The sequence below is a fragment of the Ignavibacteriales bacterium genome (assembly GCA_026390595.1).
Lineage (GTDB): Bacteria > Bacteroidota > Ignavibacteria > UBA10030 > UBA10030 > UBA9647.
In genome coordinates, this window is sequence record JAPLFQ010000033.1 from 115,343 (window position 1) to 173,013 (window position 57,671).

The 57,671-nt window shown below is 52.6% G+C and carries 51 protein-coding genes and 1 other RNA gene (1 of these 52 cut by a window edge); 13 read left to right on the plus strand and 39 right to left on the minus strand.

Features of this window, described 5'->3' with window-relative positions:
* Window positions 1–95 precede the first annotated feature (95 nt).
* Window positions 96–632 (minus strand): peroxiredoxin, encoded by a 537-nt coding sequence (locus tag NTU47_18035; protein ID MCX6135709.1) that lies wholly within the window; start codon window positions 630–632, stop codon window positions 96–98.
* 525 nt (window positions 633–1,157) lie between these two features.
* Between NTU47_18035 and NTU47_18040 the strand changes: the two genes are divergently transcribed.
* The 9 genes from NTU47_18040 (at window position 1,158) to purL (ending at window position 12,287) form a co-directional block, all read left to right on the plus strand.
* Window positions 1,158–2,315 (plus strand): hypothetical protein, encoded by a 1,158-nt coding sequence (locus NTU47_18040; protein MCX6135710.1) that lies wholly within the window; start codon window positions 1,158–1,160, stop codon window positions 2,313–2,315.
* A gap of 42 nt (window positions 2,316–2,357) precedes the next feature.
* The gene (locus NTU47_18045; protein MCX6135711.1) at window positions 2,358–3,272 is read left to right on the plus strand and encodes a metal ABC transporter substrate-binding protein; all 915 of its coding nucleotides are present in this window, start codon (window positions 2,358–2,360) and stop codon (window positions 3,270–3,272) included.
* A gap of 35 nt (window positions 3,273–3,307) precedes the next feature.
* Entirely contained in the window at window positions 3,308–4,177 is an 870-nt protein-coding gene (locus NTU47_18050; protein MCX6135712.1) for a metal ABC transporter permease, read from the plus strand.
* 353 nt (window positions 4,178–4,530) lie between these two features.
* Entirely contained in the window at window positions 4,531–4,980 is a 450-nt protein-coding gene (locus NTU47_18055) for a GatB/YqeY domain-containing protein (protein MCX6135713.1), read from the plus strand.
* Between the two features lie 2 nt (window positions 4,981–4,982).
* On the plus strand, window positions 4,983–5,585 hold the full coding sequence (locus tag NTU47_18060) for a CvpA family protein (GenBank protein MCX6135714.1): 603 nt from the start codon (window positions 4,983–4,985) through the stop codon (window positions 5,583–5,585).
* 16 nt (window positions 5,586–5,601) lie between these two features.
* A complete protein-coding gene (locus NTU47_18065) occupies window positions 5,602–7,944 on the plus strand; it encodes an endonuclease MutS2 (protein ID MCX6135715.1) in 2,343 nt (780 codons plus the stop codon).
* Entirely contained in the window at window positions 7,941–9,449 is a 1,509-nt protein-coding gene (locus NTU47_18070; GenBank protein ID MCX6135716.1) for an acetyl-CoA carboxylase biotin carboxylase subunit, read from the plus strand. The genes NTU47_18065 and NTU47_18070 overlap by 4 nt, the downstream gene beginning before the upstream one ends.
* Window positions 9,449–9,997 carry a hypothetical protein gene (locus NTU47_18075; protein ID MCX6135717.1) on the plus strand — a complete coding sequence of 183 codons (549 nt, stop codon included), beginning with the start codon at window positions 9,449–9,451 and terminating at the stop codon, window positions 9,995–9,997. Before NTU47_18070 ends, NTU47_18075 begins: the two co-directional genes overlap by 1 nt.
* Before the next feature lie 58 nt (window positions 9,998–10,055).
* Window positions 10,056–12,287, plus strand: a complete 2,232-nt coding sequence (purL, locus tag NTU47_18080) for a phosphoribosylformylglycinamidine synthase subunit PurL (protein MCX6135718.1) — start codon at window positions 10,056–10,058, stop codon at window positions 12,285–12,287.
* Window positions 12,288–12,380: 93 nt separating this feature from the next.
* Here the strand turns inward: purL and NTU47_18085 are convergent, their stop codons facing one another.
* The 10 genes from NTU47_18085 to NTU47_18130 form a co-directional block, all read right to left on the minus strand.
* A complete protein-coding gene (locus NTU47_18085; GenBank protein ID MCX6135719.1) occupies window positions 12,381–12,830 on the minus strand; it encodes a Rieske (2Fe-2S) protein in 450 nt (149 codons plus the stop codon).
* A gap of 39 nt (window positions 12,831–12,869) precedes the next feature.
* The gene (dapF, locus tag NTU47_18090) at window positions 12,870–13,685 is read right to left on the minus strand and encodes a diaminopimelate epimerase (protein ID MCX6135720.1); all 816 of its coding nucleotides are present in this window, start codon (window positions 13,683–13,685) and stop codon (window positions 12,870–12,872) included.
* 146 nt (window positions 13,686–13,831) lie between these two features.
* Entirely contained in the window at window positions 13,832–14,503 is a 672-nt protein-coding gene (gene phoU, locus NTU47_18095) for a phosphate signaling complex protein PhoU (GenBank protein MCX6135721.1), read from the minus strand.
* 68 nt (window positions 14,504–14,571) lie between these two features.
* Entirely contained in the window at window positions 14,572–15,336 is a 765-nt protein-coding gene (gene pstB, locus NTU47_18100) for a phosphate ABC transporter ATP-binding protein PstB (protein ID MCX6135722.1), read from the minus strand.
* A gap of 19 nt (window positions 15,337–15,355) precedes the next feature.
* A complete protein-coding gene (pstA, locus tag NTU47_18105; GenBank protein ID MCX6135723.1) occupies window positions 15,356–16,264 on the minus strand; it encodes a phosphate ABC transporter permease PstA in 909 nt (302 codons plus the stop codon).
* Window positions 16,261–17,391, minus strand: a complete 1,131-nt coding sequence (gene pstC, locus NTU47_18110) for a phosphate ABC transporter permease subunit PstC (protein MCX6135724.1) — start codon at window positions 17,389–17,391, stop codon at window positions 16,261–16,263. The genes pstA and pstC overlap by 4 nt, the downstream gene beginning before the upstream one ends.
* Before the next feature lie 207 nt (window positions 17,392–17,598).
* Window positions 17,599–18,426: a phosphate ABC transporter substrate-binding protein gene (locus tag NTU47_18115; protein ID MCX6135725.1), complete on the minus strand. Its 828-nt coding sequence runs from the start codon at window positions 18,424–18,426 to the stop codon at window positions 17,599–17,601.
* A 33-nt stretch (window positions 18,427–18,459) separates the two neighbouring features.
* Window positions 18,460–19,806 (minus strand): hypothetical protein, encoded by a 1,347-nt coding sequence (locus NTU47_18120; protein ID MCX6135726.1) that lies wholly within the window; start codon window positions 19,804–19,806, stop codon window positions 18,460–18,462.
* Between the two features lie 125 nt (window positions 19,807–19,931).
* Entirely contained in the window at window positions 19,932–20,141 is a 210-nt protein-coding gene (locus NTU47_18125) for a hypothetical protein (GenBank protein MCX6135727.1), read from the minus strand.
* Between the two features lie 141 nt (window positions 20,142–20,282).
* Window positions 20,283–20,468 carry a hypothetical protein gene (locus tag NTU47_18130; GenBank protein MCX6135728.1) on the minus strand — a complete coding sequence of 62 codons (186 nt, stop codon included), beginning with the start codon at window positions 20,466–20,468 and terminating at the stop codon, window positions 20,283–20,285.
* 492 nt (window positions 20,469–20,960) lie between these two features.
* Here NTU47_18130 and NTU47_18135 point away from each other — a divergent pair, with 492 nt between their 5' ends.
* The 3 genes from NTU47_18135 to NTU47_18145 are packed head-to-tail and all read left to right on the plus strand — an operon-like array spanning window position 20,961 to window position 23,913.
* Entirely contained in the window at window positions 20,961–22,103 is a 1,143-nt protein-coding gene (locus NTU47_18135; GenBank protein ID MCX6135729.1) for a glycosyltransferase family 1 protein, read from the plus strand.
* Window positions 22,087–23,124 (plus strand): metallophosphoesterase, encoded by a 1,038-nt coding sequence (locus NTU47_18140; protein MCX6135730.1) that lies wholly within the window; start codon window positions 22,087–22,089, stop codon window positions 23,122–23,124. Before NTU47_18135 ends, NTU47_18140 begins: the two co-directional genes overlap by 17 nt.
* Before the next feature lie 54 nt (window positions 23,125–23,178).
* Window positions 23,179–23,913: a haloacid dehalogenase-like hydrolase gene (locus tag NTU47_18145; GenBank protein MCX6135731.1), complete on the plus strand. Its 735-nt coding sequence runs from the start codon at window positions 23,179–23,181 to the stop codon at window positions 23,911–23,913.
* On the opposite strand, the gene NTU47_18150 is transcribed toward NTU47_18145, so the two are convergent.
* The 16 genes from NTU47_18150 to NTU47_18225 all read right to left on the minus strand — a co-directional run bounded on the left by NTU47_18150 (window position 23,910) and on the right by NTU47_18225 (window position 44,059).
* Window positions 23,910–26,297: a hypothetical protein gene (locus tag NTU47_18150; protein ID MCX6135732.1), complete on the minus strand. Its 2,388-nt coding sequence runs from the start codon at window positions 26,295–26,297 to the stop codon at window positions 23,910–23,912. The two genes, NTU47_18145 and NTU47_18150, sit on opposite strands and share 4 nt — an antisense overlap.
* Window positions 26,298–26,312: 15 nt before the next feature.
* A complete protein-coding gene (locus NTU47_18155) occupies window positions 26,313–27,755 on the minus strand; it encodes an ATP-binding protein (protein ID MCX6135733.1) in 1,443 nt (480 codons plus the stop codon).
* Window positions 27,755–28,444 (minus strand): response regulator transcription factor, encoded by a 690-nt coding sequence (locus tag NTU47_18160; GenBank protein MCX6135734.1) that lies wholly within the window; start codon window positions 28,442–28,444, stop codon window positions 27,755–27,757. The genes NTU47_18155 and NTU47_18160 overlap by 1 nt, the downstream gene beginning before the upstream one ends.
* Before the next feature lie 553 nt (window positions 28,445–28,997).
* Entirely contained in the window at window positions 28,998–30,389 is a 1,392-nt protein-coding gene (locus NTU47_18165; GenBank protein ID MCX6135735.1) for a HAMP domain-containing sensor histidine kinase, read from the minus strand.
* 14 nt (window positions 30,390–30,403) lie between these two features.
* Window positions 30,404–31,081 (minus strand): response regulator transcription factor, encoded by a 678-nt coding sequence (locus tag NTU47_18170; protein ID MCX6135736.1) that lies wholly within the window; start codon window positions 31,079–31,081, stop codon window positions 30,404–30,406.
* A gap of 114 nt (window positions 31,082–31,195) precedes the next feature.
* Window positions 31,196–33,622, minus strand: a complete 2,427-nt coding sequence (locus tag NTU47_18175; protein ID MCX6135737.1) for a TonB-dependent receptor — start codon at window positions 33,620–33,622, stop codon at window positions 31,196–31,198.
* A 166-nt stretch (window positions 33,623–33,788) separates the two neighbouring features.
* Window positions 33,789–34,165, minus strand: a transfer-messenger RNA (tmRNA) gene (gene ssrA, locus NTU47_18180).
* Between the two features lie 85 nt (window positions 34,166–34,250).
* Window positions 34,251–35,096, minus strand: a complete 846-nt coding sequence (locus tag NTU47_18185) for an LOG family protein (protein MCX6135738.1) — start codon at window positions 35,094–35,096, stop codon at window positions 34,251–34,253.
* An 83-nt stretch (window positions 35,097–35,179) separates the two neighbouring features.
* Entirely contained in the window at window positions 35,180–36,064 is an 885-nt protein-coding gene (locus NTU47_18190; protein MCX6135739.1) for a hypothetical protein, read from the minus strand.
* A 142-nt stretch (window positions 36,065–36,206) separates the two neighbouring features.
* Window positions 36,207–37,409 carry a metallophosphoesterase gene (locus NTU47_18195; GenBank protein MCX6135740.1) on the minus strand — a complete coding sequence of 401 codons (1,203 nt, stop codon included), beginning with the start codon at window positions 37,407–37,409 and terminating at the stop codon, window positions 36,207–36,209.
* Window positions 37,410–37,417: 8 nt separating this feature from the next.
* Window positions 37,418–38,497 carry a N(4)-(beta-N-acetylglucosaminyl)-L-asparaginase gene (locus NTU47_18200; GenBank protein MCX6135741.1) on the minus strand — a complete coding sequence of 360 codons (1,080 nt, stop codon included), beginning with the start codon at window positions 38,495–38,497 and terminating at the stop codon, window positions 37,418–37,420.
* Between the two features lie 64 nt (window positions 38,498–38,561).
* Window positions 38,562–39,062, minus strand: a complete 501-nt coding sequence (locus NTU47_18205; protein ID MCX6135742.1) for a hypothetical protein — start codon at window positions 39,060–39,062, stop codon at window positions 38,562–38,564.
* The gene (locus NTU47_18210; protein ID MCX6135743.1) at window positions 39,049–40,407 is read right to left on the minus strand and encodes a (Fe-S)-binding protein; all 1,359 of its coding nucleotides are present in this window, start codon (window positions 40,405–40,407) and stop codon (window positions 39,049–39,051) included. The genes NTU47_18205 and NTU47_18210 overlap by 14 nt, the downstream gene beginning before the upstream one ends.
* Window positions 40,408–40,450: 43 nt before the next feature.
* Window positions 40,451–41,308, minus strand: a complete 858-nt coding sequence (locus tag NTU47_18215) for a dienelactone hydrolase family protein (GenBank protein MCX6135744.1) — start codon at window positions 41,306–41,308, stop codon at window positions 40,451–40,453.
* 12 nt (window positions 41,309–41,320) lie between these two features.
* Window positions 41,321–42,598 carry a DNA methyltransferase gene (locus NTU47_18220; GenBank protein ID MCX6135745.1) on the minus strand — a complete coding sequence of 426 codons (1,278 nt, stop codon included), beginning with the start codon at window positions 42,596–42,598 and terminating at the stop codon, window positions 41,321–41,323.
* Window positions 42,599–42,601: 3 nt separating this feature from the next.
* Window positions 42,602–44,059, minus strand: coding sequence for an FAD-binding protein (locus NTU47_18225; GenBank protein MCX6135746.1), 1,458 nt, complete (start codon window positions 44,057–44,059; stop codon window positions 42,602–42,604).
* Window positions 44,060–44,219: 160 nt separating this feature from the next.
* Between NTU47_18225 and NTU47_18230 the strand changes: the two genes are divergently transcribed.
* Window positions 44,220–45,614, plus strand: a complete 1,395-nt coding sequence (locus NTU47_18230; protein ID MCX6135747.1) for a tyrosine phenol-lyase — start codon at window positions 44,220–44,222, stop codon at window positions 45,612–45,614.
* A gap of 42 nt (window positions 45,615–45,656) precedes the next feature.
* Here NTU47_18230 and NTU47_18235 read toward each other — a convergent pair whose 3' ends face one another.
* From NTU47_18235 to NTU47_18290, 12 genes are all read right to left on the minus strand, one after another.
* Window positions 45,657–45,983, minus strand: coding sequence for a rhodanese-like domain-containing protein (locus NTU47_18235; protein MCX6135748.1), 327 nt, complete (start codon window positions 45,981–45,983; stop codon window positions 45,657–45,659).
* A 62-nt stretch (window positions 45,984–46,045) separates the two neighbouring features.
* A complete protein-coding gene (locus NTU47_18240) occupies window positions 46,046–46,597 on the minus strand; it encodes an HDIG domain-containing protein (protein ID MCX6135749.1) in 552 nt (183 codons plus the stop codon).
* Between the two features lie 105 nt (window positions 46,598–46,702).
* On the minus strand, window positions 46,703–47,374 hold the full coding sequence (gene nth, locus NTU47_18245; GenBank protein MCX6135750.1) for an endonuclease III: 672 nt from the start codon (window positions 47,372–47,374) through the stop codon (window positions 46,703–46,705).
* A 17-nt stretch (window positions 47,375–47,391) separates the two neighbouring features.
* A complete protein-coding gene (gene polX / locus NTU47_18250; protein MCX6135751.1) occupies window positions 47,392–49,128 on the minus strand; it encodes a DNA polymerase/3'-5' exonuclease PolX in 1,737 nt (578 codons plus the stop codon).
* A gap of 14 nt (window positions 49,129–49,142) precedes the next feature.
* Window positions 49,143–50,135, minus strand: a complete 993-nt coding sequence (gene dusB / locus NTU47_18255; GenBank protein MCX6135752.1) for a tRNA dihydrouridine synthase DusB — start codon at window positions 50,133–50,135, stop codon at window positions 49,143–49,145.
* 56 nt (window positions 50,136–50,191) lie between these two features.
* The gene (locus NTU47_18260; protein ID MCX6135753.1) at window positions 50,192–51,208 is read right to left on the minus strand and encodes an isocitrate/isopropylmalate family dehydrogenase; all 1,017 of its coding nucleotides are present in this window, start codon (window positions 51,206–51,208) and stop codon (window positions 50,192–50,194) included.
* 146 nt (window positions 51,209–51,354) lie between these two features.
* A complete protein-coding gene (locus NTU47_18265) occupies window positions 51,355–52,896 on the minus strand; it encodes a YifB family Mg chelatase-like AAA ATPase (GenBank protein MCX6135754.1) in 1,542 nt (513 codons plus the stop codon).
* 159 nt (window positions 52,897–53,055) lie between these two features.
* Window positions 53,056–53,583, minus strand: coding sequence for an NADH-quinone oxidoreductase subunit I (locus tag NTU47_18270; GenBank protein ID MCX6135755.1), 528 nt, complete (start codon window positions 53,581–53,583; stop codon window positions 53,056–53,058).
* Window positions 53,580–54,620 (minus strand): NADH-quinone oxidoreductase subunit NuoH, encoded by a 1,041-nt coding sequence (gene nuoH / locus NTU47_18275; GenBank protein ID MCX6135756.1) that lies wholly within the window; start codon window positions 54,618–54,620, stop codon window positions 53,580–53,582. Before nuoH ends, NTU47_18270 begins: the two co-directional genes overlap by 4 nt.
* 4 nt (window positions 54,621–54,624) lie before the next feature.
* On the minus strand, window positions 54,625–56,313 hold the full coding sequence (locus NTU47_18280) for a 2Fe-2S iron-sulfur cluster-binding protein (GenBank protein ID MCX6135757.1): 1,689 nt from the start codon (window positions 56,311–56,313) through the stop codon (window positions 54,625–54,627).
* 32 nt (window positions 56,314–56,345) lie between these two features.
* Window positions 56,346–57,584 (minus strand): pyridoxal phosphate-dependent aminotransferase, encoded by a 1,239-nt coding sequence (locus NTU47_18285; protein ID MCX6135758.1) that lies wholly within the window; start codon window positions 57,582–57,584, stop codon window positions 56,346–56,348.
* A gap of 69 nt (window positions 57,585–57,653) precedes the next feature.
* Window positions 57,654–57,671, minus strand: partial view of a pitrilysin family protein gene (locus NTU47_18290; protein MCX6135759.1) — the 3' portion only. 1,287 nt of this gene lie beyond the right edge of the window; the window shows 18 of its 1,305 coding nt (coding positions 1,288–1,305); its start codon lies off the right edge, out of view; the stop codon is at window positions 57,654–57,656.

A 57,671-nucleotide genomic window follows, 5' to 3' on the forward strand; every position in this document is an offset into this window, starting at 1 on the left:
GAACTACGTGAAAGAGACACCCTTACAGGCAGGAGGTACTCTCTTGGGTCTCATGCAGAGATTGTATCCATGAGTTGAAACCAGCGGGGAGGCGACTATTTGATCGCAACAAGAGCAGACTTTAGTTTTTCAAAATCCTGGAGGTCGGCAACGCTGTACTTCAAGTTCTCGTACACGATAGTCCCTTCTTTATCCACCACGAAAACCGTACGCCGATTATAGTATGTCTTATCGTTGAAACTACCATAGAGTTTCGCCACAGCGTGCGAATGGTCGCTGAGAAGTCTGAACGGCAGGTTGTGGAACTTCGCCCATTCGTGATGAGACCACACGTAGTCTCCGCTGATGGCGAGGACTTCAGCGTCAAGGCCGGCAAGTGCATCGAAGTTGTCTCTCATGGTGCAGACCTCCTTCGTGCACCCCGTGCTCCAGTCAGCCGGATAGAAGGCCAGGATAACCGCTCTCTTGCCGGCAAAGTCAGAAAGCTTCAAAGAGTCCTTTGCAATGGAGTCCCTAGTTGCATAGGGAAGTGCGAATTCAGGTGCTTTCGATCCCTCAGCCGGTGCAGAGCTCTGAGCTTGAAGTTGAGTTCCAAGAATGAGGAACCATACAGCCAGGAGAATGGTTTGCATGGAGTAACCCGCCAATTTGTTGAACTATTATAAGATAGCGGTTGCCTGCCAAAAATGCAATAATTGAGAATTCTTGCATCTCTCTCGCGAGGTGGCTAGATTGAGTTGGAGAATGAAGACCTTACGTCGGCAATGCGCAGTAGTCTTGATAGTCGCCGTCCATTTATGGGCATCGCTCTCCATGCAGTATTCTCATCAGCATGTTCTCACGAGTTCCGATGGGCACCAGACTCTTCGATCTCACGACTGCGGCTCGATTGAGAATCACAAACCTCTTGAAGACTGCCGGCAGTGTTTATTGTGCCTCCGCGTCTTGTCAACGCTTGCCATTTTTGAATTTTCCTCATCAGTGCCTGAAGCTTGCGCCCAGCGCGTCAGCGACATCGACTGCAATAGAATCCCTGTGTTGGCGATGCAATTCTCCGAACCTGACAGGGGACCTCCGCCGCTTTCTGTGTAACAAAGCCTCGTCGTTTCAACTCTTGCACAACGAATTCACCGGATCATCCCTCGTCAGGTGTGACTATGAGATCTTGCCGTAAAATCACCATTGTTCTGTCTGCGTCTTGTATTGCATTCGTCAGCTCAATCGCACAGCAGACGGATTCAAGTGCGGTTGCAGATTCGCTTCTGCTCACACAAATCCAACGGTCGATGCAGCCGGTCGGCCCCGTGGTTCAGCAAGCTCCGTCGGCTCCCCGATCATCATTGAGCACGAATCCTGATCTCAGCGCAATAGGTGATTTCCGGTCGGCCTATGTAACGATGGGGAAGCGGAAAATCGATATGTACCTCAATCAACTTGAAATCCAGGTATCTTCCGTCGTGGATCCATATGCCCGTGCAGACATCATGTTCTCGTACGGAAAGGACCTGGAAACTGGCGAGCTCGCCCCTGGACTCGAAATCGCAACTCTGACATCGCTCTCGTTGCCGTACCAGATGCAGGTTACGCTTGGGAAATTCAAGCCTGCATTCGGGAAGATAAATATTCTTCATCCGCATGCATATAGTTTTATTGATTTCCCCAAAGTCACTGAGAAGTTCTTTAGCTCGGAGGGAATGTTCATGGAAGGAGCGTCGCTGAGCTGGCTCGTTCCAAATCCTTATGACTTCTTTCAGGAGCTGACGCTCGAAACAGGACGGGTTGAGACAAACGCAATACTCGCCCGCGGGGAAGACAGCCAACTCTCGTATTTCGGACATCTCAAGAACTTTTTCGACCTGACCCTGAATTCGACCCTCGAAATAGGATTCTCCGGGGCAAGCGGCCCGAATCAATTTGGTTTGACAAGCACATTTGGGGGCATAGATGTAACGTACAAATGGAAGCCTGTGCAGTTCAACGTGTTGCAATCTTTCTCATGGCAAACCGAATTACTGCTCGCAAACATGCAACTGGATGAGACCACGCGGGCCCGGACGCACGGACTGTATTCGATGGCGGAGTACCAGTTCGCTCAACGGTGGTTTGTCGGTGCCCGGTATGATTACACGCAGTCTCCCGATGACGAAGGGAAGAGGGATGTGGCTGGAACTCTCTTGTTCCGCTTCCAGCCAACTGAATTCCAGATCGTGGCACTCGAATATCAGTATACTGACCGCAACTACGAACGATCTACGCACGGAGTTACTCTCAGGGTAATCTTTGGAATCGGATCGCACGCCGCTCACCAATACTAAGGACACTACTGCGTTCATTTCACATTGTGGAGATATACTCAAATGATGAATAAACGAATTATGATTTTCCTCGTCCTCCTGATCTCATGCCTGTCCTGGAGCTCAACAGTCGTTGGACAAATCAAGGTCGTATCGACGCTGACTGATATGCAGAGTATTGCGCGCCTCATCGGGGGCGACAAGGTCGATGTATTTGCGATCGCAACGGGGTTTCAGAATCCTCATTTCGTTGATCCCAAGCCAAGTTACATTCTGAAGCTGTCTCGAGCAGACATGTTTGTGACGGTTGGATTGGATCTGGAAATCGGCTGGGTCCCCCCGCTGCTCAATAGCGCGAGGAATTCGAAGATCCAGAAGGGGGGAGAAGGATATGTTGACGCTTCCATGAATGTGCCTCTGCTCCAGATACCGACGAGTGCTAGCCGAGGTCAGGGAGACATCCACGTCTTTGGTAATCCGCACTACTGGCTCGATCCCGTTAACGGCAAAGCTATTGCGAAAAACATCTTCGACGGCCTCGTGAGGGTCGATCCTGACCATAGGTCGCTCTTTGAGGCGAATCTGAACAAGTTCAATCAGACTATCGACGCGAAGATAAAAGAGTGGACTGAGAAGATGCGCCCCTACGCAGGCACGAAGATCATTGCCTATCACAATGAATGGCCGTATTTCGAGCAGCGCTTTGGCCTGCAGATTGTCGATTTCCTCGAACCGAAGCCGGGGATTCCACCATCCCCTTCGCAACTTCTCAAAGTCATCAACGAAATGAAGCGTGACCACATCAAGATTATTATTATTTCGCCGTACTTCACGACAGAGTCAGCCGACCTCGTCGCCCGCAGCACGGGCGGAAAGGTTGTTACGCTGGCGACCTCCGTCGGTGCGAACGACAAAATCCAATCATACATCGATCTTTTTGACTACAACGTATCACAACTTCTTGATGCGTTGCGCTAGATCCCTCAATCAATATTATTGTGGAGAGAAGAATCATGGGTGAAATGTTAAGCCAGAGTTTCGTAGTGAACGCACTGATCGTGAGTACTGTTCTAGGATTGCTGCTCTCTTACATGGGAGTCCACGTCGTGGGGAGAGGAATTGTGTTCGTCGATTTGGCCCTTGGACAGATTTCGATGTTAGGTGTGGCTTTCGCGGGTTTCAACGGCGGTGGGCAAGAGACTCTTATTTCGATTGTCTTCACTATGCTTGGAGCGTTCCTGCTATCCTTCATCAAAGTGAAAGACAAACGCCTTAAGCACGAGGCCATTATCGGCATCGTCTATGCGGTTGCCTCAGCAGGGACGGTCCTCCTCATCTCGAAAACACCGCATGGTGAATCGGACATCTCAGAGGTTCTGTTTGGCAGCCTTTTCACGGTAACGACGGAACAGATCATTACGCTCTCCATCGTATTCGCCATCATCGGTATCGTTCAGCTCGTTTTTCGAAAAAAGTTCTTTGAGCTCACCGAACAGTTCGAGAACCGGCAGGTCGAGCATATGCGCGTCTTCGACCTGTGGAATTTTCTCTTCTACCTCTGCATTGGTCTCTGCATTGTGTTCGCCGTTCGAGTCGCAGGAGTCATCCCTGTCTTCTCCTACTTGATCGTGCCGCCGGTGGCAGCTGTGCTGTTCTCTCAATCCAGGAATGTGGTTGTCGGGATAGCGATGTTGATCAGCGTGCTTGGAGGATTCCTGGGCATTTATTCTTCAGTCAGTTTCGATTTCCCTGCAGGATCATCAGTCGTCGCGGCGCTGGGGGCGTTGTTCGTCGCTGTTGCGCTTCTCAAGTTCAGCAGGTTCATGAGACTCCGGTTTTTCAACGACAACACTCCGCCTGACGTCTCTGAGACGTCCGAGTGAGACGATTGCATGCCTGCCGTGCTTTCGGATCAGCTAGCGCCAGGCGCACGTGACAATGCTATTGTGGAGACGAATACAGGATACATGAATGCCACAAAGGCGATTCTTGACCGAAGAGCTGGAGACGACGTTCTAACAACCAACTGACCAGATGGTCGACCTCGGAAGCTTTCAGTGGCCAGCTTCGGCAGGGGGTGATGTCCGTGGTTGATTTTCTTGAACAATTTGAATACTTTGAAAAGGACCGAACAGGGGAGATACCACAATCCAAATGGTGACGTACACAGCATAACCATGACAAGGCAAGCCGGACGACCGCTTGCCTTTTTCATTTTTTGAGAAGAGCGACAACTATGAGCTTGAACGACCAAATCAACAGCGACCTCAAGGCAGCGATGAAATCGGGGGACAAACCCCGTCTCGATACGCTTCGATTGTTGCGCGCGTCGATGATCGATCTGACAAAAAGGGGGGGCGACGCGGGTATCACACCGGATGAGGAACTCGCCGTCCTGATGGCTGCAATGAAGAAGCGGAAGGAAGCAATCGAGGTCTACGAAAAAGCAGGCAGATTGGAGCTGGCTCAGCAGGAACGAATCGAGCTTGACATCATCTCTTCGTATCTTCCGAAGCAGCTTACAGCCGAAGAGGCAGCCGGCATCATCCAGCGGATCATCAACGAGACCGGCGCAAGTTCGGCGAAAGAGTTCGGAAAGGTCATGCCGCTGGCCATGAAGGAGCTGAAAGGCAAGTTGGACGGAAAACTCGTACAGGAGCTGGTGAAAGCAAAACTGGGGGGCTGACCATGATTATTGACGTAGTTCTGCTGCTGCCTTGGGTGGCTTTTGGTGCGCTCGGATTTCGGGATGCATCGGCGCGAAAACTCGTTGCGATTGTTATGGCAATCGCGGGAATGTTCCTCGGACAGTGGCTCATGCATGATGTCGGGATGATCTTCCGTGAACAGCTTCATGTTCAACCCGAGAACGCTCCCATGACCGCCTTCCTTTTCATTTTCACCTTCACCATGTTCCTCCAGTCAATACTGTACCGCTTTCTTACAGGAAACTACAAATTTGGCGGCATCATCGATCGTATCATTGGCGTCCCCCTTGGCCTGGTTGAGGGTGCGATTGTGATCAGCGTGATGATTTTCATTCTCACGCTCAACGGCCCTCCGTCGCGCAAGACCATCTGGGATTCACGCCTGTATCATACGGCAGCTTCCATCGCTCCTCGCATTCTGGACATGTTTTCGACCGCTGTGACATCCGCGAACGAAACCATGCGCGATGTGACGGGCGCGGGCACGAAAGACCTCGATTCCCTCAAGAAAAGCGACGTCGAGTCGCTTGTCTCTCCTGAGGCCGCAAAAATAGATTCCACACTTCGCTCGCAGCGGCGGTGAGGACTGAGATCCCCTCATGGCTGAATTCTCAACTGCCCTCCTCAAACTCGAATTCGATAGAATACTCGATCGCCTTCAGCAGCTGACGGCCTCAGATCCCGGGCGCGCGCTCGCGGCACGTGTTGTGCCGATGATTGACGCGTCTCTCGTTCGTCAGTCCTTGAACAGAGTCTCTGAGGCGAAAGGAATTCTCATTGTCGAAGGGATGGCCCCGCTCGATGGCATAAAGAACGTGGTCACCGCACTCAAGCATGCGGGGATTGAGAACCATATTCTCAGCAGCCGTGAACTCCTCGACATTGCCTCAACCCTTCGTGCCTCACGAACGCTCTCGCTGTTCATCGCGAAACGGCACACCGAGTGCCCGCTCCTCGGAGAACTCGCAGCTGACCTGTTTGCCGACAAGGTTGTTGAATACAACATCACCGAGTGCATTGACGAAGAGGGTCGTATGCGCGATTCCGCCAGCAAGGACCTCCGCCGCATTCGACAGGACATGATCTCCACAGCGGAGACTCTGCGCAAGCGGCTCTCATCGATCTTGAAGCGCGTCTCTGAAAAAGACTTCCTTCAGGAGGAGATCATCACGACCCGCGACGGGAGAATGGTGGTGCCGGTGAAAACGGAGCACAAGAACCATGTTCCCGGCTTCATTCATTCGAGCTCCGCGAGCGGAGCTACTGTCTTCATCGAACCTGCCGAAACGCTGGATCTCAACAACTCGTTGACAGAGCTGCAACTGAGCGAGCAGCGCGAGATCGGCCGCATCCTTGGCATGCTGACTGCTCAGGTCCGTGAGATTCGCCCACAGCTTGAGCCATCACTCGCCGTGCTTGCAGTGCTCGACCTGATTTTTGCCAAAGCGAAGTACTCTATCGAAGTCCAGGGCAATCCGCCTGCAATTTCTGATGAGAGCCGTATCCGACTGTTTCAAGCCCGTCATCCCGTTCTTTTGCAGCGCCACAAACGGGAGGAGGTCGTGCCGCTCGACCTTGAACTCGGTGGCGACATACGGACGCTCGTGATCACCGGGCCCAACGCAGGGGGGAAGAGTGTTGCGATGAAGAGCATAGGACTTCTCGCAGCCTGCGCACAATCTGGATTGCATATCCCCGCAGCGCCAGAATCCGAACTCTGTGTTTTTCACAGCATGTTCGTCGACATCGGTGACGAGCAATCGATAGAAAACGATCTCAGCACCTACAGCTCACATCTTCTCCGAATGCGGGACATTCTCGTTGGAGCGGACGAAAGAAGTCTGGTGCTTGTCGACGAGATCGGAGCTGGGACGGACCCCGCAGAGGGAGGCGCACTGGCTGCTTCCATCCTCACGGAGCTCACGAAGAAAGGATCAATCACTGTAGCGACCACACATCATGGGATGTTGAAGGCTTTCGCCCACGAGACTGATGGAGTTTCCAACGCGTCCATGGAGTTCGATCAGGAAACCCTGACGCCGACATATCGCTTCCGGTTCGGGATTCCAGGAAGCAGCTACGCCCTCGAGCTTGCGAAACGTCTCGACCTCCCCATTTCTGTGGTTAACCTGGCGCGCGAATTCGTTGGAGATCAGAAAATCAAGCTTGAGAACCTGATCACCGAACTGGAAAAGCAGTCGCAGGAGTATCGGGCGCAGGTACAACAGGTTTCATCGGAACGCGACCGGCTCAACGGGCTGGTCGGGGCCTACGAGAAGAAGACCAAGGACCTTCGCACGGAACTGCAATCGATGAAGAAGCAGGCCCTCGATGAGGCCAAGGAAATCGTCGGCGGAGCCCAGTCGCTTATCGAGCGGGCCGTGAAAGAAATCCGGGAATCTTCCGCGGAAAAGACTGTTGTCCAGTCTGCGCGCGAGAGTGTCCAGCAGATGAAAAGGAAGATTGAGGAATTGACGGTCGAAGAGCCGCGTGCAGTCTCACAAGAGTTTCAGATCGGCGATGCTGTGCGGGCGAAAGATGCTTCGCAAGAAGGAGAAATCGTCGAACTAAAGCCTCCGTTTGCGACCGTGCTCATTGGAACTACAAAGTTGAAAGTTCGAATCGACACGTTGCAGCGGGTCAAATCCACGCAAGCCACTGCATCGACGGAATCGGGACATTCCCTTTACACGCCGGAGGGCAAAAACGAAATCGATCTACGGGGAATGCTCGGCGATGAGGCTATTGCCCACGTGGAGCGGTTCCTCGACGATGCCTTGGTCGCCGGATTACATCGGGTGGACATCATACACGGAAAAGGGACAGGCGCTCTTCGGAAGCGGATAGGCGAGTTTCTGAAAACGTGCCCGCACATCAAGGCCTACCGGCTCGGAGAGTGGAATGAGGGAGGCTCAGGTGTCACAGTCGTAGAACTCGAATGACAAACAAACGCCCCATACAGCGCCTCCTCATCGCAAACCGGGGAGAAATCGCCCTTCGGGTCATCCGCGCCTGCAAGGAATTGGATATTACGTCGGTCTCCGTCTTTTCCGACATTGATCGGAAATCCTTGCATGTGCTTCTTGCGGATGAAGCCTACCCTCTGGGAGGATCCACACCCCGGGAAGGTTATCTCCATCAATCGAGGATCATCGAGGTCGCCAGGAATTCGGGAGTCGATGCCATACACCCCGGTTATGGTTTTCTGGCGGAAAACCCCGACTTCGCTGATGCGGTTCGGTCTGCGGGATTGATCTTTATTGGACCATCGGGAGCGGCCATTCGAATGCTGGGGGACAAAACCAGTGCCCGCAAGATGGCTCGTCGGCTGGGAATACCGACCATCAGCGGGACTGTCGAGCCGATTCTTGATGTGAGCGAAGCTTCAAGGCTTGCTCAGACCCTTGGATTCCCAATTCTCCTCAAAGCAGCGGCGGGCGGAGGCGGAAAAGGGATGCGTGTTGTTCGTTCGGATAGTGAGTTTGAATCCGCTTTTCGGATGGCCCAGTCAGAAGCGAAAGGGGCATTCGGTGACGACCGCGTCTATATGGAAAAGTATCTCGATGGTCCACGCCACATCGAAATGCAGATCCTGGCAGACGAGCACGGCAATGTAGTATATCTGGGTGAACGCGAATGCTCCATCCAGCGCCGTCACCAGAAAGTGATCGAGGAATCCCCTTCGACAGTCGTAACTGACGAACTCCGAACGCAGCTGGGATCAGCTGCCGTCGGTTTGGCTAAAGCAGCGGGCTATTCCAACGCGGGCACCATGGAGTTCTTGCTTGATTCCGAAGGTCATTTCTATTTCCTTGAAATGAATACCCGACTTCAGGTCGAGCACCCGGTGACCGAAGAAATCACGGGAATAGACCTCGTAATACAGCAAATAAGAATAGCAGAAGGTGAACCGCTGTCCGTCCGGCAGGATGAAATCAGAAGAGTAGGGCATTCGATCGAATGCCGCATCTGCGCGGAGGATCCGGCGGAGAATTTCATGCCCTCCACCGGAAAACTCACCCGGTACCGGTTGCCGGAAGGGCGAATCCGCGTTGAAAACGGCTTTCGGCAGGGAGACGAAGTCTCTGTGTTCTATGATTCCCTGATGGCGAAGGTCGTTTCCTGGGGAGAGACAAGGGATGACGCCATCAGATCGATGCGAAGAGCACTTTCAGATTTTTCAATCGGGGGAGTCAAGACCACTATTCCGTTCTGCTTGCATGTGTTGAAATCTAAGGCTTTCCTCGAGGGAAAGGCTGATACTTCTTTTGTGGAAAAGCACTTTGACCCATCTGATCTCATGCGCTCTGCGAAGGATCAACGGAGGGCTGCAGCGATTGCCGCGGTGCTAATCTTGCAGCGTGAGAAATCGCACCGCTCCGGTCTGACAGTTGTGATCGGAGAATCAAACCGATGGAAGGCGAGCAGGGGGGAGGCTCACCGCTGATGTCAGAGACATTCACGGCTACCGTAGAGGGGACGAGCTACCAGATCCGCAGCGAATCGGAGCATAAGGTTATTGTGGATGGATCTGTTCATGAATGTAATTTCGTTGCGCTGGATGATCGATCCTATTCGCTTGTTCTGGACGGAAAGACATATCTCGTTGACCAATTAGCAGCTCGTTCGGTTGAAGAGGAGAGGAAAAGCGACAGTGGCGACCCTGGCAACACGGTTGGCATAGGGATCTGCGGGAAATCGTACATCGCACGAGTCGATGACCAGCGCTCTCTGCTACTCCGGTCACTCTTGGTAGAACCACCGGCCCCTGTGGGTCCGAAGGTCATCAAAGCACCGATGCCTGGTCTGATATCACGGATTGAAGTACAGATTGGTGAGGAAGTGACCTCTGGCAAAGGACTTCTCGTGCTTGAAGCGATGAAGATGGAGAATGAAATTCGTTCGGTCAAGCACGGACGCGTACAACTCATTCACGTCACGATAGGGACGGTTGTCGAAAAGGACGACCCGCTGGTTACTGTCGAAGAGCTCTAAGGCATTTTTCCTAATTGCATTCGTTACAACAACAAATACCACTCGGATAAATCGACCTATGAAGGACTTGGAACCGGCTGTCAATCTCGCCCTGGCTCTTGAACATGGACTTACTGAAGACGAATACGGGATGATCCTCAAAATCCTTGGTCGGACTCCCACATATACTGAACTTGGCATATACAGCGTGATGTGGAGCGAGCACTGCAGCTACAAGAACTCGATTGCAGTCCTAAAGACACTCCCACGCAGCGGAGCCAGGCTTCTCGTAAGCGCTGGAGAAGAAAACGCGGGCCTGGTTGATATCGGGGATGACCTAGCAGTCGCTTTCAAAATAGAAAGCCACAATCATCCTTCGGCTGTCGAACCGTACCAGGGAGCCGCTACGGGCGTGGGCGGAATTCTCCGCGACATCTTCACGATGGGAGCTCGACCAATAGCAGCTCTGAACTCACTAAGGTTCGGAGAACTCACGAACGATCGTGTCCGATATCTCTTCAAGGGAGTTGTGAAGGGCATCGGAGATTACGGTAATAGCTTTGGTGTTCCAACCGTTGCTGGTGAAGTGTACTTCGATCCATCGTACGCATCCAATCCGCTCGTTAATGCCATGGCAGTTGGAATCGTTCGGCACGGCGATGTGGCCAAGGCCATTGCGAAAGGGGCTGGCAACCTGGTGATGATTGTCGGGTCGTCGACAGGAAGAGACGGAATTCATGGCGCGACCTTCGCTTCGGAGGAAATCTCGGAGAAATCAGAGGCGAAACGTCCATCTGTCCAGGTTGGGGATCCATTCACAGAGAAACTGCTGCTTGAGGCCACGCTTGAAGCGATACAAGCGGGATTGATCGTAGGTATCCAGGACATGGGAGCTGCCGGGCTGACATGTTCCAGCATGGAGATGAGCGCCAAGGGGAACAGCGGCATGGAGATCAACCTCGACGTGGTGCCCTTGAGAGAAGAAAGCATGACAAGCTACGAGATCATGCTCTCAGAGTCTCAGGAGAGGATGCTCCTGGTGGTTAAGCCGGAAGATGAAGCGGCGACTAAGAAGATATTTGAGAAGTGGGACTTACATGCGGTCGTTATAGGGACCGTGATAGACCAAGACCGCGTGCGGATTTTCCACCATGGCGAGCTGAAGGCGGACGTACCTGCTGAAACCCTGGTACTAGGCGGCGGAGCGCCAGTGTACACGCGTGAGGCAAAGGAACCTGAATATCTTGCAGGCGTGAGGGCTTTTGATGTTTCGTCGATTCCTCAGCCGAAAAACTACAACGAAGTCCTTCTGCGCCTGCTTTCTTCGTCGACGGTAGCATCGAAGCAGTGGGTCTTCGACCAGTACGATTCAATGGTGCGTACAAATAGCATACCAGCGAGCTTTGATGCGGCCATAGTACGTATCAAGGGAACAAAGAAGGCGCTCGCGTTAAAGACCGACTGCAATGGAAGATACGTGTACTTGAATCCCAAGCGCGGCGCTCAAATCGCCGTGGCTGAATCAGCTCGAAATGTCGCTTGCACAGGTGCGCTGCCCGTAGCGATTACGAACTGCCTTAACTTCGGCAATCCGTACGATCCTGAGGTGTTCTGGCAGTTCAAGGAGGCTGCTGCTGGAATCAAGGACGCGTGCATCATCCTTGACACGCCCGTTACTGGCGGCAACGTGAGTTTCTACAACGAAAGCCCTGACGCTGCCGTGCTCCCGACTCCGGTGATCGGAATGCTCGGAGTCCTTGACGACGTCGACAAGGCCGTTCCGTCGTCGTTTCAGACTCCAGGAGATTCAATTCTGCTACTGGGGCAAGAACTCGGAGAGATTGGTGGATCAGAGTATCTGTTCCAACAGACGGGCAAAGTGCTTGGCGATGCACCACTTATCGACCTGCAGGCTGAGAAATCACTTCAGGCACTTTGTATCTCCCTGGCAGCCAAATGCTTGATTGAATCGGCACACGATTGCGCGGAAGGCGGTCTCGCTGTTGCCGCGGCTGAAGCGCTGTTTGGAAGCAGCAATGGCCTGGGGGCCACGATGTCATATCCGAGACCCGAGCTTCGTCCGGACTTCAGCCTTTTTGGTGAGACGCAGTCCCGAATACTTGTGACAGTCCGAAGGGAGAAACTCGAATTGGCGTTGGGCGAGGCGCTGAAGCAAAACGTTCCGGCCAAAGTCATCGGGGAAGTCACCAAGAATCAGGAGTTGAGGATCGGAGCAGAAATCGCGTTGCGTGTGGAAACAGCGGAGGAAGCTTACAGGTGTGCGATCCCTAAGGCGATGGGAGAGAAGTGATTCTAATGCATTGGTTTGTCTTTGTTCGCGTGTTCATGATTGACTTTACATAATACATATTATATAACAAGAGGGAAAGCGAGAACATCACCGTTAGGTGCCAGCGGGACAAGCGCTCTTCAGAAGCCTCAACTCCTTTCCGCTCGCCTCCACATCAAACCGCATCAGCGGACTCGGCGCAGGACCAGAAAGATTGATTCCATCAAGATCAAACCGACTATCGTGACAATTGCATGCAAACTCAGGTTTATCAGCCGATTGCTCAAACCGTATCGAACATCCCATATGCGTACAGACGCCGCTCACAGCGTGAAACGTGCCATCCGCAGATCGCGCAACGATAACCCTCTCACTTCCGAACGACACCAGTCGGCTCGACGATACCCTGAAATCTTCCACTGAACCGAGCGTCACTGCTTCCAAACCACTCTCACTGTTGCGTGGTGTCCATCGACGAGCCAAAGCGTAGCCGACTGGTGCCAGGACCAGGGCAAGCCATCCGGCAATCGTTTCCCTCAGGAATACTCTTCGTGTCCAGGTCATCTGGCCGACAATTCATTCAAGTTAAAAGAATACCGATCCCTATAGGTCAATAGTACCTGTATAGACTATTGCGGCCGGTCCAGCAAGCCGAACTTGACTGATTAACCCAGCCTTGTCGTCGAATGCGATCCTAAGCGGCATGTCGCTCTTCGGAATGACTTCTATCGGCGACTTGATGTTCCACAGACGAGCAGCAACGATTGCTGAAGCAATCGAGCCGGTCCCACATGCTAATGTCTCGTCTTCGACTCCACGCTCGTAAGTTCGAATTTTTATGGAGTTACGTCCAGCCCGCTCAATAAAATTCACATTGGTCCCAGTTGGAGAGAAATGAGCATCGAAGCGCAACTTCCGTCCCACACCCAACACATCAACATCACCGAGTTGAACCTTTTCTGGCAGACTCTCCACCGGCACCACTACGTGCGGTGATCCAGTGTCAACAAAGTTCACCTTCAATTCGCCGGATCCGAACAGGATTGCATCCCCGATCCTGATGCTGCGAGGGTCCTTCATACTCAGGACGACCTCATTCTTCCCGATCTTCGCCCCATAAACGTGGTCTAGTGCCTCAAATTCGTGTTGCCTGGCAGCGATCTTGTTCCTAAAGGCAAACCATGCGATACATCGCCCCCCATTTCCGCACATTCCCCCGTAACTGCCATCAGCGTTGTAGTACATCATTTTGTAGCCCGCACGCCGGCTTTTCTCCAGAAGAAGCACCCCATCAGCCCCTATTCCCCATCTCCGGTCACAAAGAACCTTGGCTGCTTTTGCACCAGCTTTTATCCGCTTTGAGCGATTGTCAATGACCACAAAATCATTCCCCGCACCGGTCATTTTCGCAAAATCCATGCGCATACGATTGTCCTTCAATGTAATCTACCGGACAAATTACAACAATTAGGCAAAATTGCAAATGCCGGGGATTGCAGGATGCCAGGATTTCGGGCGGGTTTCAGTACACTGACGGGGATCTCATTCCAGCGTGAGGATTCTCTCTACTCGGCCTCTCGATCGTAAGCGTGGTGTTTGATGATCTTCGCGTTCACCAGGAAGATTACGTCCTCCGCAATGTTGGTGGCGTGGTCGGCGAGACGCTCGATGTGCCTTGAGACGATCATAAGGTGTGATGCCGGAGCGATGTTCTCCGGCGACTCCTTCATTCTTGCTATCATCGCAGAGAATATCTCGCGATCGAAGCAGTCGACGACGTCGTCCGACGTCAGAACCATCTTTGCCAGCTCCGGGTCATTGTTCACGAACGAATCGATCGCGTGTTTCACCATTTCGCGGGCCGCGTCTGCCATTTGCCGCAGCGGCGTGGCCTTGACAAAGTTCGAATATGGCATCAACGCAGAAACGCGTTCCCCTAAATTTGCCGCGATGTCTCCGATCCGCTCCAGCTCATTGTTGATCTTCAGGGCCGCCATCAAGAGCCGCAGGTCGATCGCGACGGGTTGGGACAATGCGAAAATAGCCATGCATCGTTGATCGATCGCAATGTCGAATTCATCCACCTTCTTGTCTCGTTCAATGACGAGGTTGGCAAGTGAGACGTCAGCTTCGGTAATTGCTTTGACGGCATAGTCTATCTGCTCTTCCACGAGGCTCCCCATGCGAATAAGCATGGTTCGAAGTTGATCCAGCTCCTGTTCATAATGTCTCGTCAATGTCTGCTCCCTTCAATGTGATCTCTGTTCCCGTCAGTCGACATCCTGTGGCTCGACACATCAAGCGATTACCCGAATCTTCCGGTGATGTAGTCTTCAGTCTGCTTGATCGATGGATTCGTGAAGATCAGCTTCGTATCGTCGTATTCAATAAGTTCCCCAAGATAGAAGAACGCCGTCCGGTCACTGACACGGGCCGCTTGCTGCATATTGTGAGTCACAATGACGATCGTGTACTTCTCTTTGAGCTCATAAATGAGTTCTTCTATTTTCGCGGTCGCAATGGGATCCAAAGCGCTCGCCGGCTCGTCCATCAGAAGCACTTCGGGATCAACCGCGAGGGCTCGCGCTATGCAGAGACGCTGCTGCTGCCCACCCGACAAGGCCAACCCGCTTTTGCCGAGATCATCTTTCACCTCATCCCACAAGGCAGCCTGCTTCAGGCTCCTTTCAACTGTCTCGTCGAGCGTTTTCTTGTCGTGAACGCTGTTGATTCGTGGACCATATGCGACATTATCGTAAATTGATTTTGGGAAGGGATTCGACTTCTGGAAGATCATTCCGACCTTCTTCCGCAATTCCACAACATCGACATCATCCCGATAAACGTCCACGTCATCGACAATTACTTCACCCGTCGTTCGAACCCCGTCGATCAAGTCGTTCATGCGATTCAACGATCGCAGGAATGTCGATTTGCCGCAGCCCGAAGGACCTATCAAGGCGGTTACCTGATTCGTCTTGATGTCCATGGAGATTTCCTTCAGAGCCAGCTTGGGCCCATAGGAAAGTGAGAGCTTCTTTGTTTTTATCTTGTAACCATTGTTGTTCATAGAATCTGAGAGCTCCCCATTACCGGTTCGTGCGAGTGCGAATTCTGTATCGCAGGAAGATCGCCGAGAAATTCAACGTAAATGTCAATACCAGCAGCACGAGGGTCGTTGCGTATTGGATCCCCCTTGTGGCCTCGACATCAGGCGATTGCGTCGACATGATATACACGTGGTAGCCGAGTTCCATAAATTGATCCGTCAACGCTCCCGGAAGATGAGGAAGGAAATACGCCGCACCTGTAAAGAGAATGGGGGCTACCTCCCCCGCCCCGCGGCTGACTGCAAGTATCCCGCCCGTAAGAATTCCTGTGATTGAATTTGGGAGCACGACTTTCCAGATGGTTTCCAGTTTCGTCGCACCCAGCGCGAGACTAGCCTCACGGAGTTCCCGGGGAACAGCTTTGATCGCTTCCTCGACGGACACGATAACGACGGGCAGCGTAAGCAGCGCCATCGTGAGGCTTGCCCATAGGATGTTCGGTTGCCCCCATTTTAATTGAGATCCGCCGCTCAGGACGTTATCCATTCCCGTACCTACAAATTGTATGAAGAAACCGAGTCCGAAAAGTCCGAAAACAATTGCCGGAACACCCGCAAGCGTGTTCACAGCAAATCGGATTGTCCTGGCGAGGAGCGAGCGGTGGCTTGCATATTCACTCAGATAGATAGCCGTGATGGTCCCTATCGGAACGCCCGCAACCGACATGATGACAACGAGCAGGAATGTTCCGACGATCGCCGGATAGATGCCACCTTCTGTCATTCCCCCTTTCGGACTCGTCGACAGGAATTCCCAGCTGAGCGTGCTCCATCCACCGGCGATGATATCGATCATCACAAGAAGGACGATCACCACGATGGAGAACGCACACAATCCGGTCAGGAAAGGTATCGAGAGGCCGAGGAATTTGCGCTTCAGAGTTCTCATTGGCCCTCAAACCTCTTCATCAACTTCTGACGGATGAAAAGCTCTGCAATAGCATTGAGGCAAAAGGTAAATAGGAACAGTACCGTACCGATAAAGAACAGGACGGTGTAGTGGGTGTCGCCAAAAACAACTTCTCCCATTTCGGCTCCAATCGTGGCCGACATGGTTCGGACCGGTTCAAACAAATCTCCTGACAACATCGACGCATTGCCGGTTGCCATGAGGACGATCATCGTTTCGCCGAAGGCGCGGCCTATCCCGAGCAAGATGCCAGCAAAAATCCCCGGAGACGCTGCCGGGAGAACAACGAACAGAGCCGTCTGCCATTTCGACGCTCCAAGAGCCAGGCTGGCTTCGGTCATAACTTTCGGAACACGGGAAAGCGAATCCTCTGTGATCGTGTAGATAATCGGTATGACGGCAAGCGAGAGCGCTATGCCGCCCACGAATGCGTTGAGACGGTACTGGAATCCGAAAGTCTTCTGAAGAAACGTTGCCATTGCAATGAGCGCGAAGAAGCCGATAACTACGGAAGGAATTCCTGCGAGAACCTCAATGGCCGGTTTCAGGATTTCTTTGGACCATTTCGGTGCAAATGCAGCAGTGAACAAAGCTGCCAGAATGGCGATGGGTGCAGCGAACAAGAGAGCAACAGTTGTGACTTTCAGGCTTCCGACCACAAGCGGCAGCATCCCGTACTTTGGTGCGGACGACACCGGCTGCCAGTTCTTCCCCGTGAGATTCGACGCTGACGCGCCCTTGTCTTCAAGGCTCTCGACAGACGCTTTTCTCTGGTCTACCTGTTTTTGCAGTTCAGACGCGGATGATTCATCTCCGTAGGATTCTTGCGGGGCCTGTTTCGCCTCCACCGATGTCTTCGCTGATGTGGAAGAGAAGATCGGCAGGGATTCGCGAAACACGAAAATAAATATCAGCGTGATGAAGGCGAAGGAAAGAAACGAAATCGCAGTGATGGATTTCTCGATCAGAAATTCACCGAGCCGAAACCTCTTCTTCCACCAGAGCTTCGTAGATTGGGTATTCTTCGATCTAGGAGGAATCGGCGGGTCGATTGCATTGGACGTAGCTGCCGGTTGCTGTGGCTGCGTATCGATCTTTGTCGACAAACGGGGAAACTGCATCAAGGTCAGATGTTGATTGTGCAAATGTAGAATAGTGATTCAATATATGGATTTCGTATTATTCGCCTATTATGGGGATGTTACCGAATTGTTAAGCCCTCCCGGGACTCACAGCACAATGAAACAGATGCGCCGGCTACGAAATACCATAGCCGGCGCCGTGATCTAACCGCACCTCTACCCACACCGCACCTACTTCACCGGAAAGTAACCAACTTTTGTGACGATCTGCTGCCCCTCTGCGCTCAGAATCCAATCGATATACTCTTTCAGGGCTCCGGTGGGACGGTTGCGCGTATACATGTACAAGAACCGTGAGATCGGGTACTTCCCGCTTTTCACATTCTCTTCGGTGGGTTCGTACCCTGGAGAGCTAGCGTCCTTCTTCACTTTTGCATATTTGATGCCTTTGCCGTATGCGGCTCCGCCATATCCGATACCAAACTTGTCCTTGGCAACTGCATTGACAACGGCGCCTGTTCCGGGCATAGTTTGCGTCATCGGCGAAAAGTCGGCCCCTCCAAGCACGTTGTCCTTGAAATAGACGTAGGTTCCTGAGCTGTTCTCACGCCCGTAGAGGATGATCTTAGCATCCGGTCCGCCAACGTCTTTCCAGTTCATGATCCCACCGGTATAGATCTTCTTCAGCTGGTCAAGCGACAGTTCCTGCACCGGGTTCGATTCGTTTACGTAGATGGACAAACCGTCCTTCGCCGTTTTGATTTCGACGCCGAGGACGTTGAACCGTGCTTTCAGCTTGTCGATTTCAGACTGCTTCATCGGACGTGAGGCATTGCAGATATCTGTTGTTCCATTGATGAGAGCCGAGATACCGACACCTGACCCGCCACCGGTGACCTGGACAGTCACTCCGGGGTGCTTTGCCATGTAGAGTTCTGCCCATCGCTGGGCCAGGATCACCATGGTGTCCGAACCTTTGACGGTGATAACTTCCGCAGGCTTCATCGCGAAGCCGAGGAACAGAGCTGCGGCGACAACGAGCGTGGTGATAATCTTCATTCTGTACTCCTTCGAATTAATCAGGTAGTGAACTTAGAATTTGTACTGCATTCGAACTGTGAACACGTTGTCCTTGATGTCATCTTTGAATGCAGCCAGGGCTGCGGGTGCGTTCGCGTTCACCTTTTCATTTGTGACCATGTCGTAATAGAAGGTGAACTTCACGTTAGTGTCCCAATGATAGACCCAGCCGATTCCCAGAGTTGTAAATTGAATGTCACCGGCGTTGAGTCCGACCTTCCCTGTTGGGGTAGCGGCGCCTATGTCATTGCCTGTGATGTCAGAATTCGGCGTGAAGACGTCATACTTCAGGATGAACTGGTGATTCAAGCCGAGGTTCTGAACATAGTTGACGTAGTAACCGGAGAAATTTCTCTGGTACAGTGCGGTCCCTGCAGCGTTGTAGAAGGCGCTGTAGTTTGAAGTCGCGCTGGTACCTCCGGTGCCGGGCTGCTTGCCGCTGATGTACTCGCCGCGTAGCGTCATCCCTCCTAACACCGGCATTTCATAATAGAGCTGAACATCTGCGCCGATGTAGGTCCGATCGAAGTATGCACCATTGTTGGATGCAGAGGAATCATAGGCGAACGCCTTGGAGCCGCCATCGAGTGTGTAGATCGCACGTTGATTGCTCCTTACTTTGCCCATATAGAACGACACGCCGCCGTCAATTTCCAGGCCGGCATCGCGCATGGGAAGCGTGAATCCGCCACGCCCTATGAGGTCTTTGTAGTTGTCGTTTTCCTGCGCTGTGGGGCCCATACCGGTGAAGAGGCCAGCCTTGAAATTAAACCAGCTCATTGCCGATCCTTCCGGCGGCATGATTTCGATTTTCGCGCCCATATCGCGCTCACCCGGGAAGAGTGTTTGATACATTCTGGTACGTTCCGGGGCTTCACGATTGCTGGATGAATAGGAAATCTCGAAGCCAAAAGGCCGATCGAAAACGCCTGCCGTAAGCCCGAACGTCTTCATCCAGGGCTCCCTGATGCTGGCGTATGCGTCTTTGATCGCAACACCGCCCGGGGTAACATCGATCTGCAGCACGTACTGTGTGAGGTCGTTGTCATAGTTGAATTTTACACGTCCCCGACGAACCAGGTACCGGGAGTGCACACCAGCTGCGAAATTGCCGCCAGCGAATGAGCCAACGCCATCGCCATCAGCAACCTGAAATTGTGATTGAATGTACCCTGTGATCTTGATCTTCTTCAGAGCATCGACCACTGGGGTCAACGCCATGAGTTGCTCGTTCAAACCGTCCACCTGCTCTTTGACGTCGGTCATTTTCTGCTGAAGACTTGCGAGCGTCGTATCCTTCTCTTGAGCGCGAAGGGTGAACCCGAGCAAGACCAAACAAGTGAGGAACAGTTTTTTCATCTAAAGCTCCCTATGTGGTTGAGATGGGAAAAGTGAGTTGAGATAGCTGAGTTGAGAAAGTCGATTGGATGTTAGGCAGGCTGCTGTGCAGAATTCAGGAAATAGTGACTTTGCAGACTTCGTTTTCAGATTAACCATCCGTTTACGATGCTTCCAAATGCAAGTGCAGAAATTGCGATAATCCCCATGAGAAGTCTGAATTCACGATCGCTGACAGGCTCGCACTCCTCCGGATCAAATCCACCGCCTATGAAGTGGCCCGCCAGTAACCGTGCTATGCTTGTCTTTCCACTCTCTTCTGCAGCGAATACCGTACTTGATGTCTGAGGCGTCATTTGTCTGCGCTCCTTTGGTTGTTTACGCCACAAAGGTAGCGAACAGCCATTAGGCAAATGTTAGGAGCGTACTAAGAAATTGTTAACAGAGACTCCCGGAGTCTGCTGCTCCGAGCGGCCGAAGACCTGCAATGACCGCGATCAGACGGAACACCCGCGGATGAGCATCCCCGCGCCAACGACCATAGCCAAACTTAGAACCAGGCCAACGTAGAATTGGCTATCGGTCAACGGTTTAGTTTCGCCGGTTTCGTCATCATGGGGAAGAAACCTTTCGACGAGCCAAAACGCGAACGGTTTCTCGTTATTCTTCTTAGGTTCGGGCATATCTCCTCCTTCCATAGACGCGATACCAAGTGCACTTTTGTTACTAGAACTCATCTCAAAAACGCCAACTACGTCATTGCGAGGCGTTTCTTGCCGAAGCAATCTCTCTTTTGTCTCGATGTACGTTGGTGAGATTGCTTCGCTCGCCCCTACGGGGCGTCGCTCGCAATGACTTTGAGGGTTTTTGAGATAGCCTCTAACAAAGGTAGTCCTTTGGCATTGTCCAGGTATTAGTTTAATGTTAAGGAACTGTGAAGCCATCGACGCGGCGGCGGTGGCGTGGCCTTCAACGATGAAACACGGTACGGAAGCAGTTGCCACACCCTCCCTTCTTCAGCAATTGCAGATTCTTGCACGGTTGAATTGATTGAATTTGTAAAGCAATGGTTGCAATGGCAGAACCGACGAGAGTTTACAGTATCATAACAACCCAATCACATTTGGATAAAGCATCCTTCTATATTGCGTCATCATTTTGATTAAGGGTCTTCAATGCGAATCGCTTACTTCAACGCCAATCTTTGCCGCGGGCAGGATGGCGTAACGAGAGTCATGTACAAGATGTTCGAGGCCGCACTCGCACGACATCACGAGCCGATAGCATTCACATCGACGCGGCCTGATCCGGAGGATCGGATCGTGCCGATGCACAAAGTCCGCTCTGTTGTTCTCCCCCTCCAGAAAAGCTACCGGATCGCTTTCCCAGGATACCAGATGTTTGCAAAATCCCTGGATGCTTTTGCACCTGATATTATGCACATCAACAGTCCCTGCACGCTTGGCTTTGCGGCTATGAAGTATGCCCGGCAGTTCAGTATTCCCGTCGTCGCGACATATCATACTCACTTCCCCACCTATCCAAGATACTACGGGCTCACGGCGTTGGAAGAGCTGGCGTGGAAAGTCTCGCGATATCTCTACAACAAGATGGATCGCACGTTCGTCCCCACGACGCCGATTCTCGATGAGCTCAGAGAACACAGCATCGACAGGTTGGAGTACCTCCCGAATGGTGTCGATCTCAATCTGTTCAATCCATCTCGATGGTCTTTGCTCTGGCGCGAGAATATCTCTCCGGACAACAAGCCCGTGGTCCTCTTCGTGAGCAGGCTCGTTTGGGAGAAGGATTTGGCCGTCCTGGCGCAGGCGTACCAAATCCTGCGTCAGAAACGAACGGATTTCGAAATGGTGATCGTGGGCGATGGCCACGCAAGGAAGGAATTCCAGGACTTGATGCCGGGCGCTCATTTCCTTGGCTACCAGTCAGGCCTCACACTCGCGGAAAGCTACGCTTCTTCAGACATATTTGTTTTCCCATCGACAACCGAAACCTTCGGCCTCGTGACGATCGAAGCAATGGCTTCAGGCCTTGCCCCCATAGCGGCAAAGGTCGGAGGTGCTACAGGTATCATCCAGGAAGGCAAATCCGGTCTGTTCGCGAAACCATTAAGCGGAGAAGATTTGGCGCACGGCGTGGATGGGCTGCTTGATGAAAAACGGATGAGGCAGCAATTGGCAGAAGGTGCTTTGCAGCGAGCCCAGGAATTCTCGTGGGAGAAAATACTCTCTCAACTATTCGACAGCTATCAGTCGGTGATCAATGAACACAAACGACAACATGCTCGAGCTGCTTAGCCCGGAAGAAATCGGCACGGGTTCCGGATTCCTGCAGGGAGTCCCGCCAAGGGGGGAGTCTCCTCCCAGTGACTTCCGGCTGGTCCATATTTCTGACCCCCATCTGAGCCGTCAGTTCTATCGCGAACACCTCAAGTCTTTCAAACTCCTTCTCAAGTCCATCCTCGCCGCCGGTTGCGACCATCTCGTCATCACTGGTGACATCGTAAGCACCGGTGAGGAAGATGACTACTATCTCGCCAGGGAGATTCTTGGGACTCTGGATTTGCTCGACTCTACACGCCTCACGGTCGTTCCAGGCAACCACGATATCTTCGGCGGCCCGCATCGGGCGGTAGACGTTCTGAGTTTTCCACAGTACATACGCAATGTGGATTACGCCAGGCATCTCGACCTTTTTCAGATCGTATTCGGAGAAACGCTCGAAAATGTCGTATCGTATGGGAGTGATTCCATTTTTCCGTTCGTGAAAAAGGTTGGACCCTATTCGATCATCGGATTGAATTCCATACCTCCCTGGTCTTTGCGAAGGAATCCGTTGGGCACCAACGGCAAACTGGACGACGCTCAGCGAAATGCCCTTCTTCGCATTCATGAGGAAGGGGAGCTTGATAGGACCCTCCCGCTCGTGGCAGTTCACCACCACTTCAATGACCTCCAGGATGAATCTGCGGGAGGCAGCTTCTGGAAGCGAGTCGAATCGAACACCATGAGAATGAGGGGCCGGACGAAGACGCTGCGATTGTTCGAATCTCTTGGGATTCGCTATGTTCTCTATGGTCATATCCATCGAAATGAGATTTACCAGAACAATGCGATTACCCTTCTGAACGGCGCCGGCGCTGTGTGCGACGACCCTATCAGATTCCTGAAGTATAACCAGATTCTCCATTCCAACGGCATTGACCATCTCCAAACAGTCACGCTTCCGATTCCATTTCAGGTTCCTTCGTTCGCGCTCCCGAAACATCGACTTCACTTTCCGGTCGCGACTCCCCCCGTACCCTCAACCGCAGAGTGAAGGTACGTGATAGATCTTTTGAAATGGCAGTTGGTGGAAGCTGAGAATCGGGTAATGCGTGCGTCCGATCAGGCAATTGAACGTGTTGCAGTTTTCGACCTCGATGGAACGCTCCTTATCGGAGATATCGGGGATGCTGTTTTCGCCTATCTCATTCTCGAAGGTCACCGCCTCACATTGAGCTGGGGAGAGTATCAACACCTTCTCCGAACCCACAAAAGCAAGGCCTACCGCACGGTAGTCGAAGCGATGGCGGGACTGGAACCTGATACTATTGTGCGGGCAACATCGGCGGTGATGAATGCTGCAAAGGAGTACCTCACTCTTGGATCAGACCGTGTGAGGAAACCCAAACCCCGACCTTTGCTTTCCCAGTTCGTTTCCCTGCTCCACCAACTTCAGTATCAAGTCTTCGTGATATCCGCGAGTAACCATGTTTCGGTTCAGCACGTTTCGCAAGCGTGGTTCAACGTCCCCCCATCGCATGCCTTCGGCATCCAGAGTCGAACGTTTGAAGGCCGTTTGACGGCTGAACTCCTCTCCCCTGTCCCCATTGGCCCGGGAAAGGCTGAGCTCTTCAGGCTTGCTGCGGGTTCGGCCGTCCCTTTGATTACTGGTACCGACAGCGCACTGGATATTCCTCTGCTTCGGATAACACATCCCATGGGCTTCACTGTTTGGCTCGGTGACAATCCCAGTGACTATAACGCTGCCATGGCTACTGTCAAGGGTGGGCAGAAGATCTTCTTTGCAGGATCGGACGAAGAGCCAGAATCGGATGACTACTAAGCTTCGAGCTGAATGAGGGCAGTGGAGACGTGCGGGGAAAACCTGATCTTCATCCCCCGAGGTAAGTTTTCTGATGCGATGAGGTGATGAGGGGACGACGGACTGATCTTCCTTGCCCTCCATGGCAGAAGAACATCGATCGAGCTTGGAGAGGATTTTGGAAGAAACCGTGACGCAAAAGAAAGGTTGAAGGAGTTATCCGTTTGAAATTCCAGTGCGAGGCTGATCTTGCCGAACCCGGTAGGAGCGTCGGTGATTCTGAGATTCCTCCCCTTTTTCATCAGGTGGGGCGCCGCACCGGCAAAGAACTCCAATCTTCCCTCTTGTTCTCTCAAGAGACAATCACGCAGAAAGAGAACTACTTCGGCAGCCGCCCAACCATGATGACCGTCCCCCATCGCCCCACCCTCCGTTTTCGGGTGAATTGCTTCAGGAAACGTGTAGCTTGCGGTCGCTTGCCGAAAGATCGAAGCAGCAATCCTCCATGCGTCATCACTTTCTCCTTGATTCAGAAGAGAATGTGCTACCTGCAAGGTGAGATATGCATTGTATCCTGAATGAATAATGGGATGATAGAAGCCCCGCTCGTCGATGAACCTCTCAACAATCGCTTTGAGGGTCTCCCTTGGATGTGGGATGGTCGGTTCGAAAAGACTCAACGGATAGATACTGCTCACCGAACCAATGGCACTCTCGTCGAAGGGCCTGGACGGCGTCGACGGTATGAGGGGTACGCCCAATCTCTGTTCGACCGACCGGAAAGACTCCAGCAGATCGCTCTCGAACTCCGAGGCCTCGGTCTCGAAAAGCGTCGCTGCGCTTTCATGCCGAAGCTCCCTAGCAATCTCAGAGAGAGCCTTCAATCCAGCCAGGCTCCAGAATGAATCCCAGTAGTATTGATCGACGGTACCTAGGTGCTCTGCACTCAGACTCTCGGGCATCAATCTTTTGTGCGTTGAGCCCGTGTTTCCCGTCTTCCTTCGCATGCGAATGATCCAGCGTCCAGCTTTGGCGAGCGCCGGATACAATTCCTTCAGCCACAGCAACGAACGGGTAAATCGATAGTGTTCGTAGACCGTCCAGAGCACGGCACCATTCGAGTCCCACTCTCCCCCAGGCGCACGGAAAAACCCATCTGACATCAGTCGTGTTGGGAACCCATCGATAACCTGACGGACACGTTTGGGAAAGCCGAGCACGTCCAGCGCTTTCAGCATCGGAGCGGCATCGCGAAACCAGAAATGGTGATAGAGATATGGGCCGGGAGAGATGAAATCTCCATCCTGGAACTGCAGGAGAGCATTCCGGGAGGCCTCGAAGAGTTCCTGCAATGAATCGTCGCCGAAATCAATAGCCGCGGAACCTTCAAGCTCTTTCGCCCACGCTGCTTGTTGCTCGCCTCTCCGTTTCTCAAAGGACACTCTCCAGGTTCGCTTAATCGGGCTCGCCTTGAGCTCCGCCCTGGTTCCGAGAGCCATGCTGTAGCAAATGGATTGCTCGGCCGAGGGACTGAGAGTCAGATCAAAAAGAGCAACGGCGTTGGCCAGCCCTTTTGCGCAGGCAATTGTGTCCCTGTGTTCAGCTGTTTGTTCCGACTTGATGCTCCTTGCAGCGTCCCCGAGGCTGGCACTGCCGAACACGACTGCTCTCGGTTCCTGAGCGAATACCATCCCGACGATCCCGTCGACGGAAGCAACGCGCGGCGATTCAAAGTCGATCTTCTTGATGGGTGCGACACCCTCCACTCCGAAAGGCCTGATGGCAACGCCGACCTGCATGTGGCGGGGAACTGATGACTGATTCAGCACTGTTGCCCGACAAAACATGATATCCTTGCCGCCGCGCACACAACCTACAAAAGCCTCTGTCTGCAGTCGCAATCCTCGCCAGGTGAATGCGGTGGTGATGCGAGGTGCGTCTGTGTCGAGTTGTTGGTCGACGCTAGAAGACAGGCTGGGGAAGAATATCTCTCCGTTTTCAACCAGCCAGACATCGATAGACCATTCCCGCGGCAAGGGAGTAACGAGACCACGGGGATCAATGATTGCCTCATGAAAGCCTGTCGGAGACCCGAGTGCGGTCCAATCACGATGAGTGATGTTGATGAGAAGCGGGTTCTGAGAGCGGGGAATGAAGCTGGCGCTTCCTGGCTCAAGCTGCCGGTGAACCCAGTATGGATAAATCCATGAGCGGTTCATCTGCAACACGCTGAAGTTCAGCAGACCGCGGATGAGCATGGGGGCGCTCAGTTCAAAGAGCTCACGCGGGAAGCCCGTTCCGTCAACGTCACCTGCGGCGCTGACGAGACGGAATTGGGAGAGAGATTCTTCGGAGAGATTGAGCTTCTTGAGAGCCTGCTCAAGCAGGAACGAATTCAGGTTCACTGTCAGGCACCGGCGCTACTTATTCAGGTCGAATGCGAACGTGGTGCCTTTGCCTACCTCGCTTGTCACTGAGATCTTGCTGCTGTGTGCTTCGATGATGTGTTTGACGATGGCAAGTCCGAGGCCTGTCCCCCCCACATCCCGGGAACGGGTCTTGTCTACCCTGTAGAACCTCTCGAAGATCCTTGGAAGGTGTACAGACTCGATACCCGGGCCGCTGTCGGCGATCGAGATCGTCACAGAACGCTCGGATTCCATGAGGCGTACAGTGGTTGTGGCCCCTTCCGGACTGTACTTGATGGCATTGTCCACGAGATTTCCAAGAGCCTGGCGCAAACGATCTTTGTCGCCGAGCACCAGCACGTCGTGGTCAGGCGCATCGATAAGGAGATTCTGCTTTCTTTTGGCTGCAGCGTCCGAAAAGTCTGCAATAAGGTTCTTCAGTATCGACACAGCGTCGACGTACCGGAAACTCATTTTCATTTCGCCTGACTCGATGCGTGAAATCTCGATGAGGTCAGTCAGGAGTATATCCAGGCGGTTTGCGTGATGATAGGCCTTTTCGACGAATCTTCGGTTCACTGCCGCGTCATCCAGTGCCCCTTCGAGAAGCGTCTCAAGAAAGCCTTTCAACGAGAAGATCGGTGTTCGGAGCTCGTGGGACACATTACCCAGAAATTCACTTCGAACGCGCTCGAGTTTCTTCAGCTGCTCAATATCTGCCTTGAGCTTGTCCGTCATTTCGTTGATCAGTTCCGCCAGCCGGCCAATCTCATCATTCGAGCGAACGGGGAGCTTCTGGTCGAGGTTGCCCGCCTTGATCTCCTTGACCATTTCAGCGATCTCCGTGAGGGAACTCGTCAATCGCCTGGAGACAATCCGACTTGCCATCAGCACGACAAGAAGGATGACAATCGACCCGACAACGATTTTGAAGCGAATCTCGTACATCACGCGATTGACCTCTGTCAGTTCGACGGAAACCCGGACGAACTGAAGATTTCGAAACACGGCCGCGGACGGGACGGCGACCTTCTGTGCAACGTACACAAGGTCTTGATTAATCGATTTGCTGGTTCTGACGTTTGAACCGGTTCCCTTCTGGCGGGCTTCGACAACTTCCGGTCGCTGAGAGTGATTTTCGAGACCTCCAAGCAGAGAATCAGGAACGGATGAGTCATAGACAACCACCCCCGAAGAATCAATAAGCGTGATACGCATACGCGCCGCCAGGGACATTACTGTGAGATCTTTCTCCACGTTGTCACGCGATTCCCCCCGCACCGTCCAATCCTGTAAGAGCGAGTGTATCACGTTGGTTTCAGTGCGAAGGCCTGAGAGCAACCGGTCGAAGAAATACCTCTCAATCTCGTAGCTCAGCAGCACTCCCAGAAGAGCAATGACGAGAACCGAGATGGCAATGAATGTGACAGCTATCCGTGTACGTATGCTGCGCATCAGAGATCCTTTCGAAAGCGATAGCCAACGCCTTTTACTGTTTCGATGTGGTGTGCGTGTTTGCCCAGCTTCTCCCGAATCTTCCGGATGTGAACATCGATCGTCCGGTCAATGACATACACGTCGTGGCCCCAGATTTCGTTGAGCAACGTCTGGCGAGAGACCACGCGCTCGGGATGTCGGGCAAGGAAGAGGAGCAATTCGAATTCTTTCTTAGGCAAATGAATGTCGTTCTTGCCAATGGAGACGACGTAGTTGTTCATCTGAATGTCCAGTTCACCAACTCTCAGAACGTCCGACTCGTCGGCCTCCTCCCCTTCCTCCCGCGCTTTCAATACACGCTTCACGCGAGCCAGAAACGTGCGTACTTTCACCGGCTTTGCGATGTAGTCGTCAGCGCCCAGCTCCAGACCTACGACCTCATCGGCCTCGCTATCCCGCGCTGTCAGGAAAATAATCGGCGTCTTGGCCGTCCCTGGATCCTTCCGTATCGCTTTGCACACCTCCAGGCCGTCCAGTTCAGGCATCATGACATCCAAGACGACGAGGTTCGGACGCTGCTTGACATACCTCAGTGCCTCTTTGCCATTCCCGGCCGTAAGGACGCGATAGCCTTCTTTCTCGAGGTTATACTTCAGCAATTCCAGGATGTCTTTTTCGTCATCAACGACAAGTATGGTGGAAACCATTGGCCTCTCGAGACAAACACTGAAGGAAACTCTGGCACGGGTTCATGAATCCCCCACGAGGGAGGATGACAATACGCTAATACCTCTCGAAGAAACGAACCGAGGGAAGGTGAAAATGCACGTGGGTTCAATGCGGAGAAATGTACGAACAAGATTAGTCAGACTCAAATAAAAGCACGGATGAGGTGCCCTCCTGTGAAATGCGCGAGTCGAAAGCCAAAGAGTAATAGGAGCATAATTCATAGGCGGTACCAGCGGAGGAACCTTGTTCAGGTCCAACGACACAGGGGAATGTAGATACGCGCAGCCTTCACAGGAAAGCAAAATGGGGAATCAAGACCGCTGATCCCCCACGCTCTCGTTTGCACCAACTGAGAGTCCTGGCGGTCCTCTCAGTCCTTTTCCTCTTGTTCATTCACGCCCCTAGGTATGCGAAAGTTGGACAATCTAGGGTCTTGAATCTCCCATCAAGATACGAGAAACGAATCTCTTCTAGATCCAAACACAAAGCCGGCACCGATGGAACCCGATCCCACGATGGAACTGGCGGAGCTTACGCAGGTGAGCCCCCGAGCGGCAATTCTACCGTAAACGTGCTCCCTTTCCCCTCCTGGCTTTTCACAGAGATCGATCCTCCGTGCAATGCGACAAAACGTTGGGAAATCGCGAGTCCGAGGCCGCTCCCGTCCGTGGTCGACCGTGGTTTCGCACCGCGGTAGAACCGCCTGAACACCTTCGCCTGTTCCGATTCGGGAATTCCGATTCCATGATCACTGATGACGATCGACGCCATACCGGGAGTTTGGTTGAGAATCAACGACACCGTAACTGAGCTCTTCTTCCCTGAGTACTTGATGGCATTATCGAGAAGGTTAAGAATCACGCTCTTGAGTTTCTCGTGGTCACCGGAAACCTCCGCCGCGTCCCCAATAAAGACCTTTAGTTTCACATCTCTCTTCTTTGCTATCCCGCGAGCCGTCTGCACACATTCTATAACCAGTTCATCCAACCTGACCGCCGCCGTTTCCAATTTCATACGTGCAGCATCGAGTTTCGCGAGAACCAGGAGATCGCCGATCATGACAGACATTCGGTCAAGTTCAGCGAGAGATGCAGACAAGCTTTCCTTCACTCCCCGACTCCGGGCGGCGCGCGCGGCAGATTCCAATTCGCTCCGAATGATCGTGAGCGGCGTGCGAAGTTCGTGTGAGGCGTCTGCGACGAATTGCCTCTGCCCCTTGAATGTGTTGTCGATCCTCTCAATCATATCGTTCAACGCCTTCCCCAGTTGCCGCACTTCGTCATCGGCTGAAGGGAGAGCAAGCCGTGCGTCAAGGTTCGAGGCACTGATCTTCTCTGCGGTGCGAACCATGTTCATCATGGGTCTGAAGGCCATGCTTGTAATGAAGTACGCCGCACAACCGGCCAGCAACAGCCCTCCTGGAATGACTATGAAGAAGAGCAGTCTGAGGCGCTCCATCGTTTCTTCAATGTCGTGCATCGGTGCGGCCACCTGGACCAGGTATTGTATGCGGTTTTCTATCTCCACCGGCCATTGCAGCACCCGGTACTTGCGATGATTCCATTTTGCCATACCCTTTCGTGCCACTCCGGATGGGCCGGACTTCCAATCCACGTGCGCGTCGATTTCAAAACCGGAGTCGGTGAACACAACGTTGTTTCCGAGCGTGAGAAGTCTGATCCTTGTCCCCCTCAGACCCTCGGTCGTTATTGAATCCAACTCCGAGCGGTTGGGGAAACCTGGTTGCAGATGTTCTTCTTCCAGCTCCGTTTGGAGCTTATCCGCATGGCTCTCAAGCCGAGCATCGAGTTTCGCGATCTCGGCATCCGAGATGCTTTCGTGAATGATCATTGCGAATGCGGTCACGAGAAGACCGAACGCAACTGTATACGCAACAATAAGTTTTGACTTGATGGTGAGCATGTGATCTGGAGTGTTCAGGGCTTTCGATCAGAGAACACATAGCCGCTTCCCCGGCTGGTATGAATCAAGGGAGCCGCATGGCCTTTGTCCACTTTCTGCCTCAGGAACTTGACGAAGGATTCAATCACATTGCTTCGGGGTTCGAAGTTCATATCCCAGAGATGCTCTGATATCCTCTGGCGTGAAATAATCTCGTGTGGATGCATCATGAACAGCTCGAGCAGAGCGAATTCCTTCGCCGACAGCGAGATCTCCTTCCCTTCGCGGAAGGCTTTGTGCGTCTTTACTTCAAGCCGAAGCCCAAACATCTCGATATCGGTGGACCGGACTTCAGTCCTTCGTCTCGCAAGCGATCGAATGCGCGCGAGGAGCTCTCCGGTGTGGAATGGTTTGGCCAGGTAATCATCTGCGCCGCTATCAAGCCCTTTGATCTTGTCTTCGACGTCATCAAGCGCTGTCAACATCAGTATTGGGGTCAGCACCTTCTGCTCACGAATCCTGCGGCATGTCGTCCATCCATCCTGTTTTGGGAGGAGAACATCCAGGAGAATGACGTCATTCTCATTGATGACAGCGAGTTCCTCTCCAGCCACGCCATCGTACGCGACGTCGACGGCGAACCCCTCGGCCTTCAAACTCTTCTTCAACACAGCAGCGATTTTCTTGTCGTCTTCGATGAGCAGGATTCTCATGTGAAATTCAGCGTGTCATTATTTGTAGACGGTAAACGCACGTGTAACAACGTATAGCTTTTTGTCTGATTTTGCATTCGCCGGAACAAGACGGGTTGCTCTCCAAGCAGTATCTCAGATACTGTCGTCATATCGCAACGATTCTTCCTTCTGCTTCTTTGGCGGTGCGCCAAAGTTATAGGTGATACCAACATAGACAATGCGGGAATCCCGCCTGTTAACAAGGTTTTGATGGAGCAATGGAGTATCCAGGAAGCTCTCGCGCCTCAACGACTTGAAAACGTCGGCCACGGTGGCAGTTATGCTGAGCTTGCCTGCGATCAGTTCCTGCCGCATACCCATATTCACGACGTAACTGGGCAGGGATTCACCCTGCGGAGTAAGCCTCCGAGAACTGTAATTGGAGTTCACTTGCATCATCGAAGACCTGGTTACATTTACGCTGACCGTGAGTGCGCCGCTCCAGGTAGTGACAGATTTGTTCTGTCCGTAACCCAGGTTGGATGCGTCTATTTGATTGAAGAAAACGTTCGTGCTCCCGTGCACGGAAGCTATGTCTCCCAGGTCGGCCGAGAGTATGACCTCAATGCCGGTAGACCGGTCGTTGGAGAGATTTGTGCGCGTTGTCAGGAGCGTCGTGTCATTGATGAGCTGCGTGATCGAGGTGAAACGGTCATATGTGTATCGATAGTACAGGCTCGGAAGAACGGAAAACAAATCCGTTTCAAACTTGCACCCAAATTCGAGTGAATGAACATACTCGGGTTTGAGCTTCGGGTTCCCTGAGCTGATGTTCCTCGGGTCGCGATATTCGGGGAACGGATTGAGATCATCTCCTTCCGGCCTGCGCACCCGCTTGCTGTAGCTGAGCCGGAGTTCACTCGCGGGGCTTAGTGCATACGTCAGGTGAACTGTCGGAAACACGCTGAAGTAGCTGTTTGTGATTGTGGAATCCAATGTGACCAGGTTGGACTTGATGAATGACCCTTCCGCCCGAAGTCCCGCCATGAAACCGAAGTCACCAAACGACCGTTCATACGTAGCGTAGAACGCATGCACCGCCTCATCATAGATGAACCGGTTCGACTTTGAGTTGTCCTTCAGAAATCGCTGAAGCGATGCGCTGTAGTTCTCAAAGTAGAAATCCATGTCCCTGCGATTCATCTCTCCCGCATATCCCGTCTCAAACGTTGCATCCTCCGAGAGCGGATCTGAGTAGTCCAACGTCGTCTCGAATTTTCGCTCAGTTTGCTTGATCAGGCTGTTGTCGTGTTGATCCGGGGCAGGAGGAAACGTAGAAATATCAGTGTAGTGATTGTCTTCCTGCTCAGGGGCGTTTGAACCGTTTATCTCTAGCCGAAGCTTCTGATTCTTCTTCTTGAACTTGTGTTCCGCGAACATCTTGAAACCATATTCGTCTTCATACTCATAATCCACCCTGTTTCGTCCAAACACTTGGATGTTTCTTCCAAGCAGATCCTGAACGACTTTTGACGCGTTTTCGAGCCTGGTGAACCCGTTGTAGAAGTAGTTGCCTGAAATTCCAGCGCTCGTGGAAGCATCGAGCGCATAATCCAGCCCGAGTGCTGCCATATGGGAAAGAGGTGTGGCATCTGACAAGAGGTCTTCCTGGTAGTATGTCGATCCGCCACTTACGTCTTTCTGCAACCGAGTGTCCATGGTGATACGGTTCCGGCTGTCCTGGCGTAGGCTGTAGCTTCCGAACAGGTTCAAATCGCCTGGGTTGTAATTCAGCCGGACGTTTCCGTTGTACCGGCTGTTGTTGCCGATGTTCGCTGTGATAGCGCCGTTTGTTCCCAGGCTGACATTCTTTTTCAGAACGATGTTGATGATGCCGGACGTCCCGTCGGGCTTGTACTTCGCAGACGGATTGGTGATCAGCTCAATTCTCTCGATGGAACTTGCCGGCATCTGCTGCAGGACCGTGGCGCTGCTCTTCGCCATCAGGGGCGAGCTCTTACCGTTGATCAGAATCAGCACGCTCGAAGAACCCCTGAGGCTGACGTTGCCGTCAATGTCCACTTCGACGGAGGGAATGCTCTGGAGCAATTCGCTTGTGGAGCCGGACTTGCTCATGATATCCTGACCGATGTTGTACACTTTTCGATCAATCGAATTCGTGAAGAGGGCCTTCTGTGCTGTGATGAGCACTTCGTCGAGCTTCACCGATCCTTCCTTCAGTGGAACGACCCCGAGATTCCATGTGCTGGTTTGGGCGCCTATTCTGTGAGTCGGCGTGACGTTCTCCTGGTAGCCGACAAAACTCATCCTCAAGAAATACTCACCTTCAGGGATATTTTGAAAGACAAAGGTTCCTTTGCTGTCAGTCTCCGTTCCTGCCGCGACGGTACTGTCGGCAGCGTTGCGGACCACAACGTTCACAAACTCCATGGGCCGGCCGCTCACTTCATCAACCACCTTGCCGGAAATGGTTGTACCACGCTGGTTCTGAGGAAACAAACAGGCAGTGAACAACAGAAAGCAACAGATCAGATACAGGATTCGCACCGGGTATGGCATATTGGTCCGTGAAAACAAGTGAAAGGTCGAGAATCTACTTGGGAAGAATATAACCATCGGAAATGAAAGGAAGATGAAAAAGACCTTGGGATTCAATTCACCAGAGAGCGGATCATCCTCCCCGCTCATAAAAAAAAGGCCTTCGCTTTCGAGGCGAAGGCCGAGATCGTGGAGGTGCGGGGAGTCGAACCCCGGTCCGAAGCGAAGACTCTCAAAACTTCTACGTACATAGCCTGCCTTTTAAGGTTCGCACAAGGAAACTCCGGCAGACAGGATTGGCCACGTGCTATCCTAAGTAGATCCCGCTTGTGGCAGGATTTCGCGCGATTCCCTTCGAAACAGAATCACGCTAGCCCATCTTATTCGACGTTCTCCCCGCCCCCAATGGGCGAGAAACGGGGGAACGGGTTGCCTAATTTAATTAAGCAGCCAGTGCGTAGTTGTAGTTGGCACTTGAGTGTTTACCGCTTCTTTAGCGTGGACACGGAGACCACGATACGCAGTTCTGAGCTTCCTCATCCCCGTCGAATCCAGGTCACCCCCAGGATATGCAGGTGAGGAGTTGATTGTCGGTTGAGGCTCCAACAATATACGATTTTATCGGCAGATACTCAATTGACGGCAAAGCCTAAGGCATTTCGCTGGTTTCGCCGGGATAGTTCTTCCTGATTTCCCTGACGAGATGCTCATATGCTTCCTCAGGGGTGTCGGCAAACCGGAAGAGCTTCAAGTCATCGGCACTGATCAGCTTCAAGCGAACGAGGTTCTCGAAATTGATGGTCTTTTGCCAGTATTCCCTGCCATACAGAATCACGGTGACTTTCTTCTTGAGCTTGTGTGTTTGAAGCAGCGTCAGCACTTCAAACGCTTCGTCGAATGTCCCAAATCCTCCTGGAAACATCACCATCGCCTTCGAGAGATACACAAACCAGAGCTTTCGCATGAAGAAATAGTGGAACTCGAAGTTCAGTTCGTCAGGAATGTAAGGGTTTGAGTTCTGCTCAAACGGAAGGCTGATATTAAGTCCAACGGAGCGACCTCCAGCCAGTTTCGCCCCTTTGTTCGCAGCTTCCATGATTCCGGGTCCGCCACCGGAGCTGATCATGAACCTGTTCTTCTGATGAAGCCGCTTTGTCCATTTGGTCAGCAGCTGGGCCAGTTTCACTGCGTCCTCGTAATAGCGGGACATATCCAGATCTACTTTCGCAGATTCGATATCCTTTTTGACCTTCGCTGTCAGTGGACGGCCTTTGTGAACGTTCCTGGATACTTCCTTGAAGCGATGGATCGCTTTTGAGCGCGGGAGAACACGCGCTGAGCCGAAGAATACGATCGTGTCGCGAATTCCCTCATACTTGAATCGTCTCGCAGGTTCGAGAAACTCGGAGATAAGCCGTATGACTCTCGCGTCCGGGCTATTCAGAAAGTCCGGATTATTGTATGCTTTTACAGGTTTATGTTTTTGATTTGGCATCAGAGTTTTGATCCTTTGGTGTAAAGGTGTTAGCATAATCTCATGATAATTCCACTCTAAGCATAACCATGGCCCTATCTTGTCTAATTGTCGACAATTTGGAGCGAAACCTTGAGCCCATCTTTCAAAAAAAAGTAATCTCTCTGTGGGTTGTGACCCGCCAGCTTCAGGTAGCCAATCCCGCGCTTCTCACCCGTGGATCCAATACTGACCGTGCTGGTAATGACACCCGCCTCATCCTGCTCATGGAAAAAGGACACGGGAAGTTCGGCTGGCATATCTGAAATGCGCAATTTGACAATTCGCCGCTGAACTTTCTTGTAAGTATCGAGCCTGGCAATCACTTCCTGGCCGATGTAACACCCTTTCGTCCATGAGATCAGAGAGCCAAGCCCGGCCTCGAGCGGATTATACTGAAGTGTAAGTTCTGCGCCTGCAGCGGGGATCGCGTTAAGAACGCGGAATTCGCTGAACGCCTGTGGCGTTCTTCGGACCAGACCGCCTGCATTGAGAATTTGTTCGGTAGACTCCCGTGCAGACAACGGACTCATAACCCGACCCAGCCTGTTGTTGCCCCAGGACTCCATCGCTACAATGCAACCTGCTGACAAAGTTGAAGTCAGGTGAGCATAATCTATGTTGTCACTATCATGCAATACAAACTGTGCAAATGAAGGAGTTAGATCATCAACTTTGATGTCTTCCATTACAATGTATTTCTCAAGCCAGGAGATTAGGGGGGCAGGAGGCTGCACTTGTCCAAACAACTGCAAGGTTGCTTCGTCTGGCCTATGAATGTTCAGAACATCGACGATCTTTCCCTTCTCATTGGTAAGGACTGTCTGGATGCACTGACCAACCTTGAGCGATGAAACATCATTCGTGGAGATTCTCTGGATAAGGTCGAGGCTCTCTGAACCTGTCAGAGAGATGACCGATCTTTCGCTCACATCGACAAATGAAGCCATCATACCCTTCTTCCCTGCAGGAGCAAATACTACTCAAGTATCACGACAGACTATTGCGTATATCTAACACGATGACAAAGACTAATGGTCATACTTCCAAACTGAAAAGTCTGGCCTGCCAATGCGACAATTCTGGAGATAGCTATCTCAGCGTAATCAGGACTATCTCGGCCAGTGCGTGAAATCGGATTGGAGCGAGTGTCAAGCCCAGTCCGTTTGTGACAATCAGGTTCATACTACCAAGCAAGAACAGGCCGCTTACGAACCTCGATTCCAATTGTGCGGGAGCCAGCAAGAACAAACCGGGAACTCCGAACGCGATCCCTCCTCCATGAGTATGTCCTGCCACCATGAGATTGAAGCCGTTACGAGTGGCAAGATCAACCAGTTCCTCGGCTGGCTGATGTGCCAGCATTATTCGGTATTCCCCTCTCTTTTCACTTGAATTCCCTTCAAGTCGCTTTCTTTCGGGCTTTTTCAGGTAGGTATAGGTGAATACCGATAGCGCAATACGACAGGAATCGGAATCTATGGTCACCGTGCTATCCTCGATGACGTTTACACCTGCCCTGGTGAGAGCTTCGACCACCATGGACTTGTCGGAAAAGAGATCATGATCTCCAACCGCGGCAAACGTACCGAACCTCGATTTCAGTCCGGCCATGATCCTGGCCGTGGATTCGATATAACGCGTCCCAGATGTGACGAGATCGCCCCCAAAGAGAACGAGATCCGGATTCAGAGAGTTCACTCTCCCCACATAGCGTTGCAGGTCATTCTTGGTGGTTCTCCCATCCCCCTGCACATCGGAAATTGCCGCTATCCGGAAACCAGTCAGATTTTTCAATGCTGCCGGCAACGCGATCTCCTGGTGCACGATCCTGACCGTCCAGGTATCTCGAACAATCACTACAAGAGAGTACACTGAAACCAAAGCGGTCATCCCGATGACGGCTACCGGCTTCCGCCTGATCCACCAATTCGCCAGAGACGGGACCAGTCTAACGAGTGAGGAACCGATGATAGCGAGGAGAGCGAACAAGATCATCAACTGGAACATGACTACCAAGCCGATCCAGAAGGGATAGCTCAATAGAATGTCGAGGAAGATGCTGTCACCCGAGAACGCTGGGACAGATCTTCTGCCCATGACGAGAAATGCGACAAAGAATGCGGCTGGCAGGGCATTGAGAAAGACATGAATACCCACAATCGCCCGCTTCAAATGACCGCGGTTCCATGTCGTCAGCTGGACCAACGCACCGAAGATCCCCTTGCCGACGAAGTAGTTGATTGCTGCAAGAGGCAGAGATATGACAAGTACTGCGACGAGTGTCCAAGGCATGTTGGGGGCTACTTCTTCTCCCTCGTGTAGAGATAAGCGCAATTCTCCAATCGGCTCTCCTTCTCTCCGGTGTTCACTGCGAATTTCGGGCCGCTCCAAATAGCCGCGGACCCGTATGAACCATTCTTGCTAATAGCGTAGAAATTGACATTGAAATTCGGGCGCCCCTTTGCATCGAGCAGCCGCCTCTCTTTGGTCTGGCTTGCGATACGTTTACACGCCATCAGACATGCTTCTTCAGGCGACTTGCCTTGTCGCATGAATTCGACGATCATCACGCTGCTGCACGCAAGGAGGTTAGCTTCGCCTCTGCCTGTGGAACCGGCCGCCCCAACCTCGTTGTCTACGTACAAGCCTGCGCCAAGGATCGGTGAATCTCCCACTCTCCCAGGGATCTTGAAGGCGAGCCCGCTCGTCGTTGTCACGCCAGAGACATTTCCCTTCAAATCCACGGCATCGCAATTAATCGTGCCGGTAATACGCTCGTACTTCCTGGGTCCTTCGCCGATATCAATCGTATTGATGTCGTGCGGTGGCAACCAGTCATCCTGATTGCTCAACGTCTCCTTCCACTTGAGCCAGATTTCCCTCGACTCGTCCGTCAGCAGGTTTTCCTCCTTGAACCCATGAGCTACGGCAAACTTGCGGGCTCCTTCTCCCACCAACAGCACATGGTCGCTCCGTTCCATCACCAACTTCGCCACCTTAGATGGATTCTTGATATTACGAATGGATGCGACCGCACCACCGCGCCCCGAGGGACCATGCATCACTGAAGAGTCCAATTCCACAATTCCCTCTTCATTTGGCAATCCGCCCAAGCCTACACTGTTATCATTTGGGTCATCTTCCACGATATTGACGCCCGCAATGACTGCATCAAGGGCGTCGGCACCTTGATGGATGAGTTCCATAGCCCGCGCAGTCGCCTGCAGGCCGTTTGCGCTTGAAATGACAACAGGCCGAACGGGTGATTTGCTTTGAGCATGAATCTCGCCAACGGCGGAGACAGAATTTGCCACAAGTGCGGCAGCACTTGCCATCGTTGCCGACTTCAAGAATTCTCTGCGTTTCATTGCACTATCCATCGTTTGTCCTCCCTGTCATGTATCGATACATCGTGGAGTCGTTGTAGAATCGCTATAGAAATCGTTAGCTGGCCGTGCGGGCGGCAGTATGTTTGACCAGCAGAAAGACCTTCAGGTCATCGAACGACCCGAACACTTTGGTAGTGCAGCCAAGCACCCACCCCGGAATTTCCGCAAGGGGCATCCTGGTGACCATGTAAACGGGCTTGCTTGTGAATCGGCACAGCGTTACTTCACCGGTAGTGCCTGCCCCGCGCTGTGCACTCTCGTCCCAGTAGCAAACTACATAATCGGTCTTCTCCGCAATTTCGTAGCTGTCCATGTCCACGAGCTCGCGGATAAGATCCATGTAGACATCGATGTTTTGGAGCTTCAAGTCGCGAAACTTGCCTTTGGGCAACTTCCGGGATAGAAATGCCTCGCTCGTGACATTTGGATTGTAGACCGTGTGCTGCAGGTTCTTTTGGATCCAGCCATCCATGTCCATTCTCCAATCGATCCCCTCCCCCTTCGCAAACTCCATTCCTCCAGAAAGATATGCTCTGAGCACCTTAGGAGAGTTCACAGGCCCTCCAGAGAAACGTGGCGGTATGAACAAGTTGAACGTTCATCCCTTTCTGACGCAGCCCATGCTGAATCTGAAGCATGCAGCCGGGATTGCCGGTCACTATGATATCGGGATGAACCGTTGCGATGTTGGCGATTTTGCGATCAAGCATTTTCATTGAGTCTTCATAATGGACGACGTTGTAGATTCCTGCACTCCCGCAGCACCAGCTCGATTCAGGCAGCTCTGTATATTCAATTCCAGGTATGGCTTTCAAGAGGTCGCGCGGTTGTTGACTGATCTTCTGCGTGTGCACGAGGTGACAGGCATCGTGATATGAGATACGCTTCCCAAGCATAGGCCCGACCGGGGCCATAGTTCCACGGAGGGAAAACACTCTGCGGGCTGATTTGTTCGGCCAGAACCCTGTTTCAACAAGGAACTCCGTAATGTCCTTGGTTTTGGAAGAGACTCGGTGAGCGCGCTCGGACCACTCATGATCATCAGCAAAGACGTGGCTGTATTCTTTCATGTATGCGCCGCATCCCGCGGAATTCAAGATCACGAAATCGAGATCGTCCCGGTCAAAGAGTTCGATGTTGTGTTTCGCCATCTCCCGGGCCGCGTCAATACTCCCATTGTGCGCCTGAAGCGACCCACAGCAGGCCTGACCCCGTGGAACTATTACTTCGCAATCGTGATGCAGCAGGAGATTGATTGTGTCGATGTTGACATCGGCAAATGCGACATCCATGATGCATCCAGTCAAGAATCCAACGCGATAGCGAGGCTTCCCGGCAGGATAAATATGTTCGGGAAGCACATCGCTGGAGAACTGCGTAGAGATGCTCGGACTCAACGGCTGTATCGCGTCCAGTTTGCTCGAGATCATCCGAAGCGCTCCGGTTTTCTGAAGAAACCACTTGAGCCCCGTTTGTTCGTATAATCTCATGAAGGATGCGAGTACTTTCAGCCGATCCTGCCTGAGAAATGTCCACTCGAGCATCGTCTTCTTGATGAAGTCGGAGATCCGACCTTCGTACCCTCCGCGGTAGATCTGGGCCCGGGCTGCCTCGACAAGCGATCCGTACTTGACCCCCGCCGGGCACGCGGTTTCACATGCCTGGCAGTCAAGACAGAAATTCATCTCATGGACAAAATTATCCGTGATGGGCAGGTCACCATCCGCCACAGCCTTTATCAATCGAATGCGGCCACGCGGAGAAGATTTCTCCAGGCCGGTCAACGCATACGTGGGGCATGTGGGTAGACACAAGCCGCAGTGCATGCAGTTCGTCAGAACATCATAACTCGGTATGTCCACGCCGTGAAACGGAGAGGGCGCGGCGTCAATCTGACTCATAGAATTCTCGTGCTCTTGAACCGATCCCGCCGGTAACGCAGTGTTATATATCCTTGCCGGATGTCTTTACCAGGTGCTTCTTGAAGAACTCCAAGGCCATTGCATGTGCATCGGCAGAAGCTGCCTTGTCAAACTTCGGGTTACTTGGATTCGCGAAGGCATGGTCTGCATCGAACGATTTCACTACGAGCTTTTTCGACGCTTTCTTCATGGCCCCTTCGAAATCCTTCACCTTTGCGGGTGTGATCCAGCCATCTTTTGTCCCGAATATTCCCAGAACCGGGGCCCGAAGGGTCTTCAGTTTTTCAACATCTGTCTCGGGCATTCCGTAGTACAAGACACATGCCCCGATCTGTTTGCCACCTATGAGTGCCGACTGCAACGACCAGCCTCCGCCGAAGCACCATCCGATAGTTCCAACCTTCGCCTTCGGTCCAACATAGCCGAACGCACCAGCAATAATAGCCCGGATACGTTCTTCCTTTGCTTCGCCCATGTATTTTCCCGCTTCCTGCTGCGTCGTTGCGACCTTTCCGTCGTACAAATCAAGCGCGATGACGTTCACTGCACCCAATTCACCCTGAAGTTTTTCGGCTTCCTGCTTGATGTAGTCATTCAATCCCCACCACTCGTGGATCATGAAAACATACACGTTTGAGGGCTTCGGCGCTTTGACTTCAAATGCTCGGCCTTCAATTCCATCACTCGTTTTGAACGTGATGTCTTTTCCGTGCTCGGCCACGAAATTGAAAGGGACTGGTTCGAGATGAGCAGCGCGAAATGTTGCATCGCTCGCCAACATCGCAAATGAGGCTGTGGCGTCGACCGTACAGCACGATTTGCCTGTCTGAGCCAGCAGGACGAATGGCAGGAGCAATGCGAGGCCAAGAAATTTGATCATGAGAACTTCCTCCTATTTGGTTGGTGAGTGAGATTTGTGAAAAAGCACGATCCGGTTCGTATTGGTGCCAGCCCGATTGTTTCGAACACCCCAGATATTTGAGGTTTTTGTGAACTTCTGCTGGTTCACCAATATGCCCGCGCAGCGAAAACCCGCTTGAATGCCCATTGGTACAACAACTTCATCAAGCATCAAGTTTCGCTTGCGAATCTCACCAACTTCAAATGCCACCACCCCATCAGGTGAAGTCACCCTGTATAACTCTCGAAACACTCCCGATATGATCGCTATCCAGGCATCGAGAGATCGAACGACCGTCAACCGACTGCCTATTTCTTCCCATTCCATGCCGTTGAACCAACACCGTAACCAGTTGTCCTTGGCGTAGTTGACTGTATCCAGAAACGGAGGAGAAGTCACGGTGAGCCGTATGGAATTGTCTGCGATGCCGGGAGTGCTGCGAGCGTCACCCGTCACAAATCGCGCTCTCCTGCTCATGTTCGCAAGAGACTTCATCTGCTCATCAGTGACATTGCGTAGCAGCGATCGCGTCTTCCTGAGAATCAACTCTCTGACGTCCCTGTATTCCGGTTTCTGCTTTCGGTTCCGGTTCACACGGCGCTGATTTTCGGCTGACATCGCCTGATTCGGCGGCAGTGTGTAGACAGAGAAGAACCCCCTTGAGTGTCCGGTCAGCCTGTTCGTCGCGACCATGCGTATCCAGCGATCGATTGCATCCTCGCGCCGCGCCGCCGAGCGCCGCGCGAGATATCGCCGAAGGGCAAGAATTTCTTTCTCGGTACGAGGGTGATAGAACATGGAAAGATCAAGGGATGACGAACTTCGGCCGCTCACGCTGATCTGTTCAAGCCGACGTTCCACGGCATCGTACGTTGGAGGGTTGAGCCGGGGTTTCATGAAAATGCGGCTGAGAGGGTTCGCATCAGTTGCGATCACATTTCGGTCGAGAAGTGCAGCTTCGAGAGGAGTCGTTCCTCTTCCCATGAAGGGATCGTACACCACATCACCCGGCCCGGTCATTCGGTCTATGAAAAAACGAGGCAGCTGAGGTTTGAAACAAGCCCGGTACGAGATTTCGTGAAGCGAGGATGCCTGGCGCTGCCTCGGCGTCCAGAACTCGGCGGTGAACCGCCGGATGTGCTCACCGGAGAGCAACAGCGATTCGACAGTGAGATCGGATTTCGACACCCTCCCGTCGAACAGGCGGTCGATCAGATGATGGTTCGAAGCTCCGTGGCGGCGTGGATATGTGCGAGCTGGGGTAGGCACGGATCAGGTAAAAGCTCCGGCGTCCGCAAACTTCTTGATTTGATCTCTGTTTGTCGGCAAAGGACCTTCACAACGGGGTCTGACTGAAAAGATCTTTCCGGGATTCAACACCGCATGAGGATCGATGGCTTCCTTGATCTTCCGCATCATGTCGATCGCAGGCTCCCCGATCGCCTTTTCGAGGAATTTGAGCTTCGCCAAGCCGACGCCATGCTCACCCGTGATCGTACCGCCAAATCGCACAGCTTCAGCGAAGATCTCCTCGAAGGCAAGCTCAGCCCGATGGATCTCAGCTTTGTCACGCTCGTCCGTGAGGCACGTAGGATGGAGATTCCCGTCTCCGGCATGACCAAAATTTCCAAACGTCAGGTTATGATTTGCTGCGATACGGTTGATCCGCTCGAGCATAGGAGCCACCTCGCTGCGCGGCACAGTGGCATCTTCAAGGATCGTCGTAGGTCGAACCCTTGCCAATGCAGAGAACGCAGCCTTGCGGGCGCTGCGGAGTCTCACGGCTTCCTGTTCGTGTGCAGCGATCTTGATATCGAGCGCCCCGTGCCGCTTACAGATAGCGACGATCTTCGCTGCATCCTCTTCTACTTCGGCTGTCCTGCCGTCGACTTCGATCAGAAGGAGCGATTCGATTGTCGTCGGAAGACCCAGATGAGCATATTCTTCGACACTGCGTATCGTCGTATTATCCAGGAACTCAAGGGCGGCTGGCGTAATCTTCGACGCTATGATGTCAGAGACAGTTTCTGCCGAATCGCTCAGCCTGCCGTAGAACGCAAGCATCGTCCGGCTCGCCTGCGGTTTCGGAATGAGGCGCAGTAGCACGCGGGTGATGACTCCAAGTGCCCCTTCAGAACCGATGAGGAAATCCTTCAAACTGTATCCGGCCACGTCTTTGACCGACTTCCCCCCCGTCACAATCAGTTCGCCGCTCGGCAATATTACTTCCATCCCGAGGACATAGTTCTTCGTGACGCCGTACTTCAACCCGCGAAGTCCGCCTGCATTTTCTGCAACATTTCCGCCGATCGTGCAAATCGCCGCACTGCCCGGATCAGGAGGATAGAACAATCCCAGCGCCTCGACGGCGGTGTGGAGCTTCGCCGTGATGACTCCGGGTTCAACCCACACAGAGAGGTTGTTTTCGTCAATTTCCAGGATACGGTCCCAATGATTGGTCAGCACCACCACGGAGTTCTCGACCGGAATAGAGCCCCCGCTGAGGCCGGACCCCGAACCGCGTGGAACTACGTTGAAACCCTCCTCATTTGCCAGCCTGAGAAGGCTAGAGATCTGTTCAGTACTTGCCGGCCTGACAATTGCATCCGGAAGATGCTTGAGCAGCGGCGTTCCGTCGTACGAATAGGTGATCTTATCTTCCGCCGAATCGAAAAATCCAGATGCGCCGAAGATAGATCGTATCTTTGTGAGCGTTTTGTGAGGTATCATCTGAGGCCAAGATAGAACAACAAGGAAAGAAAAGCAAGGTGCAGGTCTGAGCGCGAAGCCCGCGCAGCCCATGTTCGGACACCCCCGTCTTGTATCTCGACCATTTTTGATTTAATTTTCTTCAAATGTTTTTGATCCATCACTGAAGATTGAGGAATCCATGGAGAAACTGAAGAAACGATCGTGGGCTGAGCCCTTCAAGATCAAGACTGTGGAATTGTTGAAGATAACCACCATCGAGGAACGCGAAAAGGCTCTGCGAGAAGCGGGATTCAACACGTTTCTTCTCAAGTCGCAGGACGTCTACATCGACCTCTTGACAGACAGCGGCACCAATGCGATGAGCGACTATCAATGGGCAGGCATGATGATGGGCGATGAAGCGTACGCTGGCAGCAAGAATTTCTACAACCTCGAGGAGAGGGTCCAGCAATACTACGGCTACAAACACCTCGTACCGACCCACCAGGGCCGTGGCGCCGAGAATATCATCTCGAAGATCCTGATCAAACCGGGGGACTTCATCCCCGGAAATATGTACTTCACCACCACGAGATTGCATCAGGAACTTGCGGGTGGCACATTTGTCGACGTCATTATCGACGAAGCACACGATCCGTTAAATATGCACCCCTTCAAGGGAAACGTCGATCTCCAGAAGTTTGAAGACCTCGTGAAAAAGGTCGGCGCTGACAAGGTGCCCTACATTTCAGTTGCGGGAACGGTGAACATGGCCGGCGGCCAACCGGTGTCAATGGAAAACATGCGCCAGGTTCGCGCCCTGTGCAGAAAGCACGGAATTCGGGTGATCATTGATGCGACACGCCTCATCGAGAATGCGTACTTCATCAAGACGCGCGAGACAGGCTTCGAGAACAAGTCAATTGCGGAGATCCTCCTCGAGTTCTGTTCTTATTCAGATGGCTGCACTATGAGCGGCAAGAAAGATCTTCTTGTGAACATTGGCGGGTTTCTGGCGCTGCAGGAGCATGAGCAGGAAGTCTTTGAGGAAGCTCGCAATATGGTGGTAGTGTACGAGGGGTTGCATACGTATGGCGGCCTTGCGGGGCGCGACATGGAAGCGATGGCCAGGGGAATTGAAGAAGCGGTGAGTGAAGATCACATCAGGGCCCGGATCGGGCAGGTTGAATATGTGGGCGAGAAACTGTTGAGCATCGGCATTCCAATTGTTCAGCCCGTCGGAGGGCATGCGATATTTCTCGATGCGAAGAGATTTCTCCCGCAGCTCAAGCAAATCGAATTCCCGGCTCAGACTCTGGCTGCTGCGCTCTACCTGGAATCTGGTATCCGCGCAATGGAACGGGGCATTGTTTCGGCCGGCCGCAATAAGCAAACAGGAGACCATTATTACCCGAAGCTCGAACTCGTCCGTCTCACGTTCCCCCGCCGCGTGTATACGCAGGCACATTGCGACGTCACGGCGGAGGCTGTCGAGGCCGTGTTCGAGAACAGGAACAGTGTGAAGGGACTCAAGATGGTATATGAACCAAAATACTTGAGGTTCTTCCAGGCAAGATTTGAAAAGCTGAGTTGAGATGAACTGAGCAGGGGGCAGAGCTTCCTGTCCCCTGCAGGTTCAGTACCTCGGTATTTTGGGATCTATCTCGCGGGACCACTGATCGATCCCCCCTACCAGATTCAAGACCCTGTCAAACCCCTGGTTTTTGAGAAACTGCACCGCGAACGCGCTGCGGTTGCCGTGATGGCAATAGACAACAATCTCCCGAGCGCCATCGAGTTCAACGAACTTCGTTTGCAGCTGGCCAAGTGGAATGAGATGTCCGCTGAGATTGGCAATTTTGTATTCATAAGGCTCGCGAACATCGAGCAAGAGGACCGCTTCACCGGCATCCAGCCTGCTCTTGAGATGATGAACCGATATCTCCGACAAATGATTATCCATGATTCCCTTTTCTATCTCTTTCCTGTCCAGCGTTTCACGTTGGCCGCACTCTGACACACACCTCACACCAAACCGAGGCGTGCGGCATCGCCCTTCATCGCGTCGATAACGAACTGAATGTGTTCCTCCAGCACCACGCCAAGTTCCTGCGTCCCTTGCTGGATGTCCTCTCTGCTCACGTTTCGGGCGAACGCCTTGTCCTTCAGCTTCTTCTTGACAGACGACACTTCGAGGTCGGCGATCTTGTTCGGCCGAACCACCGAACATGCGCTGATGAACCCGCACAACTCGTCGCACGCATACAGGACTTGCGCCATCTTCGTATCCCTGGGCACATTGGCATAGGTTGCGTGCCCCAGAATTGCCCTTCGCACATCCTCCGGGTATCCCTTCTCTCTGAGGATTTCGGATCCTTTGAGGGGATGGTCCGGCGCGGTGGGATACATTTCATAGTCAAAATCATGAAGGATTCCGACTATTGCCCACTTCTCTTCGTCTTCGCCGAGTTTTCGCGCATATGCCCGCATCGCTGCTTCGACAGCGTACATGTGTTTCCGCAATGCTTCGTTCTTCGTGTACTCGTGCGTGAGGTCGAGTGCTTCCTGGTAATTCATGCGATGATCCTCCTGCTGGTGCAACGCTCTTTGTGAAAGTCTCCAAATTTCGACACAATTGCAAGAGACCGTTCGCCGCTGGTTCAAGAATTCAGCTCCTGCGGATTACGCTCTCGAATTCAGGAACTCGTCCGCTGATGGACACAGCTTCCGGAGAGGGCAATTGAGACAATCAGGTTTTCGGGCGTCACAGATTTTCCGTCCATGCCACACGAGCATGTTGCCAAACACAAACCACTCATCCTGTGGAATGAGCTGCATGAGATCGGTTTCGATTCTTTCAGGATCGTCGAACGACGAAAGGCCGAGCCTTTGCGAAACCCGCCGAACGTGGGTATCGACAACCACGCCCGCATTGATGCCGAAGGCACCGCCAAGGACACAGTTCGCCGTCTTCCGCCCCACACCTCCAAGCTCGACGAGCTCTTCCATTGTCTTGGGAACCTTGCCATCGTGTTTTTCGACAAGCGTCCTGCAACACGCGATAATGCTCTTGGCCTTGTTCCGAAAGAAGCCTGTTGAACGAATCTCCTGCTCGAGCTCCTCCTGTTTCGCGTTCGCAAAATCCTTCGCTGCGCGATACTTCTTGAATAATGACGGTGTAACCATGTTTACCCGGACATCGGTGCACTGCGCTGACAAAATCGTTGCGACAATCAGCTGCAACGGAGTGGAGAAATCGAGGGCGATCTTCGGATCGGGGTAGGTTTTGTGAAGAATGACCGCGAGCTTCTGTGCCCGGCTCTTCAACTTCTGGTTTGATTCTTTAGCGTCCATGGCAAAACGATCATCCTTTAGTGTCGGGACTTGAAATATTCCGTGACCTTCTTGAGGTCCCAGGCGTTCACCACGTCCTTTGGCTCCAGCCAACCCTTCCGCGCTATACCAACGCCGTACGAGACATCATTCAACCCTTCTGTGCTGTGCGCATCTGGATTGATGAAGATAGGGACTTTCTTCTCTTTTGCGTATTTCACATATCGCCAGTCGAGATCCAGCCGAAAGGGATGAGCATTGATCTCTATCCCCTTACCATAATCCGACGCCGCATCGATAACCTCGATCATGTTGATGGGATATCCGTCACGGCTCAGCAGCAATCGACCCGTTGGGTGACCAATACAGCTCACATATTTGTTCTTGAGCGCTTTGATCATCCGCTTCGTTGCTTCAGATTCCGTCATCTTGAATTTGCTGTGAATCGCGACGACAACGTAGTCGAACGTGGCAAGCAGCTTGTCAGGATAATCGAGAGAACCATCGGAAAGGATGTCGACCTCTGTTCCCTTGAACAGGCGAAAGCCCTTCAGCCCCGCATTCAGTTTCTCAATTTCCTTTTGTTGTTGCTTTGCTTTCGCTTCAGACAATCCACCCGCATACGCCGCGACCTTGCTGTGGTCGGCTATACCGAGGTAACTCCACCCGAGTTTCCGGGCAGCATCAGCCATTTCTACGAGGGAATTGGCGCCGTCGCTGTAGTTTGTGTGGCAGTGAAATGTCCCGCGAATATCCTCTTCCCCGATCAGTTTCGGCAGGGCTCTCTTTTCGGCTGATTCAATTTCCCCCATATTCTCGCGAAGTTCAGGGGGAATGTACTCCAAATCGAGTGCCTTATAAATTCCCTCTTCCGACTTGCACCGAGGGACGTTTGGCTTCTTCTCCCCCTCGATGCCCGTGAACGCATACTCATTGAGACTCAGCCCGTATTTCCTGGCCCGCGAACGCATCTCAACGTTGTGCTCTTTGCTCCCTGTAAAATAGTTCAAGGCAAATGGATACTCCCGGTCTCCGACAATTCTCAGGTCGCAATTGATTCCAGACTTCAGCACCACACTCGACTTTGTTTCCCCCCGTGCAACGACACTCTGGACATCCACATGCCCGACAAACACATCGAAGATCTTCTTGCGGCTTTTCTCTGACGCACTGACGACGATATCAATGTCTCCGACAATCTCTTTCTTCCTCCTCAAACTTCCAGCGACTTCACATCGCTTGACTTCGGGCAGTCTGGAGATAACTTCAAGAATCCTGTCCGCAGCGCCCTTTGCAGAAGGATACAAATGCTTGTCACTCGACCTCGCGAGCGACTCAATTCCCTTGAGTATGTTCTCCTCGGTCTTCTCTCCAAAACCATCGAGTTTCGCGAGCCGATGGTTCTCGCATGCGCTCTTCAACTCATCGACGGTCTTGATGTTCAGTTTTTCATGGAGAATCTTGATCCGTTTGGGACCTAAGCCAGTGATACGGAGCATCTGCAACAGACCCTCTGGCAGGGACGCTTTGACAGATTCGTATTCCGCTGATGAGCCAGTTCGAACCAGTTCTCCAATGACCCTCGAAAGGCCTTCACCAATGCCTTTGACGGAGCGAATATCACCTGACTCGACAAGGAGTGCGATATCGACAGTGAGCGCGTCCACAACCCGGGCCCCGTTGTGAAATGCGCGGCATTTGAAAGGGTTCTCTCCTTTCAGTTCGAAGAGTGTCCCCATTGCATCGAGAATGGAAGCTATTTGTTTCTTGTCCATGAAGGGGGGGGAATCTAGACTGCAACACCAACAGGTTCGGTGGATTTCAGCCAGGCAACGTACTGGAGGATGTGATCGACAATAGGAGAAATCTCGACATACTGCATCAGTTCGCTCCGGATCCTGGAAGCATTCGGGAGGTTGCGCAGATACCCGGCGTAGTACTTACGGAACTCAATGACCGCCTTCCGCTCCCCTTTGAGCTCGATAGATAGATTCAGGTGCTCAATGAGAACACGCACACGTTCATCGATCGACGGGATAGAGAGGATTTCTCCTGCCTGCATGAAGTGTTTCGCGTCCCGGAAGATCCAGGGGTTGTTGATCGCGGCACGAGCGATCATGACACCGTCGCAGTCGGTTTCGTCAAACACTGCGCGAATTTTCATCGGAGTATCGAGGCCGCCATTCACAAAAATGGGGATATTGACTGCAGCTTTGACGTGCGGGATCCACGAGAAGTCGGGATCTCCTGAGTGCCCCTGTGAGCGCGTCCGGCAGTGAATTGTGAGCCCTTGGGCGCCTGTCTGTTCGATCATCCTGGCTACGTCCACAATTCGGATGCTCTCAGAGTCCCAGCCTAGCCTTGTCTTCACTGTCACAGGCAGTTTCACGTTCTTGACGACGCTTGTGACGATCTTTTCCATCTGCGGCAAATTCTTCAGCAGTCCCGCCCCCGCCCCGCGCATGGCGATGTCCTTGACCCAGCAACCGCAGTTAATATCGATCAGATCCGGCCCGTAGCTCTCCGCGATGGATGCGGCCTTTTCCATCGAGGCCTCTTCTCCACCGTAGATCTGGATGGCGAAAGGACGTTCCTCCTCCCGAAACTCGAGCTTTCGCTTGGTCTTCAAGTTATCCCGGATCAGGCCTTCGGAGTTGACGAATTCCGTATAGACGATATCGGCTCCGAGTCTCTTGCAGACGAGGCGAAACGCCAGGTCCGTGACGTCTTCCATCGGCGCCAAAACAATCGGCTTCTCTATGTCAATATGGCCAATTCGCATTCGAACCTTACATCCCCTTCTTATTCCAACGTATCTTGATTACCGACGTTCTACAGCTACATAGTCGCAATCTTGTCGACAATCGCATCGGTCATCTCAATAGTGCCAATGTAGCGGTCCGGGTTGAGATCACGCGTCACGTTCTTCCCTTCTTGTATGACTTCAGCTATCGCCCCCTGTATTTTCGCTGCGGCACCGAGTTCACCCAAATGATCGAGCATCATGGCCCCTGCGAGAGCCATGGCGCAAGGATTGGCAATGTTCTTACCCGCAATATCCGGTGCGCTTCCATGAACGGCCTCGAAGATCGCTGCATCATAGCCAATGTTCGCTCCCGGGGCAAGGCCAAGTCCTCCCACGAGTCCGGAGCAAAGATCCGAGAGGATGTCCCCAAAAAGGTTGGTTGTGACAATAATGTCAAACTGGTGCGGGTTCAATACCAGCTGCATAGCCATGTTATCGACAATCCGATCGTTACACTCAATGTCTGGGAACTCCAGAGCGACCTTCTTTCCCACTTCCAGGAAAAGTCCACTCGTGTACTTGAGGATGTTTGCCTTGTGGACAATGGTCACTTTCTTTCTCTTGTGCTTCTGGGCGTACTCAAACGCTGCCCGAACGATTCGCTCGGATCCCGCTCTTGTCACCACGCCGATTGTCTCCGCTGCACTTTTCTTGGTGTCGATATAGTGCTCAATGCCGGAATAGAACTCCTCCGTATTCTCTCGAAATACAATGAGGTCAACGGTCTTAAACGTTGATTTGACACCGATAAATGACTTCGCAGGTCGCAAATTAATAAAGAGGTCAAACTCCTTGCGAAGAGCAACGTTCACGCTGCGGAACCCTGTCCCTATCGGGGTCGTCAAGGGCCCTTTCAATGCGACCTTGTTCTGTGCTACAGAATCAATTACCTGTTGGGGAAGTGGATCCTTGTACTTCTCAAGCGCCGGGATCCCGGCTTCCTGAAACTCCCAGGAAATCTGGACGCCAGTCGCCTCGATTATCCTTTGTGTTGATTCTGAGATACTCGGGCCGATGCCATCGCCAGGTATAAGGGTTATCGTGTGCAAGGTGAAGTACCTCTTCGGAATTTTAGACGAGTGATTAGATGCTTGAACAATCAAATATACGAAAACACGGGAGGAGATACAAACCTCACCTCCTCCCAAACCTCAAGGTTCCTGCAATGGTTCCGGGCAACCAGTGAGGGCAAGGTTCAAGCAGAATAGTAATTGCGGTCAAGACTTCGGTACTGTATCGCCTCCCCCAGATGTTCGACGGCGATTCGATCTGACCTTGAAATATCCGCGATGGTCCTGGCCACCTTCAGAATCCTATCATAGGCACGCGCAGACAATCCTAGTTTGTTCATCGCCATCTTCAGAAGGTCCGATCCGGAGCTGTCGACGGCACAGTATTCCTTGATCTCTTTGGCTGTCATGTCAGCGTTACAAAAAATGCCGGCCCGCTGCGCAAAACGCTGTGCTTGGACCTCCCTGGCGCCGACGACACGCGATCGGATCGCTGACGATGACTCTCCGGACTTCTTCGCTACCAACTCACCATACCGCATCGCCGGCACTTCCACATGAATATCGATACGATCTAGCAACGGCCCTGATATCTTGCCGACGTACCTCTGAATCTGAGCCGGGTGGCACGTGCAGTCTTGGAGAGGATTACCGAAGTTGCCGCAAGGGCATGGATTCATCGCGCACACAAGCATGAAGTTTGCAGGATAGTCAACTGACATTTTTGCACGACTGATAGTAACTCTTCCATCTTCAAGCGGTTGCCGCAACACCTCTAGAGCGTTTCTTTGAAACTCAGGCAGCTCGTCCAGGAATAGAACCCCGTGATGCGCGAGAGAGATTTCACCCGGTCGCGGGATCGTCCCACCGCCGACGAGCGCTGAGTCCGAGATTGTATGGTGCGGAGCCCTGAATGGACGGTGTGAAACGATTGCCTTCCCTGCCGGCAGCAATCCTGCCACAGAATGAATCTTGGTTGTCTCGATAGCTTCCTCGAATGCCAGTGCTGGCAAAATGCCAGGCAAGCGTTTGGCCAGCATAGTTTTACCTGAACCGGGCGGACCTATCATTATTAAATTATGGCCCCCAGCCGCTGCCACCTCTAGCGATCTCTTGACATTTTCCTGCCCTTTCACGTCACAGAAATCAAGCTCATAGGCCTGTTCTTCGGCAAACACTTCGCTTGCTCTCACTCGCAAGGGATGCCGACAGTCTTCTGCAGCTGAGAAGAAGTCAACCGCATCGAGCAGTGAATCTACAGGAAAAACATCCAGCCCTGCAACGAGAGCCGCTTCCCTTGCATTGGCATGTGGCAGGACAAGTCCTTTGGCTTTTCTGGCTCTCGCTTCCAAAGCAATCACCAGCGCTCCATGAATTGGTCGAAGTCCCCCGTCCAGAGCCAATTCCCCGAGGACGACGTATTCACTCAACGTCTTGCACGCTAATTGCTCTGAACCTGAAAGGATTGCTATCGATATGGGAAGATCGAATGCCGATCCCTCCTTCTTGACATCAGCAGGGGCCAAATTGACAGTGATTCGTTGCCCGGGAAAGCGGAATCCCGAATTCCTGATTGCCGCAAAGACACGTTGGTAGCTTTCCTTTATGGCGTTATCGGGCAGGCCAACGAGGTGAAATCGCGGGATATTGCCATCAATGTTGGTCTCAACTTCGACGAGATATGCGTCCACGCCAAATGTCGCGGCGCTTCGGACCTGAGTGAACATTGGATCCTCCCAGGTTAGTCAGCTGGTCGTTTCGGTGTGATATGACAACTGGAACGAGGTTCCGACCCTTACGCTAGATCAGAGTCGGGGAGAATGAAGTGCTTTGCGTCCGTGGGGTTATGCCATTGCAGTTCTTGTAGATTGTAGGGTGTTTGAGGGTTATCTGTATTGTCTCAGAAATTCGAGTCTGTCCTTAAGTTCCTCTGTGGACTTCAGAAGTTTGTCTTTTCCAAAAACAGCTTCCTCTTGATTCGAAAAAACCAACTCGTACTCCTTGCTCATGACAATTGCCTCTTCCGGGCAGACCTCTTCGCAGAAGCCGCAGAAGATACACCGCACCATGTTTATCTCAAATTTGACCGGAAAACGTTCCTTCTCAAGCTGGGTTTCTGAAGCCTGTACCTCGATCGCCAGAGCCGGACAAACTCTCGAGCAAAGGCCGCATGCCACACACCGTTCTACTTCATTTTCCTTCACGAGGACTGGGCGTCCCCTGAAGGATGCATTTGGCTGGTAGCGCTCTTCCGGGTAGTTATAGGTGAATTTCGGCTTGAACATCTCTGCAATTGTCTGCCGAAGCCCTTTCAGAATCTCTGGAACGTAGCTCTTCTGCCAAACGCTGAGGTCCTTCTTCCGAATGATCTTGCCATGCACCTGCATCTGATTCGTCTCTCCTCTTCTCGTCATTGAAGCAACAGGATCACCAGACCCGTCACAAGCACATTCGCCAGGGCCAAGGGAAGCATCACTTTCCACCCAATGTTCATGAGTTGATCGTACCGGAATCTCGGGATCGTCCACCTGACCACGATGAAAAACAGAAGCACGATGACCAGTTTCACGCAGAACGTGAGCACTTGAAGGATGCTCAATGTGAAGGGTGACAATCCGAGGTACTCGGCATAGGGAAGATGCCATCCTCCAAGAAACAAAGTGACAATCACGGCTCCTGCTGTAAACATGTTCGCGTATTCCGCCAGAAAGAAGAGCCCGAATTTCAATCCGGTGTACTCTGTATGGTATCCGCCGACCAGTTCCGGCTCAGCTTCGGGCAAATCGAACGGCAATCGATTTGTCTCAGCGAACGCAGCCACCACGAAGGTAATAAACGCAACAGGCTGGAGGAAAATATTCCACGCCGGGATCCATCCCCCTATATACCGGGCCTGATGCAGGACAATCTGGTCAAGTCTGAGCGTCCCTGCAACCATCACCACGCCAATGATCGAAAGTCCCATCGAGAGCTCATAGCTGATCATCTGAGCGGAAGATCGGAGGCCGCCCAGAAGGGAATACTTGTTGTTCGACGACCACCCTGCCAACGTGATACCATACACCCCGAGTGATGTGATGGAAAGAAGATACAGTATCCCCACATTCACGTCGGCAATCATGAGCTTCACCTGACTCCCGAAAAGCTCGATGGTATTGCCGAAAGGAACGATCGCAAAGGTGCTCAGCGAAACAGCAATCGAGATTATCGGGGCCAGATCGTGAACGGGCTTGTACGCGCTTGCTGGCACGATGTCTTCTTTCAACAGGAGCTTCGCGACATCTGCAATGCCCTGGAAGAGTCCCCACGGTCCAACCCTATTCGGACCCAGCCGGTTCTGGATAAATGCGCTCACTCTTCGCTCAGCATACACGAGCAAAATCACAGACACAAGAACGATTGAGAGGAAGGTGATGAACTTGGCAATCGATATGAGAATGAGAGATTCCATAGTGTCAAACAGTGCCGACTGCTGTGATTGCAGTTTCAGAAGAATTCAATGCAGTACCCTGTGCGCCAATCGAGGTGTAGTTAAATCCTTTGAACGAAGGGACTTTCTCCGAGACCTCCTTGAAGACATCCTCAGCGGTGACGTACTTGAGTCTCGCCCCCATGGCATTTCCGATCGCCGTAAGGATTCTCCAGCTCGGACGGGAATCTTTCTTGAGGGGACGGCCCCATCGATCATTCTGTGACGCGAACTTGTCCCAGCGGCTCATGGCGAATCCATCACGAGCCCTGTCCAGCTCCAGAGTCGCAACAGCGGGACGGCTTCGCTGAACGATCCCTCGGAAATTTGTGAACGTTCCGTGTTTCTCCGCATACGTCGAGCATGACAGGACGATGTCTGCAAGGTCAGTGGTCTTGTTGCGGACTGAGGAATGCACAATCAGAAGATCTAGACTCGAGAGGACAGCTGCCACCCGAGGATCTTCTGCGATGTCATCCTCCAGCACATAAAGGGACTTGATTGAGCCATCCTTGATCCCTTTCAAGATACCGGCAAGATCGAGACCCCCTTCGGACGGTTTCACTCCGACCAGCCGCGCTCCGAGGCTGTTCGGAGTCTTGTCTGCGCGAATGAGCAGGTTGTCGTCATCCCCTTCTTTACTGTGCTGCACAAGATCGATATGCTTCGTCCCGACAATTTCCCGAATGAACTTCTGGAAGACGAAATTGTCCTCGTTCGTCGCAAAGGCCGACCCAACCCCTGCAATTTCGCTTTTTTTGTAGCCCTTCAGACCGGATACAGCCATTGCAATGGCTTCATCCCATCCCACTTCCACAAGAGTATCCTCTTTCCGAATCAACGGACCGTTCAGCCGCTCCTGACTCGATACTGACTTGAAGGTGTTCAAGCGGCCGGCATCACACATCCAATACGAGTTCACTTGTTCGTTGTGGCGTGGCGTGAGGCGCAGGATCTCATTGTTGCGGACCCACATATGCGTGTTGCAGCCCCGTGAACATCCAACGCAAACAGTGTCTGTTGACGACATCTCCCAGACTCTGGACTTGAAGCGAAAATCCGTGCTTGTCAAAGCACCGACGGGGCAGAGTTCGATAACGTTCATCGCATAGGGATTGTCAAGCTGTGTGCCGGGGAACGTGGTCAGAACCACGTGTGTGCCCCGCTCAGTAAACGTAAGTACAGGCTGCTTTGCGATTTCGTCGGAGAACCTGATGCAGCGCGAACACATGATACAGCGCTCGACATCAAGCATGACATTCGGACCCAGCTCTACGCGCTTCGGCTTATGTACTTTGTCTTCATCAAACCGGCTGTAACCCGAACTGTATTTGTAGGAGTAGTCCTGAAGCTTGCATTCGCCCGCTTCGTCGCAAATAGGACAGTCGAGAGGATGATTGATGAGCAAGAACTCCATGACTGCCTGCCTCGCCTTCACCACCTTCTCGCTTTTCGTTCTGACGACCATTCCCTCGCTTACCGGCGTTGAGCAAGCAATTGCGAGCTTAGGCATTCTCTCTATCTCAACCAGGCACATGCGACAGTTACCCGAAACGGAGAGCTTCGAATGCCAGCAGAAGTGCGGGATCTCAATCCCGTTCGCCGCAGCTGCCTCGATGACCGTCAGCTTCGGGTCTACTTCAAACTCTTTCCCATCAAGTGTTATCTTCGCCATAGTCTCTTACGCAGTAGATATCAGGTTTCTCTTCAGAACTTTTTCGAATACTCAGCAAGAGCCGCACTGACTATGGTCAGCGCCCGCCGGAGATCCTCCCCTTTCAACATGAAGGCGAGACGAACCTCGTTAGATCCGGAATTCCGGCTTGCATAGAATCCCGGACCAGGCGCCAGCAATACGGTTTCTCGCTCGTACTCATATTCCGCGATAAGCCACTTGGAAAAATGCTCCGCGTCCTTCACAGGAAGACCGACCATGATGTAAAACGCACCTTCGGGCTTGTAGAATGTGACACCCGGAATAGTTGCAAGTCCAGCATACACAACATCACGTCGTCGACGAAATTCTTCGACGATAGGCTGCGTGTACGTCTTTGGCGCTTGCAGCAGCGGAACCAGGGCAAGTTGTTCAATGGACGCAACGGACAAACGGGCCATTCCGAATCGGAACGCAGATTGCACAATCTCCTTGTTGTGGCTCGCCAAAGCTCCAATGCGGGCTCCGCAGACATTGAATCGCTTCGACGTACTGTCGAGCAGAACAGCCTGATCGGCGATCTCCGGAAAATCGAACACACTGTTCACGGCGGTGTCGTACGCGAATTCGCGATACACTTCGTCCGACAACAAGAACAGGTTGTGGCGTTTGACAATATCCACCAAACGCAGCATTTCTTCGCGGGTGTAAATGGTACCGGTCGGGTTCGACGGATTGCAGATAAGAATGGCACGCGTCCTCGACGTAATTCGTCGTTCGATTTCTTCCGAGGGGGGGAGGTGAAATCCATCCTGAATCCGAAGCGGGATCGGGTTCAACTTGATGTTTGCGATACTGGCGAAGCCGTTGTAATTGGTGTAGAAGGGCTCAAACACAATCACATCGTCGCCATAGTCGCAGATTGCGCACATCGCAAACACAATCGCCTCAGAGCCACCGGCCGTCACGATGATCTCGTTCTCCTGCACATCGATGCCGCAAGCCTGATAATAGGATTTCCATGCCTGCACCGCCTGAGGAAGACCATTCGAAGGCGCATACGCGAGCGTTTGCAGCTTCAGTTCGCGGATGGTATCAAAGACAATTGGATGAGTCGGGAGGTCGGGTTGCCCAATGTTGAGATGATAAACCTTTACTCCCTGCTGCTTCCTGGCCTCCGCCGTCGCTGACAATTTCCGTATAGGTGAATCCTGCGTCGATTTCGCCCGCGAGGAAATCGAGGGAGCGCTTCGGGTACCCTTTGCATCTGTTTCCTGGACTACTGTTGTCATTGTGTCTTGCTCCATTTCGTGCCGAGCCGGCCCAAAGGCCAAATGTCTCGGCTTCAGCAACCGGGAAATCTATTGAGATTCCACCTG

Bases quoted from the DNA above. Each gene is read 5' to 3' on its own strand.
- NTU47_18170 (MCX6135736.1), bottom strand. From the start codon at position 31,081: ATGAGAATCCTGCTCATCGAAGACGACAAGAAAATCGCTGCTGTGTTG.
- NTU47_18140 (MCX6135730.1), top strand. From the start codon at position 22,087: ATGCTCGAGCTGCTTAGCCCGGAAGAAATCGGCACGGGTTCCGGATTC.
- NTU47_18240 (MCX6135749.1), bottom strand. From the start codon at position 46,597: ATGAATTACCAGGAAGCACTCGACCTCACGCACGAGTACACGAAGAAC.
- NTU47_18040 (MCX6135710.1), top strand. From the start codon at position 1,158: ATGAGATCTTGCCGTAAAATCACCATTGTTCTGTCTGCGTCTTGTATT.
- NTU47_18160 (MCX6135734.1), bottom strand. From the start codon at position 28,444: ATGGTTTCCACCATACTTGTCGTTGATGACGAAAAAGACATCCTGGAA.
- pstB (MCX6135722.1), bottom strand. From the start codon at position 15,336: ATGAACAACAATGGTTACAAGATAAAAACAAAGAAGCTCTCACTTTCC.
- NTU47_18035 (MCX6135709.1), bottom strand. From the start codon at position 632: ATGCAAACCATTCTCCTGGCTGTATGGTTCCTCATTCTTGGAACTCAA.
- NTU47_18265 (MCX6135754.1), bottom strand. From the start codon at position 52,896: ATGTTCACTCAGGTCCGAAGCGCCGCGACATTTGGCGTGGACGCATAT.
- dapF (MCX6135720.1), bottom strand. From the start codon at position 13,685: ATGGATTTTGCGAAAATGACCGGTGCGGGGAATGATTTTGTGGTCATT.
- nuoH (MCX6135756.1), bottom strand. From the start codon at position 54,620: ATGGAATCTCTCATTCTCATATCGATTGCCAAGTTCATCACCTTCCTC.
- NTU47_18215 (MCX6135744.1), bottom strand. From the start codon at position 41,308: ATGATCAAATTTCTTGGCCTCGCATTGCTCCTGCCATTCGTCCTGCTG.
- NTU47_18155 (MCX6135733.1), bottom strand. From the start codon at position 27,755: ATGCGCAGCATACGTACACGGATAGCTGTCACATTCATTGCCATCTCG.
- NTU47_18235 (MCX6135748.1), bottom strand. From the start codon at position 45,983: ATGGATAATCATTTGTCGGAGATATCGGTTCATCATCTCAAGAGCAGG.
- NTU47_18085 (MCX6135719.1), bottom strand. From the start codon at position 12,830: ATGACCTGGACACGAAGAGTATTCCTGAGGGAAACGATTGCCGGATGG.
- NTU47_18270 (MCX6135755.1), bottom strand. From the start codon at position 53,583: ATGACGAGAAGAGGAGAGACGAATCAGATGCAGGTGCATGGCAAGATC.
- NTU47_18230 (MCX6135747.1), top strand. From the start codon at position 44,220: ATGGAGAAACTGAAGAAACGATCGTGGGCTGAGCCCTTCAAGATCAAG.
- dusB (MCX6135752.1), bottom strand. From the start codon at position 50,135: ATGCGAATTGGCCATATTGACATAGAGAAGCCGATTGTTTTGGCGCCG.
- NTU47_18145 (MCX6135731.1), top strand. From the start codon at position 23,179: ATGCGTGCGTCCGATCAGGCAATTGAACGTGTTGCAGTTTTCGACCTC.
- nth (MCX6135750.1), bottom strand. From the start codon at position 47,374: ATGGACGCTAAAGAATCAAACCAGAAGTTGAAGAGCCGGGCACAGAAG.
- NTU47_18195 (MCX6135740.1), bottom strand. From the start codon at position 37,409: ATGCCTTGGACACTCGTCGCAGTACTTGTCATATCTCTGCCTCTTGCA.
- NTU47_18135 (MCX6135729.1), top strand. From the start codon at position 20,961: ATGCGAATCGCTTACTTCAACGCCAATCTTTGCCGCGGGCAGGATGGC.
- pstA (MCX6135723.1), bottom strand. From the start codon at position 16,264: ATGAGAACTCTGAAGCGCAAATTCCTCGGCCTCTCGATACCTTTCCTG.
- NTU47_18125 (MCX6135727.1), bottom strand. From the start codon at position 20,141: ATGACGCCTCAGACATCAAGTACGGTATTCGCTGCAGAAGAGAGTGGA.
- NTU47_18165 (MCX6135735.1), bottom strand. From the start codon at position 30,389: ATGCTCACCATCAAGTCAAAACTTATTGTTGCGTATACAGTTGCGTTC.
- NTU47_18065 (MCX6135715.1), top strand. From the start codon at position 5,602: ATGGCTGAATTCTCAACTGCCCTCCTCAAACTCGAATTCGATAGAATA.
- NTU47_18045 (MCX6135711.1), top strand. From the start codon at position 2,358: ATGATGAATAAACGAATTATGATTTTCCTCGTCCTCCTGATCTCATGC.
- NTU47_18120 (MCX6135726.1), bottom strand. From the start codon at position 19,806: ATGAAAAAACTGTTCCTCACTTGTTTGGTCTTGCTCGGGTTCACCCTT.
- NTU47_18190 (MCX6135739.1), bottom strand. From the start codon at position 36,064: ATGGCTTCATTTGTCGATGTGAGCGAAAGATCGGTCATCTCTCTGACA.
- NTU47_18175 (MCX6135737.1), bottom strand. From the start codon at position 33,622: ATGCCATACCCGGTGCGAATCCTGTATCTGATCTGTTGCTTTCTGTTG.
- NTU47_18060 (MCX6135714.1), top strand. From the start codon at position 4,983: ATGATTATTGACGTAGTTCTGCTGCTGCCTTGGGTGGCTTTTGGTGCG.
- polX (MCX6135751.1), bottom strand. From the start codon at position 49,128: ATGGACAAGAAACAAATAGCTTCCATTCTCGATGCAATGGGGACACTC.
- purL (MCX6135718.1), top strand. From the start codon at position 10,056: ATGAAGGACTTGGAACCGGCTGTCAATCTCGCCCTGGCTCTTGAACAT.
- NTU47_18200 (MCX6135741.1), bottom strand. From the start codon at position 38,497: ATGGATAGTGCAATGAAACGCAGAGAATTCTTGAAGTCGGCAACGATG.
- NTU47_18070 (MCX6135716.1), top strand. From the start codon at position 7,941: ATGACAAACAAACGCCCCATACAGCGCCTCCTCATCGCAAACCGGGGA.
- NTU47_18225 (MCX6135746.1), bottom strand. From the start codon at position 44,059: ATGATACCTCACAAAACGCTCACAAAGATACGATCTATCTTCGGCGCA.
- NTU47_18280 (MCX6135757.1), bottom strand. From the start codon at position 56,313: ATGGCGAAGATAACACTTGATGGGAAAGAGTTTGAAGTAGACCCGAAG.
- NTU47_18055 (MCX6135713.1), top strand. From the start codon at position 4,531: ATGAGCTTGAACGACCAAATCAACAGCGACCTCAAGGCAGCGATGAAA.
- NTU47_18130 (MCX6135728.1), bottom strand. From the start codon at position 20,468: ATGCCCGAACCTAAGAAGAATAACGAGAAACCGTTCGCGTTTTGGCTC.
- NTU47_18075 (MCX6135717.1), top strand. From the start codon at position 9,449: ATGTCAGAGACATTCACGGCTACCGTAGAGGGGACGAGCTACCAGATC.
- NTU47_18050 (MCX6135712.1), top strand. From the start codon at position 3,308: ATGGGTGAAATGTTAAGCCAGAGTTTCGTAGTGAACGCACTGATCGTG.
- NTU47_18185 (MCX6135738.1), bottom strand. From the start codon at position 35,096: ATGCCAAATCAAAAACATAAACCTGTAAAAGCATACAATAATCCGGAC.
- NTU47_18285 (MCX6135758.1), bottom strand. From the start codon at position 57,584: ATGACAACAGTAGTCCAGGAAACAGATGCAAAGGGTACCCGAAGCGCT.
- NTU47_18210 (MCX6135743.1), bottom strand. From the start codon at position 40,407: ATGAGTCAGATTGACGCCGCGCCCTCTCCGTTTCACGGCGTGGACATA.
- NTU47_18115 (MCX6135725.1), bottom strand. From the start codon at position 18,426: ATGAAGATTATCACCACGCTCGTTGTCGCCGCAGCTCTGTTCCTCGGC.